This is a genomic window from Pseudomonas sp. GW822-FHT02E03, from assembly GCF_058802325.1.
Map to the genome: position 1 here is coordinate 54678 of NZ_JBXAOA010000007.1, position 56208 is coordinate 110885.

General features: G+C 60.5%; 55 protein-coding genes and 1 pseudogene (2 of these 56 running past the window's edge). 24 read left to right on the forward strand and 32 right to left on the reverse strand.

Going from position 1 to position 56208, the window contains the following annotated elements:
- The 6 genes from AC1RQB_RS07720 to AC1RQB_RS07745 all read right to left on the reverse strand — a co-directional run.
- On the reverse strand, window positions 1-864 hold the 5' portion of the coding sequence (locus AC1RQB_RS07720) for a lysylphosphatidylglycerol synthase domain-containing protein (RefSeq protein ID WP_063342391.1). It extends 123 nt beyond the left edge of the window; 864 of the gene's 987 nt are visible here — the first part of the coding sequence; the start codon lies at window positions 862-864; the stop codon falls past the left edge of the window.
- Complete coding sequence (gene clsB, locus AC1RQB_RS07725; RefSeq protein WP_063342392.1) at window positions 861-2147, reverse strand: cardiolipin synthase ClsB; 1287 nt, start codon at window positions 2145-2147, stop codon at window positions 861-863. The genes AC1RQB_RS07720 and clsB overlap by 4 nt, the downstream gene beginning before the upstream one ends.
- A complete protein-coding gene (locus tag AC1RQB_RS07730) occupies window positions 2144-2941 on the reverse strand; it encodes an endonuclease/exonuclease/phosphatase family protein (RefSeq protein ID WP_008073920.1) in 798 nt (265 codons plus the stop codon). The genes clsB and AC1RQB_RS07730 overlap by 4 nt, the downstream gene beginning before the upstream one ends.
- Window positions 2938-3864, reverse strand: coding sequence for a DUF72 domain-containing protein (locus AC1RQB_RS07735; RefSeq protein ID WP_008073923.1), 927 nt, complete (start codon window positions 3862-3864; stop codon window positions 2938-2940). The genes AC1RQB_RS07730 and AC1RQB_RS07735 overlap by 4 nt, the downstream gene beginning before the upstream one ends.
- 205 nt (window positions 3865-4069) lie before the next feature.
- Window positions 4070-5281: an MFS transporter gene (locus AC1RQB_RS07740; protein WP_063342393.1), complete on the reverse strand. Its 1212-nt coding sequence runs from the start codon at window positions 5279-5281 to the stop codon at window positions 4070-4072.
- Between the two features lie 453 nt (window positions 5282-5734).
- Window positions 5735-10051: a DNA glycosylase AlkZ-like family protein gene (locus AC1RQB_RS07745; RefSeq protein WP_063342394.1), complete on the reverse strand. Its 4317-nt coding sequence runs from the start codon at window positions 10049-10051 to the stop codon at window positions 5735-5737.
- Between the two features lie 325 nt (window positions 10052-10376).
- Here AC1RQB_RS07745 and AC1RQB_RS07750 point away from each other — a divergent pair, with 325 nt between their 5' ends.
- Window positions 10377-11261: a sugar nucleotide-binding protein gene (locus AC1RQB_RS07750; protein WP_032830563.1), complete on the forward strand. Its 885-nt coding sequence runs from the start codon at window positions 10377-10379 to the stop codon at window positions 11259-11261.
- The gene (locus tag AC1RQB_RS07755) at window positions 11254-12183 is read left to right on the forward strand and encodes an NAD-dependent epimerase/dehydratase family protein (protein ID WP_008073930.1); all 930 of its coding nucleotides are present in this window, start codon (window positions 11254-11256) and stop codon (window positions 12181-12183) included. Before AC1RQB_RS07750 ends, AC1RQB_RS07755 begins: the two co-directional genes overlap by 8 nt.
- Before the next feature lie 157 nt (window positions 12184-12340).
- On the opposite strand, the gene AC1RQB_RS07760 is transcribed toward AC1RQB_RS07755, so the two are convergent.
- The 5 genes from AC1RQB_RS07760 to AC1RQB_RS07780 form a co-directional block, all read right to left on the reverse strand.
- Window positions 12341-13039 carry an OmpW/AlkL family protein gene (locus AC1RQB_RS07760; RefSeq protein WP_008073932.1) on the reverse strand — a complete coding sequence of 233 codons (699 nt, stop codon included), beginning with the start codon at window positions 13037-13039 and terminating at the stop codon, window positions 12341-12343.
- A 222-nt stretch (window positions 13040-13261) separates the two neighbouring features.
- Window positions 13262-13780, reverse strand: coding sequence for a DUF3299 domain-containing protein (locus AC1RQB_RS07765; RefSeq protein ID WP_032830564.1), 519 nt, complete (start codon window positions 13778-13780; stop codon window positions 13262-13264).
- Window positions 13781-13791: 11 nt separating this feature from the next.
- The gene (locus tag AC1RQB_RS07770) at window positions 13792-15057 is read right to left on the reverse strand and encodes an ABC transporter permease (RefSeq protein WP_063342395.1); all 1266 of its coding nucleotides are present in this window, start codon (window positions 15055-15057) and stop codon (window positions 13792-13794) included.
- A 1-nt stretch (window position 15058) separates the two neighbouring features.
- Window positions 15059-15769: an ABC transporter ATP-binding protein gene (locus AC1RQB_RS07775; RefSeq protein ID WP_063342396.1), complete on the reverse strand. Its 711-nt coding sequence runs from the start codon at window positions 15767-15769 to the stop codon at window positions 15059-15061.
- A 136-nt stretch (window positions 15770-15905) separates the two neighbouring features.
- Window positions 15906-16499, reverse strand: coding sequence for a DUF2796 domain-containing protein (locus AC1RQB_RS07780; RefSeq protein WP_008073936.1), 594 nt, complete (start codon window positions 16497-16499; stop codon window positions 15906-15908).
- A 134-nt stretch (window positions 16500-16633) separates the two neighbouring features.
- Between AC1RQB_RS07780 and AC1RQB_RS07785 the strand changes: the two genes are divergently transcribed.
- A complete protein-coding gene (locus AC1RQB_RS07785) occupies window positions 16634-16981 on the forward strand; it encodes a hypothetical protein (protein WP_008073938.1) in 348 nt (115 codons plus the stop codon).
- 115 nt (window positions 16982-17096) lie between these two features.
- Here AC1RQB_RS07785 and trxA read toward each other — a convergent pair whose 3' ends face one another.
- From trxA to AC1RQB_RS07800, 3 genes and pseudogenes are all read right to left on the reverse strand, one after another.
- The gene (trxA, locus tag AC1RQB_RS07790) at window positions 17097-17969 is read right to left on the reverse strand and encodes a thioredoxin (RefSeq protein WP_063342397.1); all 873 of its coding nucleotides are present in this window, start codon (window positions 17967-17969) and stop codon (window positions 17097-17099) included.
- Window positions 17970-18084: 115 nt separating this feature from the next.
- A pseudogene (locus tag AC1RQB_RS07795) lies at window positions 18085-18735 on the reverse strand (class I SAM-dependent methyltransferase); the annotation flags it as partial.
- On the reverse strand, window positions 18732-19196 hold the full coding sequence (locus AC1RQB_RS07800) for a YbaY family lipoprotein (protein WP_008008962.1): 465 nt from the start codon (window positions 19194-19196) through the stop codon (window positions 18732-18734). The gene AC1RQB_RS07800 and the pseudogene AC1RQB_RS07795, both read right to left, overlap by 4 nt.
- Window positions 19197-19313: 117 nt before the next feature.
- Between AC1RQB_RS07800 and nrdR the strand changes: the two genes are divergently transcribed.
- The 12 genes from nrdR (at window position 19314) to AC1RQB_RS07860 (ending at window position 28174) form a co-directional block, all read left to right on the forward strand.
- On the forward strand, window positions 19314-19778 hold the full coding sequence (gene nrdR, locus AC1RQB_RS07805) for a transcriptional regulator NrdR (RefSeq protein WP_007906838.1): 465 nt from the start codon (window positions 19314-19316) through the stop codon (window positions 19776-19778).
- The gene (gene ribD, locus AC1RQB_RS07810) at window positions 19775-20908 is read left to right on the forward strand and encodes a bifunctional diaminohydroxyphosphoribosylaminopyrimidine deaminase/5-amino-6-(5-phosphoribosylamino)uracil reductase RibD (protein WP_063342398.1); all 1134 of its coding nucleotides are present in this window, start codon (window positions 19775-19777) and stop codon (window positions 20906-20908) included. The genes nrdR and ribD overlap by 4 nt, the downstream gene beginning before the upstream one ends.
- Before the next feature lie 47 nt (window positions 20909-20955).
- Window positions 20956-21618, forward strand: coding sequence for a riboflavin synthase (locus AC1RQB_RS07815; RefSeq protein ID WP_007906836.1), 663 nt, complete (start codon window positions 20956-20958; stop codon window positions 21616-21618).
- A gap of 31 nt (window positions 21619-21649) precedes the next feature.
- Window positions 21650-22741, forward strand: a complete 1092-nt coding sequence (ribBA, locus tag AC1RQB_RS07820; protein WP_007906834.1) for a bifunctional 3,4-dihydroxy-2-butanone-4-phosphate synthase/GTP cyclohydrolase II — start codon at window positions 21650-21652, stop codon at window positions 22739-22741.
- A 91-nt stretch (window positions 22742-22832) separates the two neighbouring features.
- A complete protein-coding gene (gene ribH / locus AC1RQB_RS07825) occupies window positions 22833-23309 on the forward strand; it encodes a 6,7-dimethyl-8-ribityllumazine synthase (RefSeq protein WP_003228649.1) in 477 nt (158 codons plus the stop codon).
- On the forward strand, window positions 23306-23806 hold the full coding sequence (nusB, locus tag AC1RQB_RS07830) for a transcription antitermination factor NusB (protein ID WP_007906833.1): 501 nt from the start codon (window positions 23306-23308) through the stop codon (window positions 23804-23806). The genes ribH and nusB overlap by 4 nt, the downstream gene beginning before the upstream one ends.
- A 28-nt stretch (window positions 23807-23834) precedes the next feature.
- Window positions 23835-24800, forward strand: coding sequence for a thiamine-phosphate kinase (gene thiL, locus AC1RQB_RS07835; RefSeq protein ID WP_063342399.1), 966 nt, complete (start codon window positions 23835-23837; stop codon window positions 24798-24800).
- Entirely contained in the window at window positions 24797-25300 is a 504-nt protein-coding gene (locus AC1RQB_RS07840) for a phosphatidylglycerophosphatase A family protein (protein ID WP_008073949.1), read from the forward strand. Before thiL ends, AC1RQB_RS07840 begins: the two co-directional genes overlap by 4 nt.
- A 47-nt stretch (window positions 25301-25347) precedes the next feature.
- Window positions 25348-26061: a substrate-binding periplasmic protein gene (locus tag AC1RQB_RS07845; RefSeq protein ID WP_081235357.1), complete on the forward strand. Its 714-nt coding sequence runs from the start codon at window positions 25348-25350 to the stop codon at window positions 26059-26061.
- Window positions 26062-26340: 279 nt separating this feature from the next.
- On the forward strand, window positions 26341-26958 hold the full coding sequence (gene ribA / locus AC1RQB_RS07850; protein ID WP_007906827.1) for a GTP cyclohydrolase II: 618 nt from the start codon (window positions 26341-26343) through the stop codon (window positions 26956-26958).
- Window positions 26955-27374: a hypothetical protein gene (locus AC1RQB_RS07855; RefSeq protein WP_007906826.1), complete on the forward strand. Its 420-nt coding sequence runs from the start codon at window positions 26955-26957 to the stop codon at window positions 27372-27374. The genes ribA and AC1RQB_RS07855 overlap by 4 nt, the downstream gene beginning before the upstream one ends.
- Window positions 27374-28174, forward strand: coding sequence for a cobalamin-binding protein (locus AC1RQB_RS07860; RefSeq protein WP_063342400.1), 801 nt, complete (start codon window positions 27374-27376; stop codon window positions 28172-28174). The genes AC1RQB_RS07855 and AC1RQB_RS07860 overlap by 1 nt, the downstream gene beginning before the upstream one ends.
- Before the next feature lie 108 nt (window positions 28175-28282).
- Here the strand turns inward: AC1RQB_RS07860 and AC1RQB_RS07865 are convergent, their stop codons facing one another.
- The 14 genes from AC1RQB_RS07865 to exaC form a co-directional block, all read right to left on the reverse strand.
- Window positions 28283-30166 carry a TonB-dependent receptor domain-containing protein gene (locus AC1RQB_RS07865; RefSeq protein ID WP_063342401.1) on the reverse strand — a complete coding sequence of 628 codons (1884 nt, stop codon included), beginning with the start codon at window positions 30164-30166 and terminating at the stop codon, window positions 28283-28285.
- Window positions 30167-30325: 159 nt separating this feature from the next.
- Window positions 30326-32224 (reverse strand): 1-deoxy-D-xylulose-5-phosphate synthase, encoded by a 1899-nt coding sequence (dxs, locus tag AC1RQB_RS07870; RefSeq protein ID WP_063342402.1) that lies wholly within the window; start codon window positions 32222-32224, stop codon window positions 30326-30328.
- A gap of 91 nt (window positions 32225-32315) precedes the next feature.
- The gene (ispA, locus tag AC1RQB_RS07875) at window positions 32316-33203 is read right to left on the reverse strand and encodes a (2E,6E)-farnesyl diphosphate synthase (protein WP_063342403.1); all 888 of its coding nucleotides are present in this window, start codon (window positions 33201-33203) and stop codon (window positions 32316-32318) included.
- The gene (locus AC1RQB_RS07880; RefSeq protein ID WP_007894317.1) at window positions 33200-33442 is read right to left on the reverse strand and encodes an exodeoxyribonuclease VII small subunit; all 243 of its coding nucleotides are present in this window, start codon (window positions 33440-33442) and stop codon (window positions 33200-33202) included. Before AC1RQB_RS07880 ends, ispA begins: the two co-directional genes overlap by 4 nt.
- A gap of 273 nt (window positions 33443-33715) precedes the next feature.
- A complete protein-coding gene (locus AC1RQB_RS07885) occupies window positions 33716-34861 on the reverse strand; it encodes a Fic family protein (protein WP_063342404.1) in 1146 nt (381 codons plus the stop codon).
- A gap of 594 nt (window positions 34862-35455) precedes the next feature.
- Window positions 35456-36202, reverse strand: a complete 747-nt coding sequence (locus AC1RQB_RS07890; RefSeq protein WP_063342405.1) for a S24 family peptidase — start codon at window positions 36200-36202, stop codon at window positions 35456-35458.
- 237 nt (window positions 36203-36439) lie between these two features.
- Window positions 36440-36967 (reverse strand): inorganic diphosphatase, encoded by a 528-nt coding sequence (gene ppa / locus AC1RQB_RS07895; RefSeq protein WP_007894323.1) that lies wholly within the window; start codon window positions 36965-36967, stop codon window positions 36440-36442.
- A 113-nt stretch (window positions 36968-37080) separates the two neighbouring features.
- Window positions 37081-37893: a M90 family metallopeptidase gene (locus tag AC1RQB_RS07900; RefSeq protein ID WP_063342406.1), complete on the reverse strand. Its 813-nt coding sequence runs from the start codon at window positions 37891-37893 to the stop codon at window positions 37081-37083.
- A gap of 6 nt (window positions 37894-37899) precedes the next feature.
- Entirely contained in the window at window positions 37900-38556 is a 657-nt protein-coding gene (locus AC1RQB_RS07905; protein WP_008070178.1) for a DedA family protein, read from the reverse strand.
- 337 nt (window positions 38557-38893) lie between these two features.
- Window positions 38894-39355 carry a GNAT family N-acetyltransferase gene (locus AC1RQB_RS07910; protein ID WP_063342407.1) on the reverse strand — a complete coding sequence of 154 codons (462 nt, stop codon included), beginning with the start codon at window positions 39353-39355 and terminating at the stop codon, window positions 38894-38896.
- A gap of 112 nt (window positions 39356-39467) precedes the next feature.
- Complete coding sequence (gene eutC, locus AC1RQB_RS07915) at window positions 39468-40292, reverse strand: ethanolamine ammonia-lyase subunit EutC (RefSeq protein WP_198537202.1); 825 nt, start codon at window positions 40290-40292, stop codon at window positions 39468-39470.
- An 8-nt stretch (window positions 40293-40300) separates the two neighbouring features.
- Window positions 40301-41695 carry an ethanolamine ammonia-lyase subunit EutB gene (locus AC1RQB_RS07920; protein WP_063342409.1) on the reverse strand — a complete coding sequence of 465 codons (1395 nt, stop codon included), beginning with the start codon at window positions 41693-41695 and terminating at the stop codon, window positions 40301-40303.
- A 202-nt stretch (window positions 41696-41897) separates the two neighbouring features.
- Window positions 41898-43268, reverse strand: a complete 1371-nt coding sequence (eat, locus tag AC1RQB_RS07925) for an ethanolamine permease (protein WP_063342410.1) — start codon at window positions 43266-43268, stop codon at window positions 41898-41900.
- Between the two features lie 265 nt (window positions 43269-43533).
- Window positions 43534-45054, reverse strand: a complete 1521-nt coding sequence (gene exaC / locus AC1RQB_RS07930; RefSeq protein ID WP_007894337.1) for an acetaldehyde dehydrogenase ExaC — start codon at window positions 45052-45054, stop codon at window positions 43534-43536.
- A 451-nt stretch (window positions 45055-45505) separates the two neighbouring features.
- Between exaC and AC1RQB_RS07935 the strand changes: the two genes are divergently transcribed.
- The 4 genes from AC1RQB_RS07935 (at window position 45506) to AC1RQB_RS07950 (ending at window position 49862) form a co-directional block, all read left to right on the forward strand.
- Window positions 45506-47419, forward strand: a complete 1914-nt coding sequence (locus AC1RQB_RS07935; protein ID WP_063342411.1) for a sigma-54-dependent Fis family transcriptional regulator — start codon at window positions 45506-45508, stop codon at window positions 47417-47419.
- A gap of 187 nt (window positions 47420-47606) precedes the next feature.
- Entirely contained in the window at window positions 47607-48956 is a 1350-nt protein-coding gene (mpl, locus tag AC1RQB_RS07940) for a UDP-N-acetylmuramate:L-alanyl-gamma-D-glutamyl-meso-diaminopimelate ligase (protein ID WP_007894342.1), read from the forward strand.
- Window positions 48953-49585 (forward strand): flavin prenyltransferase UbiX, encoded by a 633-nt coding sequence (gene ubiX, locus AC1RQB_RS07945; protein ID WP_007894343.1) that lies wholly within the window; start codon window positions 48953-48955, stop codon window positions 49583-49585. Before mpl ends, ubiX begins: the two co-directional genes overlap by 4 nt.
- The gene (locus AC1RQB_RS07950; RefSeq protein WP_063342412.1) at window positions 49578-49862 is read left to right on the forward strand and encodes a YceK/YidQ family lipoprotein; all 285 of its coding nucleotides are present in this window, start codon (window positions 49578-49580) and stop codon (window positions 49860-49862) included. Before ubiX ends, AC1RQB_RS07950 begins: the two co-directional genes overlap by 8 nt.
- Before the next feature lie 135 nt (window positions 49863-49997).
- On the opposite strand, the gene AC1RQB_RS07955 is transcribed toward AC1RQB_RS07950, so the two are convergent.
- From AC1RQB_RS07955 to AC1RQB_RS07965, 3 genes are all read right to left on the reverse strand, one after another.
- The gene (locus AC1RQB_RS07955; RefSeq protein WP_030129552.1) at window positions 49998-50639 is read right to left on the reverse strand and encodes an oxidoreductase; all 642 of its coding nucleotides are present in this window, start codon (window positions 50637-50639) and stop codon (window positions 49998-50000) included.
- Between the two features lie 27 nt (window positions 50640-50666).
- Entirely contained in the window at window positions 50667-52382 is a 1716-nt protein-coding gene (locus tag AC1RQB_RS07960; protein ID WP_063342413.1) for a C13 family peptidase, read from the reverse strand.
- 114 nt (window positions 52383-52496) lie between these two features.
- Window positions 52497-52952 (reverse strand): MaoC family dehydratase, encoded by a 456-nt coding sequence (locus AC1RQB_RS07965; protein WP_007894347.1) that lies wholly within the window; start codon window positions 52950-52952, stop codon window positions 52497-52499.
- A 194-nt stretch (window positions 52953-53146) separates the two neighbouring features.
- On the opposite strand from AC1RQB_RS07965, the gene AC1RQB_RS07970 reads away from it, so the two are divergent.
- From AC1RQB_RS07970 to AC1RQB_RS07990, 5 genes are all read left to right on the forward strand, one after another.
- A complete protein-coding gene (locus AC1RQB_RS07970) occupies window positions 53147-53506 on the forward strand; it encodes a CidA/LrgA family protein (RefSeq protein ID WP_063342414.1) in 360 nt (119 codons plus the stop codon).
- Window positions 53506-54222 (forward strand): LrgB family protein, encoded by a 717-nt coding sequence (locus AC1RQB_RS07975; protein ID WP_008070140.1) that lies wholly within the window; start codon window positions 53506-53508, stop codon window positions 54220-54222. Before AC1RQB_RS07970 ends, AC1RQB_RS07975 begins: the two co-directional genes overlap by 1 nt.
- 10 nt (window positions 54223-54232) lie before the next feature.
- Complete coding sequence (locus tag AC1RQB_RS07980) at window positions 54233-54823, forward strand: LON peptidase substrate-binding domain-containing protein (RefSeq protein WP_063342415.1); 591 nt, start codon at window positions 54233-54235, stop codon at window positions 54821-54823.
- Window positions 54824-54923: 100 nt separating this feature from the next.
- On the forward strand, window positions 54924-55151 hold the full coding sequence (locus AC1RQB_RS07985) for a hypothetical protein (protein ID WP_241824473.1): 228 nt from the start codon (window positions 54924-54926) through the stop codon (window positions 55149-55151).
- A gap of 87 nt (window positions 55152-55238) precedes the next feature.
- Window positions 55239-55817 (forward strand): hypothetical protein, encoded by a 579-nt coding sequence (locus AC1RQB_RS07990; RefSeq protein WP_063342417.1) that lies wholly within the window; start codon window positions 55239-55241, stop codon window positions 55815-55817.
- A 53-nt stretch (window positions 55818-55870) separates the two neighbouring features.
- On the opposite strand, the gene AC1RQB_RS07995 is transcribed toward AC1RQB_RS07990, so the two are convergent.
- Window positions 55871-56208: the final stretch of a bifunctional DedA family/phosphatase PAP2 family protein gene (locus tag AC1RQB_RS07995; RefSeq protein ID WP_063342418.1), read on the reverse strand. 979 nt of this gene lie beyond the right edge of the window; 338 of the gene's 1317 nt are visible here — the last part of the coding sequence; its start codon lies off the right edge, out of view; the stop codon is at window positions 55871-55873.

The window sequence follows — 56208 nt, forward strand, 5'->3', positions numbered from 1 at the left end:
CAGACTTCCCCGCGAGGCCTCGTGTTGCAGCAACGCCACGAACACCGCCTCCAGCACGCCAAGCCCGGCCGGAATGTGGGTGATGACCCCGGCAATGGCGCTGATCAGCAACACGCCAAGCACCAGCGGATAGTCCAGTTTGCTCGGTAGCAGGGTGAAGATCACCGCCGCCATCAGCGACCAGTTCAGTGCGCCGAGGGCCAGTTGCAGGACTGCCATGTGCAGCGACGGCAGGTTGATTTCCACGCCGCGAATCGACCATTCCCGTCGCCTGGAAAACCGACAGGCCGCCAGATAACCCGCGCTCAGCAGCAGCAATAACACGCCCACGCCTTGCAGGGCGTCGCTGCTCAGCTTCCAGCCTGGCGGCATTCGCACCAGTCCGCTGCTGAACACCGTGCCGGCAATCACCATGTAGCCGAACCAGTTGGTCGCCAGGCTCAGCCCGAGGATTTTCGCGATGTTGCTTTTGCTCACGCCGAGCCGCGAATACAGCCGATAACGCATGGCAACCCCGCCGACCCAGGCGCTCAGGTTAAGGTTGAAGGCATAGCTGATGATGCCCACCGGCAGGATCTGTCGCCAGGTCAGCTCCTGTCTGATATAGGTGCGGCCGATCAGGTCGAAACAGGCGTACACCAGAAAACTCAGCAACGTCAGTCCGGACGCGATAATCAGTGTGCGCACTTTGAAATCGGCGAGGGTATCGAGCACTTCGCCCCATTCGATGCGTTGGGCGAGCATTGTGAACAGTACGATCAGCGCCAGAAAAAACAGCATCGTCAGAGGCTTTTTCCAGCGGTGCCAGTGGGATTTTCGCGGCGTGTCGGAGTGAGGGGCAGGCCGCGCATCAGAATGGCTCATGCCTTATCGCTCCCGGTCGGATGAATGAAGGGTTTGAGGCGCGGTTTATGCGCCGGCAGCCAACCGGCCCACGCCGGGAAATGTCGCAGGAAGTGAAACACCAGAAAACCGATGGTCATGTGCCAGACCCGTCCGCGAGGCGCGTTGTCCACCGACATGACCTTGCAGTGGTTGCTGCTCAATTCGTCGAGCCGCTCGAACAGGTCGCGGTTGAAGGCGCGGTCGCGGATCAACACGTTGGCCTCCAGGTTCAGGGCCAGGCTCAGCGGGTCGAGGTTGCTTGAGCCAACGGTGCTCCAGTCCTCGTCGACCAGGGCGACTTTGCCATGCAGGGGACGGTCGCAGTATTCGTAAATCGCTACTCCGGCTCGCAGCAGATAATCGTAGGTCATGCGCGCGGCGAGTCTGGCCACGCGCAAATCCGGCTGGCCCTGAAGAATCAGGCGTACCTCGACCCCTCGGCGCGCCGCGTTGCGGATCTCCCGCAGCAGCCGATAGCCTGGAAAGAAGTAGGCGTTGGCGATTACCACGCGACGTCGGGCACTGCGCACGACCTGCAGGTACACCTCTTCGATATCGCCCGGGTGTTCGCCATTGTCGCGATACACCAGTCGTACCTGACCATCATGATCGCTGACCGCCAGTTCTGCGCGCCTCTGTCTGCGGCGTTGCCACCAGTATTTGGCCCGGGCCGGGCGACCGCTTTGCAGCAAGGCGAAATGATGAATATCGGCCACCGCCGGGCCTTGCACTTCAACCGAATAATCCTGTTTGGCTTCAGGGCCGAAGTCGGCCAAATGGTCGGCGGAAAAATTGATTCCGCCGAGGAACGCAATCGTCCCGTCGACCACCACAATCTTGCGGTGCATGCGGCGGAACCAGTTGGTGCGGATACCGAAGTGACGCGGCGCGGGGTCGAATATTTGCAGGCGCACACCTGCATTACTCAGCGCCGCAAGGTACTCCGTGCTCAGTTCGCCGCAGCCAAAACCGTCGAGGTTGACGGTGATGCGCACCCCGCGTTGAGCCGCTTCAATCAGGATTTTTTGCAGCTCATTGCCGACCTTGTCCTCGAACACAATGAAGGTCTCCAGCAGGATTTCACTCTGGGCCTGGCGCAGCGCTTCAAACACCCGTGGAAAGTATTCCTCACCGTTCTCCAGCAATTGGACCCGGTTGTTACCGTGCCAACCGTATACGACGTTAACAACCGCCGGCTCACGTACGGGCGGCGGTGTGGAAACGTGTTCGATCGTGGTTTTTTCCATCAATGGGCCGGTCATAGCTCGATCTCCACCGATAGCGGTGCATGGTCGGAAAGGTGTGACCAGGGCCGGGCCGCCAGTACTTGCGGATGGCTGGCCTTGAGGTTGCGCACGTAGATGCGGTCCAGGCGCAACGCAGGCAAACGCGCCGGGAAACTACGCGCCGGTTTGCCATGCAACTCGGCAAAGACTTCACGCAAGCCGCAGGGCTTGAGCAGCGCATCAGCGCGCAGGCGCCAATCGTTGAAGTCGCCGGCGACCACCACCGGGGCATCTTCCGGCAACTCTTCCATACGTTGGATCAACAGCCTGAGTTGTGCCTTGCGATGACTTTCGCGAAGCCCCAGATGGACGCAAATGGCATGCACTTCCCGACCATCGCCGGGCATCCGCAGCACGCAATGCAGGATTCCACGGTTTTCATGGCCGCTGATGGAAACGTCGAGGTTGTCGTGGCGAATGATCTGGAACTTCGACAACAGCGCATTGCCGTGATCGCCTGCCGGATAGACCGCGTTGCGCCCATAGGCAAATTGCGGCCACAGGGTATCGGCAAGAAATTCGTATTGTGGCATCGCCGGCCAATTGAGGTAGCGCTGTGGATGATGTTCGTGGGTGCCATGCACCTCCTGCAAAAACACCACGTCGGCGGACACACTGCGCACCGCTTCGCGCAGCTCGGGCAGGATGAAGCGCCGGTTGAGCGCGGTGAAACCCTTGTGGGTGTTGACCGTCAGCACGGTAAAACGGCTCACGGCGCTGATAATTGGCTGCTGTTCATCCGTCGTGCCGACCGGTTCGGGAATGCTCATGGCAGCACTCCTTCGGCAACCGGCTCACCGGGTGCGGTGGCGAGGTCTTTGTCGAGATGCAAACGCTCAAGCAGGCGGCGGGCATCGAAGGGCGCGCGGACTTTGATGTCGTTATCGAAATAGCAGAATATTTCCCGGGCTCTGCGTGTCTTGGGTTTTTGCCGAGGCGCAATCAATTGCGGATCTGCCGGTTGCTGTCCGTGATACCAGGCCTCGATCCGGTCGCCCCAGCGTTTCAGCGCTTGGGGGGTATAACCGCTGGCGTAGAGCTCTTCGGCACCGTGCAGGCGCAGGTAGACGAAATCACTGGTGAGGTCTTCGCGATACGGCCATTTGCCGGCGGTGTCAGCAATGACCAGCGCGGTGTTGTAGCGTTTGAGCAGACGGACGAAAGCGGGATCGACAAAGCTTTCGTGGCGAATTTCCACGGCATGGCGCAGCGGTTTTTTGCCGTAGGCCTTCATGCTGGCGTGACCGTTCAGGCGTGGCTCATGCTGGCGGGCGAGGGCGGCAGCCTGTTCCGTGTCGTGGGGTAATTGTTCGAGAAAGCTTTCGAACAATTCCGGGTCGAATTTAAAGTTGGGTGGAAACTGCCAGAGGATCGGGCCGAGTTTTTCCTTGAGTTCCAGTACCCCGGAGGCAAAGAAATTCGCCAGCGGCTTATGAATGTCCCGCAGGCGCTTGATGTGGGTGATAAAACGCGGCGCCTTGACGCTGAACACGAAGCCCGCCGGGGTTTCGGCGTACCACTGGGCATAACGTTCGGGCCGTTGCAAGGCGTAAAACGATCCATTGATTTCGATGCTGTTCACTGCCCGTGAAGCGAATTGCAATTCGCGCTTCTGGGTCAGCCCCTTCGGGTAGAACTCCCCCCGCCAAGGCGTGTAGCGCCAGCCTGAAATACCAATATGAATCGCCGCCATATCGCCTCCCGTCCTCGGACAGCCCTGTCTTTTGATGACTGTCGGGCGGGCGAGAAAGTTTCGACGGGGCTACGGACGGTAAAAGTTAGACAAAACACCCCAAATCAAATGTGGGAGCGGGCTTGCTCGCGAAAGCGGTGTGTCAGTCACATCAATGCTGGATGTGCCGCAGCTTTCGCGAGCAAGCCCGCTCCCACAGGGTCCGTCAGTGACTGGCGACGATACGTTGTGAACCCTCAGCCGGTTCGACATACACCGGACCCAACCGGTCAAGACGCCCGCTCCAGGCGGTCAGTGCCAGTGCGACCAATACCACCAGGCCGCCGATCCATGCGGTATGGATCAGGCCCATGTGCGCCACGATCAAACCACCGCCCCACGCCCCACCGGCAATGCCGAGGTTGAACGCCGCAATGTTCAGGCCCGAAGCCACGTCCACCGCATTCGGGGTGTGATGTTCGGCCTGACGCACCACATACACTTGCAGGCCCGGCACGTTGCCGAAAGCAACGGCGCCCCAAACCAGCACGGTGGCCAGGGCCAGCCATGGATTGCCGGCAGTAAACGTCAGCACGAACAGCACGGCGGCGAGCAGGGCGAAGATGATTTTCAGGGCGCTGATCGGACCGTGTTTGTCCGCCAGTTTGCCGCCCCAGATGTTGCCGACGGCCACCGAGATGCCGTAAACCAGCAGCACCAGGCTGACGGTGCTGGCGCCGAAGCCGGAAATGTCCTGAAGAATCGGCGCCAGAAAGGTGAAGGCAATGAACGAGCCGCCGTAACCGACCGCCGTCATGGCATACACCAGCAGCAGGCGCGGCTGCTTGAGCACCTGCAATTGCTGCAACAGCGAAGCCGGTTTGCTGTGGGCGATGTTTTTCGGCACGTAGAGCAGGCTGCCGATGAAGGCGATCACACCCAATGCCGACACCGCGAGGAAGGTTTCACGCCAGCCGAAATGCTGACCGATAAACGTCCCCAATGGCACGCCGGTGACCAGCGCCACGGTCAGGCCGGTGAACATGATGGCAATCGCGCTGGCGGCTTTTTCCTTCGGCACCAGGCTGGTGGCGATGATCGAGCCAATCGAGAAAAACACCCCGTGAGCCAGGCCCGTGACGATCCGCGCAATGATCAGCGACTCGTAGCTCGGCGCTTTCCAGGCCAGCAAATTGCCGAGGGTGAACAGCACCATCAACGACAACAACAGCAATTTGCGTGGGACTTTGCCGGTAAGGGCGGTCAGCACCGGCGCGCCGATAGCCACACCGAGTGCATACAGACTGACCAGCAGACCGGCGGACGGCAGGCTGACACCGAGGTCGGCGCCGATAGTAGGTAACAGGCCAACGATGACGAACTCCGTCGTCCCGATGGCGAAAGCGCTGAGGGTCAGCGCGAGCAAGGCAATGGGCATGGCTGCAACTCCGGTGGATTGATTGATGGAGCGCAGTGTCGGGGTTGGGGGCGTGGGGAAAAATACAGGGATGGGCATTTGATATTTGCGTGCAGGTCAAATATCGAGTGGCGAATGAAACCCCGTGGCGAGGGGGCTTGCCCCCGTTCGGCTGCGCAGCAGTCGTAAACCGGTAAACGCGGGTGTGCCAGAAGAAACCGGTCGGCAGGTTTTGGGGGCGCTTCGCACCCCAACGGGGGCAAGCCCCCTCGCCACAGGTATTTGAGTCGGGCAGGTAATATGCGGTGAGTCGGGCGCCGGATCAGCCGCGAACCCAATGATTTGTGTTGGCGCGGATGACCCCATCGCGGGCAAGCCCGCTCCCACAGTGTTTTCTGTTGTTCACAAATATTGCGTTCACAGAAGATCCCTGTGGGAGCGGGCTTGCCCGCGATGGGGCCGGTCCGGACAACATCAATGCCGGATCAGTTTGCTACGCACCTCGCCACTGGCCTGCTGATCCAGCTCCAGCCAGAACTGCTGCTTGCCGGCGATCTCGGCGGCGGCCGGTATGCCGTCGCGATACACCAGTCGATTGCTCGCCAGCGCCGGCACTTTCGCGCCTGGCAACAGGGTGCCGGCGAGGTTCAGCGGATCCACCCCACACACCGCAATCAGACTCCCATCGTGCGGTCGCCGTCTGACTTCGCGCAGCAATGGAATCGCCTCGGGCAGCGCAAATTGTTCCCCCGCCAGGCCACTGACAAAACGCCCGCCACGAATCTCGCCCCGAGCCTCGAGCCGATGAAATGTGCGCAGCAATTCCCGCCAACTCGGCAACCAGTCCGCCTCACGCTCCAGCAAGCGCCAGAACACCACACCGTAACGGCGCAGCAAGGTCATGGCGATGTGTTCCAGGGTGTCGCTGGGTGTGGGCGCGGGTCGTTGCTTATCCACAATCGGCGCGACAGCACCGCGGCGCAGCAACGCCCAACGTCCGGCATCGTCCATCCCGCCGGAAAACGCTCCGCGTCCGCGTCGGCTGCTGCGATTCTGGCGTTTGCTGGCCGGGGTAATCAGCGCCCGCAGGCCGGCGAAGCTGTCGGCGTTTACCAGCCCGGCACCGACCAGTTCCTGCAAGGCGATTTCCAGTTCCGAGCGCAGCAGATGGGCTTCATGAATCAGCTCATCGAAAAACAGTGCGCCGTGCTGGCTGAGCGCTTCATGGACTTTTTGTGTTTTGGGCGACAGTTCGCTGACCGGCGTCTGTTCGGTCAAGCCGCTCCACAATCCGACCTGACTGCGCGGCAGCAATAGAATCGGCGTGCTGCGCAATGCCGTGCTGGTGCTCTTGTTGCGCGTGGTCAGGCGGGTCCACACCAGTTTGCCGCTGCGGCATAACTCATCCAGCCAGCTCGCCGAATAGTCTTTGAGCCGCGCCGGCAGAATGTCGCTGTCCCACGCCGAAGCGGCGGCGGGGTAGCCTTCGAACTGGCTGATAATCGCCGGCAACACCGCGCGACCCTGGCCTTGGCTCGCGGCGGAAAGATGCTGCCAGTCGAACAGAAAACGCATGAAATCCTGCAGAGCCACTGGCTCGATTTCCCGTCGCAGCCGTTTGACCGTGTAGCGATGAATCCGCGCCAGCAGATGCCGTTCGCACCATTCTTCCTCGCGGGTGCCCGGGGTGAATTGCCCGCGCAGCACATAGCCTTCGCGTTCCAGTTGCGCCAGGGCCTGAGTGACTTGAGTCGGCGGTAAACCAAGCGGTTCGGCAATCGCTTTCAGCGGCAGCGGACCAAACGCGCTGAGCCGCGCGCGGATCACTTCCAGCACTGCTTCGTCCGGCTCCCAGGTTTCATCGAAACCGGGCAACGCCTCTAACGGTGGAACCAATGTGGCCTGTGGATAAATCGCCCGCAGGCAGGTCAGTCGCTCCAGCGCCAGCCACAGCGATTGTTCGGCGTTGATCTGCAAACGGCTGGCGCGACCACTGTCGGCCAGGGTGTTCAGCCAATCGAGCCAATTTGGATTGGCGTGGGCTTCGGCATCGGCGATACACGCCAGGCTCATCAGCGCTTCATGCATTTCATCAACGCTGGTTGGCGTAGGCCAGGCTTCATCACGCACTGCAGTGATCGCGTCGGCGTCCAGCGCACCGAGATCGTCGGTGGACTGCGGATCACTCCAGCGGCGGTTGAGCACTGCCTGAGTGCGGCGCTCTTCCAGCGGCGCATCGTCGAGAAAGGTGTAGGGGCGGGCGCTGAGGATTTCCGCCGCCAGTGGCGAGGGCGCCGGCAGGTCGCGGCTGATCAGGCGAATGTCGCCCTGTTCCATGCGCCGCAGCAATGCCAGCCAGCCTTCGCTGTCCATGGCTTCGTGCAGGCAATCGTCGAGGGTTTGTTCCACCAGCGGATGATCGGGAATCTCGCGCTCGCCGGCGAGGTTTTCCACGCAGGCGATCTGATCGGGAAACACGCTGGCAATCAGGTCTTCGCTTTTCATCCGCTGGATCTGCGGCGGTACTTTGCGTCCACCGCTGTAGCGTGGCAGCGCCAAAGCGACCCCGGCGTTCCAGCGCCAGCGCACGCCGAACAGCGGCGCCTCGAGCACCGCTTGAGTCAGGATATGTTCGGCACTGTTGCTGTGCAGGTAACGCCAGACATCTTCCAGCTCGAAGCTGTGACCGGTGGACAGCGACAGCACGATGGCGTCCTCACTGGCGGCGGCCTGCAATTCGAAGTTGAACGTGCGGCAGAAACGCTTGCGCAGGGCCAGGCCCCAGGCACGGTTGATGCGGCTGCCGAACGGCGAATGGATGATCAGTTGCGTACCGCCGGACTCGTCGAAAAACCGCTCCATCAGCAGCGTGTCTTGCGATGGTAGGGCGCCGAGGGTCAGTCGCGCCCGGGCCAGGTAATCCACCAGTTGCTCGGCACTGGCGAGATTCAAGCCGAGTACGTCGGTCAGCCAGTCGACGGCTGGCTGAAGGTTGCCGGGTGTGGCGCCGAGTCGCTCATCGAGTTGCGCTTGCAGGCGTGCCACGGCGAACGACAGTTCATCACTGCGACCCGGTGCTTCACCGAGCCAGAACGGAATGGTCGGCGGCTGACCCTGGGCGTCTTCGACCCGGACCTTGCCGGTTTCGACCCGCAGGATTCGATACGAGGTATTGCCCAGCTGAAAGATATCCCCGGCGATACTTTCCACCGCGAAGTCTTCGTTGACGCTGCCGATGTTCAGCCCTTGAGGCTCCAGCAAAACGCTGTAGTCGGCGTTGTCCGGAATCGTCCCGCCGCTGGTCACGGCGGTAAGTTTGGCGCCTCGACGACCGCGCAGGGTGCGGCTCACGGCGTCCCGGTGCAGGTAAGCGCTGCGAACACCCAGGCGCCCGTTGTAGCCCTCGGCGAGCATCTGCAGCAGTGCCTGATAGTGCTTTTCGTCGAGCGCGGCGTAAGGCGAGGCTTTTCGCAGCATTTCCAGCAACGCCTGCTCCTGCCATTCCTGGCAGCTGACCTCGGCGATGATCTGCTGGGCCAGCACGTCCAGCGGTGCTTCGGGGATCAGCAGCGTGTCGAGTTCGCCACGGCGCACGCAATCGAGCAGAGCGGCGCACTCGATCAGGTCGTCGCGGGTGGTGGCAAACAATCGGCCCTTGGGCGTGCCGCCGACCTGGTGCCCGGAGCGGCCGACCCGTTGCAGAAACCCGGCAATCGAGCGTGGCGAAGCGATCTGGCACACCAGGTCGACGTCGCCGATATCGATCCCCAATTCCAGCGAAGCGGTAGCGATCAGCACTTGCAGCTCGCCGCGCTTGAGCCGTTGCTCGGCGTCGAGACGAAACTCCTTGGCCAGGCTGCCATGGTGGGCGGCAACGGCCTCCTTGCCGAGGCGTTCGCTCAAGTGTCGACTCAGACGTTCGGCCAGACGTCGGGTGTTGACGAAAATCAGCGTGGTCCGGTGTTCACGGGCGAGGGCGGCGAGTCGGTCATAGACCAGTTCCCAGATGTCGTTGGCCATTACCGCCGACAACGGCACGGGCGGCACCTCTATATCGAGATCCCGTGGACGGGCGTGGCCGATGTCGATGATTTCGCAGTCGCGATCACGGCCAACCAAAAAGCGCGAGACCGCTTCGATGGGTTTTTGCGTGGCGGACAAGCCGATACGCACCAGCGGTTGCGAGCAGAGCGCCTGCAAACGCTCCAGGCTCAGGGCCAGGTGACTGCCACGCTTGCTGGCGGCAATGGCGTGGATTTCATCGACGATCACCGTGTGGGTGGTACCGAGCATTTGCCGGCCGGAGTCGGAGCCGAGCAGCACATAAAGGGATTCCGGGGTGGTCACCAGAATGTGCGGCGCGGTTTTGCGCATGGCCGAGCGCTCTTTTTGCGGCGTATCGCCGGTGCGTACGGCGGTACTGATCGGCACGTCGGGCAGGCCCATCACGCGCAACTGTTCGGTGATGCCGGCCAGCGGGTTTTGCAGGTTGATCCGGATGTCGTTGGACAGGGCCTTGAGCGGCGAAACGTAGACCACCAGGGTTTCGTCGGGCAGGCCGTCCGGGCTCTCCAGGCCACGATGGACCAGATCGTCGAGCACGGCCAGAAACGCGGTGAGGGTCTTGCCGGAGCCGGTGGGCGCGGCTATCAGGGTCGAGCGGCGCTGGCGGATCAACGGCCACGCCCGGGCCTGTGCGGCGGTGGCCGTTGCGAAGGTATTGCTGAACCAGGCGCTGACGGCGGGGTGAAAGCCCGCCAGAGCAGCGTCCGTGGGGATGGGCAGATTCATGTCCTGATTTATGCGGGCGAGTCGGGGAAGATGCAAGTACCGCTCACGACCTTTGCCGGCCTTCAGGGCCCTATCGCGGGCAAGCCCGCTCCCACAGTGTTCTCTGTTGTTCACAAATATTGCATTCACAGAAGATCCCTGTGGGAGCGGGCTTGCCCGCGATGAGGCCAGTAGCAGCACCACAAATCCCCGGGATCTACACTTTACGGATGACGGTTGCGCACTAAACCCGCAAAATGCAACGATTCCGGCAATTATTGAGGACATCGCCTGCGGGCGCTGTCGATAAAGCCATCGTTCCAATCAGACTGGGCCTGCTGACTCTATGCGAATGCGCCTTATGTTACTGGGCGGCGGAAATGCCCTTGGGCAGGCGCTGATTCGCCTCGGTGCGGAGGAAGACATCGGTTTCCTCGCCCCCCGCCCACCACAAGACGGCTGGGACGCCGCGAGCCTGACGCAACTGCTCGACGATACCCGTCCGGATGCGTTGATCAATCTCGCCTACTATTTTGACTGGTTCCAGGCGGAGACCGTCAGCGAGCAGCGTCTGGCCGGGCAGGAGCGAGCCATCGAACGGCTGGCCGAGCTGTGCCAGCATCACAACATTGTGCTGCTGCAGCCGTCGAGTTATCGCGTGTTCGATGGCTCCCGGGCGACCGCCTACAGCGAAAAAGACGAACCGGTACCGCTGGGTCTGCGCGGTCAGGCCTTGTGGCGAATCGAGCAAAGCGTGCGCGCCACCTGTCCGCAGCATGTGTTGCTGCGTTTCGGCTGGCTGCTCGATGACAGCCCCGATGGCACCCTCGGGCGGTTCCTGGCCCGGGCCGAGAAAGCTGAAGAACTGCTGATGGCCGATGACCGTCGCGGTAATCCGACGCCGGTGGACGATGCTGCCCGGGTGATCATTTCGGTGCTCAAGCAACTCGATTGCGCAGCGCCACTGTGGGGCACTTACCACTACGCCGGGCATGAGGCGACCACGCCGCTGGCACTGGGGCAGGCGATTCTTACCGAAGCGCGCGCCCTGCACCCGTTGGCCATCGAAGCGCCGACCGCCCAGGCTCACGCCGCGCGGCCCGACGCCGCCGAAGAACCGCAACACGCGGTGCTGGCCTGCAAGAAAATTCTGCACACTTTCGGGATCAAGCCCCGCGCCTGGCGCGCGGCACTCCCGGGCTTACTGGATAGGTTTTATCGTCATGGCTGAAGGCCCTGTTTTAATCACCGGCGGTGCCGGTTTCATCGGTTCGCACCTGACCGATGCCTTGCTCGCCAAAGGTCACTCGGTGCGTATTCTCGATGACCTCTCCACCGGTAAACGCAGCAACCTGCCGCTGGACAATCCCCTCGTCGAACTGATCGTGGGCGACGTCGCCGATGCTGCACTGGTGGCGCAGGCGATGGTCGGTTGCAGCGCGGTGGCGCACCTGGCCGCGGTGGCCTCGGTGCAAGCTTCGGTGGATGACCCGGTCAAAACGCATCAGAGCAATTTCATCGGTTCGCTGAATGTCTGCGAAGCCATGCGTCAAACCGGCGTCAAACGGGTGCTGTTCGCGTCCAGCGCGGCGGTCTACGGCAATAATGGCGAAGGCGAGTCGATCGACGAAGACACGCCCAAGGCACCGTTGACCCCGTACGCCGCGGACAAATTGGCGAGCGAGCATTACTTCGATTTCTATCGTCGCCAGCACAGTCTGGAGCCGGTGATTTTCCGCTTCTTCAATATCTTCGGCCCGCGCCAGGATCCGTCCTCGCCATATTCCGGGGTGATCAGCATATTCAGCGAGCGCGCGCAGAAAGGCTTGCCAATCACCGTGTTTGGCGATGGCGAACAGACTCGGGATTTTGTCTATGTCGAGGACCTGGTGGGCGTGTTGGTGCAAGCCATCGAGAAACCGCAGGTCGAAGTCGGCGCGGTGAATGTCGGCTGGAATCAGGCTACGACCCTTAAGCAAATGCTTGAAGCCCTTGAAGCTGTGGTCGGCGAGCTGCCGCCCGTGAGCTACGGCCCGGCGCGTTCCGGTGACATCCGCCATTCACGGGCGAACAACCGACGTTTGCTGGAGCGGTTTACCTACCCGCAGCAGACGCCGATGAGTGTCGGCCTGGCACGGTTGCTGGGGCACTGAGGTTAGATCGTTCCCATGCTCCGCGTGGGAATGCAGCCAGGGACGCTCCGCGTCCCAAGAGCGGACGCGGAGCGTCCGGTGAGGCATTCCCACGCGGAGCGTGGGAACGATCAATGAAAAAGGCGCCTGTCGAGGCGCCTTTTTTTGCAGCGGGTGTTTAGAACTTGTAACCCAAACCCACCATGTAAATGAACGGGTCCACATCAACGTCGACCTTGGCCCGGGTGCCCGGTGCGACGGCGTTGTTTTCCACGGTCGCGGTGGTGTCGATGTCGATGTAGCGCACTTGGGCGTTGATCATTACGTTGTCGGTCAGCATGTAGTCGGCACCGACCTGCCAGGCCAGACCCCAGGAACTGTCCGCCTTGAAGTTACTGAAACCGTTGGCGGCGGCTTCGCTGCTGACGTGTTCGTCGTAGATCCAGGTGTAGTTGATACCGCCGCCGATGTACGGCTGGAACGCGGACTTGGAATCGAGTGGGTAGTAGACCAGGCTCAGGGTCGGCGGCAGGTGTTTGAGCGTGCCGAGTTTGCCGTTGGCGGCGCCGAGCGCGGTGCCTTTGAGCTTCACGTCATGCTCGAACGGCGAGGCCGCGAGCAGTTCGATTCCCAGGTTGTTGGTGATCATGTAGGCGAAGTTCAGACCCAGTTGCGTGTCGCTGCTCATGGTGGCCTTGCCACCCAGATCGGCGCCCTTCAGCGGGCCTTGATCGACCTTGACGCTGGAACTGTCGGCATCCGGGTTGACGGTGATCGCACCGGCCCGAACGAGGATGTCACCGGCGGTGTGAGCATGGGCGAGCGGGGCTGCGAGCGCGAGGGCGAACAGCGAAGCGCAGAGCAAGGACTTGTGCATGGGGGGCTCCAAAGGACGTTAAAAATGTTCGATGTCCAATGGTAGGGATCCAACTGATACGGTCTTTTGACTCAGCTCAATGAAACAGTGATGGCCTTGATTTTTGCGGAACCTTTGATGGCCTCTTCGCGGGCAAGCCTCGCTCCTACGGGGCTTGCGTGGCCTCTGTAGGAGCGAGGCTTGCCCGCGAAGGTGTCCTCACTATCAAAACATAACTACCGGTCACTGCGGCAGTTCATACGCATAAATCTTGTCCGCCTCCATCTGATACCCGGCATCTGCCAACTCGCTGGTGGATGCTTTCACCTGCAACGAACCTTCGATCCAGTACGGCTGATACAGCTCATCAAGCTTCACGCCGACTTCGCTTTTGACATGCACGATCTGGTTCGACGGTGGCGGCGGTACATGGATGCAGGCGCCGAAATATGGCACCAGCAGAAACTCCGTGGTACGACCTTCTTCACTGACTTCCAGCGGCACGATGTACCCCGGTAAACGAATGTTCTTGCCGTCGAGGCTCTTCACCACCGGCGCGTTCGGCATGTCCTGCTTGGCCGCTGGCGCCGATTCTGCGGACAACGCATCGCTCATCTTCGACAGGTCATGCAGGGGCGTCATGTTCGGCACTTCTGGCGCCGCATCCGGCGGGATCATCTCCGACCAGGTCAGGTCTTTTGGCTCGGCCGCCCACAGCGGAAGGGCAACCAGCATCAATAGCGCAAGCACAGCGCGGGGCATCATTAATGTCCTCATAGTCGGATTGACAGGCCATCGGCCAAGGATTGGCGATACGCGCGCCAGGCCGGCACGCTGCCCATCAGCAGCGCGGCGATCAGGATGCCACCGAGCAGCGTCCATTCATATTCACTTGGCCAGGCCAGCGGCAAGTACAAGCCATAATTCGCCTGCACGTAACCCTGCGCCACAGCGATGCACACATACAACAGCGCCACACCGGCAATCACCCCGGACAACGCCAAGGCAAAGGCTTCCAGCACCAGCAAGGTCGCAATATGCCACGGCCGCGCGCCCACCGAACGCAGAATCGCCATCTCGCGGCGCCGCTCGTTGAGGCTGGTGAGGATCGCCGTGAGCATGCCGATCAACCCGGTCAGTACTACGAACAGCGAGACGACGAACAAGGCTTTTTCCGCCGTGCTCATCAAACTCCACAGCTCCTGCAATGCCACACCCGGGAGGATCGCCAGCATCGGTTCGCCACGGAATTCGTTGATCTCCCGTTGCAGCGCAAACGTCGAAATCTTGCTGTTGAGGCCGAGCATGAACGCGGTGATCGCTTGCGGCGTCAGGTCCATGTTGCGCGCCTGGTCGGCACTGATCCGCCCGTTGCCACGTGCCGGAACGCCGTTGTGCCAGTCGACGTGAATCGCTTCCATGCCGCCGAGGCTGATGTGCAGCGTGCGGTCCACCGGGGTGCCGGTGCGTTTGAGAATGCCGACCACGGTGAACGGTTTGTCGTCGTGTTTGACCAGGCTGATCACCGCTACGCCATGGGCCAACACCAGTTTGTCGCCGAGCTTGTAATGCAGTGCATTGGCCACTTCGGCGCCGAGCACCACTTCGAACGGATCGCTGGCGAAGGCACGGCCGTCGGCCAGTTCGAGGTGCTGTTGATGGCCGTACTGGTAATGCTCGAAGTACGCCTCGGTGGTGCCCATCACCCGATATCCGCGATGGGAATCGCCGAGGGACATCGGGATCGCCCACTTCACTTTCGGGTTGTTGGCGAAATGTTCGAAGCTGTCCCAGCGGATGTTGTTGGTGGCGTTGCCGATGCGGAACACCGAATACAGCAGCAGATTCACCGAGCCGGAACGCGCGCCGACGATCAGGTCGGTGCCGCTGATGGTGCTGGCAAAACTGGCCTTGGCCTCGGTGCGCACCCGCTCCACGGCCAGCAGCAGGCAGACCGACAGGGCGATGGCGAACGCGGTGAGGATCGCGGTGAAGCGACGGTTAGCCAGGCTGGCCATGGCTAGACGAAACAAATACATCTCAAACCTCGGACGGGGTGGCGGCGCGATTGAGATCGGCCAGCGACAGGTGGCGATCGAACAGCGGCGCGAGGCTCTGGTCATGGCTGACGAACAACAGGCTCGACCCGGCTTCGCGGCATTCGGCGAACAGCAGGCGAATGAAGTTCTCGCGGGCGTCGTAGTCCAGCGCCGAGGTCGGTTCGTCGGCGATCACCAGTTCCGGCTGACCGATCAACGCACGTGCGGCGGCGACCCGTTGCTGCTGGCCGATGGACAGCGAATCGGCGCGGCGGCTGAGGATGTTTTCATCCTTCAGGCCCAAGTGGGCGAGCAGGGTGGCCGCGGCTCGATCGACGCTGCCGTGGCGCTGTTTCGCCCGTTCGGCACGCAGTTTGGAGAAGTGGCAGGGCAACTCGACGTTCTCGCGTACCGAGAGAAACGGCAGCAAGTTGAACTGCTGGAAGATGTAGCCGGTGTGATCGACGCGGAAGTGGTCGCGGGCACCGGCAGAGAGTTCGGTCAGCTCCTGGCCAAGCAGGCGAATGCTGCCGCGATCTGGCTTTTGCACGCCACCGAGCAGGCCGAGCAGGGTGGTCTTGCCACTGCCGCTGGGGCCTTTGAGGAACAGGGTTTCACCTGGCATAAGACGAAACGCCGGGATGTCCAGCAGTGGCGGATGACCGGGCCAACTGAAGCCCAGGTCGGACAGTTCGATGAGTGCTTGGGTCATGTGAAACCGGTCAGGTTGGTGGTGAACCCTGTGGGAGCGGGCTTGCTCGCGAAAGCGGTATTTCAGTCACATCATTGCTGTATGTGCTGCCGTCTTCGCGAGCAAGCCCGCTCCCACATTGGATTGGTGTGTCGGATCAGAATTTCAGGGCTGCAGCCTTGGCTGTTACTTCAACCCCTTGCTGCCCGCTCGGGCTGATCAGTTGTACCTGAATCTTCTGGGTGGCCGGGAATGTGTTGAAGATATTCGCCAGGTCCAGGGTCTTCAGCGCGCCCGGGGCCGAGCAGCTGAGTTGGTAATGGGCGTGGATCTCGCTGTGGTCATGGTGGTGCTCGTGACCGTCCTTGTCCGCTTCGTCGTGGTCATCGTCGGCATCCGGTTTGTCACCGAACAGCGGGCTTTCCAGTTCCTGAGTCGCGACCACGCAACCGGCGGCTTTTGGCAGGTTGAACAGCACCAGCGGTTTTTCCAGCTGCGTGCGGACGGCGGCGACTTTGGCCTTGTCGGCGTCAGTGGTGGCGGCGTGTTCGAAACCCACCAGGTTCATCGCCGGGCTTTCCAGCTCCAGCTCCAGAGTCTGGCCATCCAGCGCCGCATTCAGGCGACCGACGCCATGTTCGTGGGCGCTGAGGCTGCCATGTTCATCATGATCGTGATCATGCTCGACCGCCGCATGGGCGACAGCCAGCGGCAACAAGGCAAACGGCAAAGCGAGCAGCAGACGGCGCATGACGGGTCTCCGGAAAGTAAAATGAAAAGTTTGTTATGTAATCTTATAACGAAAGTGCGGAGAGTTTGACCGTCTGCTTGGCGTTGCGCAAGACCCATGGGAGCATGCGAGTCAGGTATGGCAGGAGCAGACTTATGTTGCGAATACGCGGAAGCATCGGCGACTGGCCGGTGGATTTGACGCTGGAACTGGATGAAGGCGACTGGGCGCAGCTCGGTGCGCAGTTGCAGGCAGCAAAACCGGAGGCGAGTGTTGCGCCCGCCAAACCGGTGAATCAGGACGATGCGCTGTGGCAGATCGCCCAAGAGTTGCTGCGCAAGGCCGGACAATTGAGCGGGCCGGATTTGCTGGAGCAGCTGGAAGGGCTGACCGGCAGCGCAGCGGCGGGCAAGCGCTTGTTGGTGCGCTTGCGCCACTGTGCAGACGTCAAAGTGGTGAGCGGCGGGGATACACCGCTGTACCACTGGATCGAGCCTGCGTAGGAATCGGGTTCACACGGACGGATCGAGTAAGCCGCAAAAAAGATCGCAGCCTGCGGCAGCTCCTACGCGGGATCTGTATTCCCCTGTAGCTGCCGAAGGCTGCGATCTTTTGATCTTAATAGAGCGCAGCAAACAACTTGCGACGGTACGTGGTCACCAGCGGGTGATCGTTGCCCAGCAGTTCGAACACTTGCAGCAAGGTCTTGTGCGGCAAGCCTTCGCTGTAGCTGCGATTGCGGATGAACAGCTTCAGCAAGGCATCCAGCGCCGCGTCGTATTGCTGACGGGCCAGTTGCTGGATAGCCAGTTGATAGACAGCCTCATCGTCCTGCGGATTTTTCGCCAGACGGGCTTTCAGGTCTGCCGCGTCCGGCAAATCCCTGGCCTGACCGAGGAACTGGATCTGCGCCTTGGCGCCAGCCAGGGCAGCCTTGTGCTCATCGGTCTTGACCGCGTCGAGCACGATTTGCGCTTCACCCAGTTCGCCGCGCTCAGTCAGGCAGCGGGCGTAGAGAATCAGCGCCTTGGCGTTGGTGTTGTCTTCAGCCAGCAGTACTTTGAGCGTGGCTTCGGCGTCGGCGAAACGGCCGTCATCGAACAGCGTCTGAGCCTGTTCGAACGGGTCGGCCGCAGCGGGCGGCGGCATTTGCACGTGGGGCTCGAGCATGGTGCGCACTGCCGACTCCGGTTGTGCACCGGCAAAACCGTCCACCGGTTGACCATCCTTGAACAGCACCACAGTCGGCAGGCTGCGAATGCCGAAGCGCGCAACAATGTCCTGCTCGATGTCGCAGTTAACCTTGGCCAGCAGCAACTCGCCCTGATAGCTCTCGGCGATGGTTTGCAGCATTGGCATCAAGGCCTTGCACGGCGCACACCATTCGGCCCAGAAATCCACCAGCACCGGTTTGTGAAAAGAGTTCTCGATCACCGACTGGTCGAAATCGGCAGTCGTGGCGTCGAAAATGTACGGCGTTTCCTGACTCATGGGGGATCTCGTAAAAGCGTGGATGTGGTCACTATAAGGCTTGGTGGGGGGTGGCTGAAAGCGGGGTGGCCATTGAGTGATGCGCTGCCTGACGGGACGTCTTCGCGGGCAAGCCACGCCGCGCGTGATAGAGGCTCACATGCCGAAACTCTTCGGGTTCGGCCAGATCCGGCAAGGTCATTGCCTCCAGCATTTCAATGCGCTGATACAACGGATGGCGAAAATCGCGCACCCGCGAATCCGCCACCAACGCTTCCCGGCCACGGCTGAGAAACTCGTCGAGCAACGGCAGGTTTGCCCGGTCGTACAACACGTCGGCCACCAGAATCAGATCAAACCGATCGGCCTCGGTGAAAAAGTCCGTCGAGTAGCTGAGCTGCACGCCATTGAGTTCGGCGTTCGCCCGACACGCGGCAATCGCCAACGGGTCCAGGTCACAGGCCACCACTTCCAGTGCCCCGGCTTTCACCGCCGCAATCGCGGCCACCCCGGAGCCGGCGCCGAAATCCAGCACCCGTTTACCTTCGACCCATTGCGGGTGCTCGGCGAGATAACGCGCCACGGCCAGCCCACTGGCCCAGCAGAAACTCCAATATGGCGGTTCGTGAAGAATGCGCCGGGTTTCTTCCGGGCTGAAGGCGCGATCCATATTGTCGCCATCGATCAGCCACAGTTTCAGTTCGGTGCCGGGTAACTCACAGGCTATAAGCTGTGCATCCCCAAGCAGCTCACCTAACGCCTGTTGCAGGTCGAGCGGTGCAATCATGGCGCTTTGACGAATTGCAGCTGACCCAATGCCTGGGTGGTTGGCTGTGTGATCATTTGCGCCGGCAGATGCAGAATCAACTGCCCGGACTGGCTGGCGCGGCCGCGAAGTTCGACGCGGGCGCCGGCCGGAAAGGATTCAGGGTTGAAGCGCAGGCGAAACGGCAACACTTGATTGGTACCGATCAGGTTGGCACTGGCGAGCAATAGTTGCGGACGATCCTTTTCGTCGATCACCAGCAACGCCAGTTCGACTTCGGCATCGGCCGGCACGCCCAGCAGGGTGCCACTGATTTCACGTTGGTAAGCCGGCAGCGGACCGAGCTCGGCCGATGCCTTGGCTTTCTTCTGCGCCTGTTGCGGTGCAGGGCCGGGCGTTGGCGGCTGGGGCTTGGGCGCATCGCTGCCACAGGCCACCAACAGGCTGAAAAGACTGAGCAAAATGAGTGGTCGTAAAGACATTGGCGGCTCCAGCAAACGAAATCCATAAACAGCCAGTCTGTATACCGCAAACCCTATGGCTTGTCTTGCCACGGGGATGCGCTACCATGGCCCTCCCATTTTTTGTTGCCTGCCACCATGCACTGTCCCTTCTGCGGTGCCAACGACACCAAGGTCATCGACTCGCGTCTGGTCGCCGAGGGCGAACAGGTGCGCCGCCGGCGTGAATGCCTGGCCTGCGGCGAACGTTTCACGACGTTCGAAACCGCTGAACTGGTGTTACCGCGCCTGATCAAAACCGACGGCAGTCGCCAGCCGTTCGACGAAGAAAAACTGCGTGCCGGCATGCAGCGGGCGCTGGAGAAGCGCCCGGTGAGTGTCGAGCGCCTCGAATCGTCGCTGGTGCACATCAAACACAAGCTGCGCGCCACGGGCGAGCGCGAGGTCAAATCCCTCGTGGTCGGCGAACTGGTGATGGCCGAGCTGAAGAAGCTTGATGAAGTCGCCTATATCCGCTTCGCTTCGGTGTACCGACGCTTCCAGGACCTCAACGAGTTCCGCGAAGAGATCGATCGCCTCGCCCGTGAGCCGGTGAAAGAATGACCACCTCCCCCGAACAAGCCATCCTCGACGCGCATTACATGGCCCGGGCCCTGGAACTGGCGCGCAAAGGTCATTACACGACGCATCCCAACCCCCGGGTTGGCTGCGTGGTGGTGCGTGACGGGCAGATTGTCGGCGAAGGCTGGCATGTGCGCACCGGTGAGCCCCACGCCGAAGTCCACGCCCTGCGCGCCGCTGGCGACAAGGCGCGGGGCGCCACGGCTTACGTGACGCTTGAACCTTGCAGCCACCACGGCCGTACACCACCCTGCGCGGATGCATTGGTGAATGCCGGTGTGGCGCGCGTCGTTGCGGCGATGCAGGACCCGAACCCGGAAGTCGCCGGTCGCGGTCTGCAGCGCCTGGCCCAGGCCGGTATCGCCACTGAAAGCGGCGTGCTGGAAGGCGAGGCGCGCAAGCTCAATCAAGGCTTCCTCAAACGCATGGAACATGGCTTGCCGTTCGTGCGGGTCAAGTTGGCGATGAGCCTCGACGGTCGCACGGCGATGGAAAGTGGCGAGAGCCAGTGGATCACCGGGCCGGCGGCGCGTTCGGCGGTACAGCGTTTGCGCGCCGAGGCCAGCGTGGTGCTGACTGGCGCCGACACGGTACTGGCGGACAACGCGCGTTTGACCGTGCGTGCCGACGAGTTGGGTCTGGACGCTGAACAAACGGCCTTGGCCATGAGCCGTCCGCCGCTTCGCGTGCTGATCGACGGTCGCCTGCGGGTGCCGCTGAATGCACCGTTCTTCAAGGCCGGTCCGGCACTGGTCGCCACGTGTGTCGCGGTGGAAGAACAATACGCCAACGGCCCGGAATGCCTGATCGTGCCGGGCGATGATGGCCAGGTCGATCTGCATCAGTTGCTGGTCGAACTCGCCAATCGTGGCGTCAATGACGTGCTGGTCGAGGCCGGCCCACGACTGGCTGGCGCATTTGCCCAGCTCGGGCTGGTGGACGAATTCCAGATCTTCATCGCCGGCAAGTTTCTCGGCTCCTCGGCCCGACCCTTACTGGACTGGCCACTGGCGCAGATGAAAGACGCGCCCGAGCTCAAAATCACCGAAATCCGTGCGGTTGGCGATGACTGGCGAGTCACTGCCATCCCTGTGCCATCGGCGAGCGTATAATTCCTGGCCATTGCTCTAGCGCTGGCTCTGTTCTCGAGGAGGACTCCATGTTTACCGGCATCATCGAATCCATCGGCAGTATTCGTGCATTGACCCCAAAAGGCGGAGATGTGCGGGTCCACGTAGAAACCGGCAAGCTCGACCTGAGCGACGTCAAACTGGGCGACAGCATTGCGGTCAATGGCGTGTGCCTGACCGCGGTTGAATTGCCGGGCAATGGCTTTGCGGCGGACGTCAGTCGCGAAACTCTCGACTGCACCGCCATGAATGACCTGAAAAGCGGCAGCCCGGTGAACCTGGAAAAAGCCCTGACCCCGACCACGCGTCTGGGTGGGCATCTGGTCAGCGGTCACGTCGATGGCGTGGGCGAAGTGGTTGCCCGCACCGAAAATGCTCGCGCTGTGGAGTTCCGCATCCGTGCCCCGAAAGACCTGGCCAAGTACATCGCCCATAAAGGCTCGATCACCGTCGACGGCACCAGCCTGACCGTGAACGCAGTCGATGGCGCCGAGTTCTTGCTGACCATCATTCCGCACACCTTGAGCGAAACCATTATGGCGTCGTACCAGCCGGGTCGCCGGGTGAATCTGGAAGTCGACTTGCTGGCCCGTTATCTGGAGCGCCTTCTGCTCGGCGACAAGGCTGCAGAGCCCACATCCAGTAACATCACTGAAAGCTTTCTGGCCGCCAACGGCTACCTCAAATCCTGAAGCTCAAATTTCGAAAGAAGGGGGGTGCCTTGTGGCGCTCAATAGCATCGAAGAACTGGTTGAAGACATCCGCCAAGGCAAGATGGTCATCCTCATGGATGACGAAGACCGCGAGAATGAAGGCGACCTGATCATGGCCGCCGAGTGCTGCCAGCCTGAACACATCAACTTCATGGCCAAGCACGCCCGTGGCCTGATCTGCATGCCGATGAGTCGCGAGCGCTGCGAACTGCTCAAGCTGCCGTTGATGGCGCCACGCAACGGTTCCGGTTTCGGCACCAAGTTCACCGTGTCCATCGAAGCCGCCGAAGGCGTGACCACCGGTATCTCCGCGGCCGACCGTGCGCGCACCGTGCAAGCCGCTGCCGCCAAAGACGCCAAGGCTGAAGACATTGTCAGCCCCGGCCACATCTTCCCGCTGATGGCACAGGCCGGCGGTACGCTGGCCCGCGCCGGTCATACCGAAGCGGCCTGCGACCTGGCGCGCATGGCCGGTTTCGAGCCGAGCGGTGTGATCTGCGAAGTGATGAATGACGACGGCACCATGTCCCGTCGCGCTGAACTCGAAGCGTTTGCCGCCGAACACAACATCAAGATCGGCACCATCGCCGACCTGATTCACTACCGGATGATCCACGAACGTACCGTTCAGCGGATTGCCGAGCAGCCGCTGGACAGCGAATTGGGCCAGTTCAACCTGGTGACCTACCGTGATTCGGTGGAAGGCGACGTGCACATGGCTCTGACCCTGGGCACCGTGTGCGCCGAAGAGCCGACGTTGGTTCGGGTTCACAACATGGACCCGCTGCGTGACCTGTTGATGGTCAAGCAACCCGGCCGCTGGAGCCTGCGCGCCGCCATGGCTGCGGTTGCCGAGGCTGGCAGCGGCGTGGTGCTGTTGCTCGGTCACCCGCTCGATGGCGACGTATTGCTGGCGCACATTCGCGAAACCGCGGATCACAGCGCAGTGAAAAAACCGACCACCTACAGCATCGTCGGTGCCGGTTCGCAGATCCTTCGCGACCTTGGCGTGCGCAAAATGCGCCTGATGAGTGCGCCGATGAAATTTAATGCGATATCCGGTTTCGATCTGGAAGTTGTAGAATACGTGCCCTCCGAATAATGACCGGCAATTTGCGGGCCTGTATTCGCGGTTAACACATCACTGAGGGACGCGTAGAAAACGCGTCCCGGCTCTTTAAGAGATCTAACGAATGACCCTGAAGACCATCGAAGGTACCTTCATCGCCCCTAAAGGCCGCTACGCTTTGGTAGTGGGCCGTTTCAACAGCTTCGTCGTTGAAAGCCTGGTCAGCGGTGCAGTTGATGCCCTGGTTCGCCATGGCGTGAGCGAAAGCGACATCACCATCATCCGTGCGCCTGGCGCCTTCGAAATCCCGCTGGTTGCGCAAAAAGTCGCTCAGAAGGGCGAGTTCGCGGCAATCATCGCCCTGGGCGCAGTCATTCGTGGCGGTACTCCGCACTTCGAATACGTGGCGGGCGAATGCACCAAGGGCCTGGCCCAGGTGTCCATGGAGTTCGGCGTACCGGTCGCTTTCGGCGTACTGACCGTTGATTCCATCGAACAAGCCATCGAACGTTCCGGCACCAAGGCCGGTAACAAAGGTGCTGAAGCTGCCCTGTCCGCCCTGGAAATGGTCAGCCTGCTGGCGCAGTTGGAGGCCAAGTGATTAGCGACGAAAGTGATCGTTTCAACCCGCGCGATCCAAAGCCTGCGGATGCCGGCAAGCCATCGAAAAGCGTCAAGCGTCGCGAAGCCCGTCAGCTCGCGACTCAGGCGCTGTACCAATGGCACATGGCCAAGCAGTCGCTGAACGAGATCGAAGCGCAGTTTCGGGTCGATAACGATTTCAGCGATGTCGACGGCGCCTACTTCCGTGAAATCCTGCATGGGGTTCCGGCACAGAAGGACCGGATCGACGCCGCACTGGCGCCATGCCTGGACATCACCATCGAAGAGCTGGACCCGGTTGAACTGGCCGTTCTGCGCCTGTCCACCTGGGAGCTGCTCGAGCGCGTTGATGTGCCATACCGCGTTGTGATCAACGAAGGTATCGAACTGGCGAAAGTCTTCGGTTCCACCGACGGCCACAAGTTCGTCAACGGTGTGCTCGACAAGCTGGCCCCGCGTCTGCGTGAAGCTGAAGTGAAGGCGTTCAAGCGCTGATCGGCGCTTGGAATGTCGACACGAAGCCATGGGCGAGTTTGAGCTGATCCGCAATTTCTTCGCCGCCGCGCCTTGTGCGCAGGGCGGCGAAGGCGTTGCCCTTGGGATTGGTGATGACTGCGCCTTGCTGGCTGTTCCTCCCGGGGAACAGTTGGCGATTTCCACCGACACGCTCGTGGCCGGTGTGCATTTCGCAGATCCCTGTGACCCGTTTCTGCTCGGTCAGCGCTCGCTGGCTGTGGCCGTCAGTGATCTGGCCGCCATGGGCGCCGCTCCCATTGCCTTTACCCTTGCCCTGACCTTGCCGACGGTGACCACCGATTGGCTGGAAGCCTTCGCCCGTGGTTTGAACCTCATGGCGCAAAATTGCGGGGTGGCGCTGGTGGGTGGCGATACCACCCGCGGGCCGTTGAGCCTGACCATGACCGTGTTCGGTCGGGTGCCGGCCGGTCTGGCGTTGACCCGCAGTGGCGCTCAACCGGGCGATTTGCTCTGCGTGGGCGGAGAGCTGGGTAACGGCGCGGGCGCATTGCCGCTGGTGCTCGGCCAGCGAATGGCTGAACCGGCCATCGCTGATCCGTTGCGTGCCCATTACTGGTCGCCGCAACCGCAGCTGGCGTTGGGCCAGGCGTTGCGCGGCAGAGCCACTGCGGCGCTGGATATCTCCGACGGGCTGCTCGCCGACTGCGGGCACATTGCCCTGGCGTCGAAAGTCGGGGTTCAGGTGGAGCGCAGTAAGCTGCCGTTGTCGAAGGCGCTGCTGGCCTTCCTCGGTCAGTCTGGCGCTGAGCAAGCCGCCCTGAGCGGCGGTGACGATTACGTGCTGGCCTTCACCTTGCCGCCCGCCGAGTTGCCATCATTGCTGGCGGACGGCTGGCCGATCCATGTGCTTGGGCGGGTCGTAGCGGGGCAGGGCGTGACGTTGCTGGACGCCGACGGACACGACATCACCCCATCAATCCGGGGCTATCAACATTTTCGGGAGACACCGTGACAGATCATCCCAAACAGGTCCCGGCGGAGTTCGTACCGCCGTCGGTCTGGCGCAACCCTTGGCATTTCCTGGCGTTCGGCTTCGGCTCGGGCACCCTGCCAAAAGCGCCGGGCACCTGGGGTTCGTTAGTGGCGTTACCCTTCATTCCGTTGTGGCAGATGCTGCCCGATTGGGGTTATTGGCTGATGCTCGGCATCACCATGCTGTTCGGCTTCTGGCTGTGCGGCAAGGTCGCCGATGATTTGCGCGTGCACGACCACGAAGGCATCGTCTGGGACGAAATGGTCGGGATGTGGATCACCCTGTGGCTGGTACCGGAAGGCTGGTATTGGTTGCTGGCGGGGTTCCTGATGTTCCGCTTCTTCGACATCCTCAAGCCCTGGCCGATTCACTGGATCGACCGGCATGTGCACGGTGGTGTCGGGATCATGCTCGACGACGTGCTGGCAGGCGTATTTGCGTGGTTGGCGATGCAAGGGCTGGTGTGGTTTTTCGTCTGAGGCGCCAAGTGAGAGAACCGGGGATAGCGCGACGCGGGTTGCTGCTGATGGTTTTCGCGCTATTTTGCTCGTTCGCCCAGGCGGGGGATGCACCGACGACGCCGTCCGTGATTCACCTCGCCAGCGAAGCCTGGGAAGACTTTACCGCCGCCGATGGCCATGGTTTGGGCTGGGACGTGTTGCGCGAAGTGTTCGAGCCGGCGGGCGTCAAACTGGATATTCGAACCGAACCGTATACACGCGCCACGGGCCTTGCACAGCGTGGCGAAGTGGACGCTTGTGTCGGTGCCTATCGGGATGAAGTCAGCGACGTGCTCTATCCGCGCTGGAGTTTCGATACCGATCCGATCTATGCACTGGGTCTGGCCAGCAATCCGGCGCCGACCCTGCAAACCCTGGGCAACTATCGATTGGCCTGGGTGCGCGGCTACAAGTACCAGGCTTATCTGCCCAATGTGCAGCGCTATAACGAAGTCGTGCGGCGGACGGGAATTGTGTCGATGCTGACCCACAATCGCGCCGACTATTACATCGATGCACTGACAGAAATCGATAACATCGTTAGCCGAGCCAAGGACCCGTCGCAGTTTCGCCGCACGCATATCGCGGAATTGCCGCTTTACCTGTGCTTCGCCGATACACCTCGGGCTCGCACCTTGATGGCGCTGTTCGATCAGCGCATGGAAGTATTGGTCAAAAATGGCCGGTTGAAACCGATTTTCGAACGCTGGAAGCAACCCTATCCATTTGAGTCGAACTGAGTACAGCTCTTGTAGCAGCTGGCGCAGCCTGCGTTCGGCGGCGAAGCCGTCGTAAATTCAGGCGCTGCAGTGTGTCAGATTGACCGAGTCGACAGGTTTCACGACGGCTTCGCCGCCGAACGCAGGCTTCGCCAGCTGCTACAGGGATGTATCGCGTCGACCCGATGATCAAACTTTTTGATCGTTATGCCCCATAATTCAGCCTAAGCGTCTGTAGGAACGTGCTGTTACAATGCCGCCTCTGCGAATCTTCAGTACTTATAGATCAGGAGCACACCGGTGCCTGTCGTTTTTGTCGCCGCTTCCAAGCTGCCAACGCCTTTTGCGCAATTCACCATGCATGGCTTTCTCGATGAAGAGAACGGGCGCGAGCACGTAGTACTGAGCCTGGGTGAATTTGCCGACGGTGCTCCGGTACTCGGCCGGTTGCACTCCGAATGCCTGACCGGCGATGCCTTGTTCAGCCAGCGTTGCGACTGCGGTTCGCAACTTGAAGCGGCGTTGCAGGCGATCGCCCGTGAAGGCCGTGGCGTGTTGCTCTACTTGCGTCAGGAAGGTCGCGGCATTGGCCTGCTGAACAAGATCCGCGCCTATGAATTGCAGGACGGCGGTGCCGACACCGTTGAAGCCAACGAGCGTCTGGGTTTCGCCGCCGACCAGCGCGACTACGCCATGTGCCTGCCGATGCTGGAGCACCTGGGCGTGAAGTCCTTGCGTCTGATGACCAACAACCCACGCAAGGTCAAAGCCTTGACCGACATGGGCATCGTGGTTGCCGAGCGCGTGCCGTTGCACACCGGGCACAACCCGCACAACAAACTCTATCTGGCGACCAAGGCGAGCAAGCTCGACCATATGATGGGCAACGAGCATCAGGGCGAGGTTGACCGGGCGTGACCCGCGGTCAGGTACGGCGGCGACTGTCCGTCAACTGGTGGCAATACCTGGCGCTGGCCTTGGTGCCATTGTTCGTGATCAACGGCGTATTCGGCCAGGGCGAGGCGATTGTGCCGGTGCTGGCCATGCCATTGTTTATCGCCGGTGTGGCCTCAATGTTTGTCAGCCTGAAGTTTTTCGGCGGCTACAAACACGCGCTGATCGCCACCCAGAAAGCCCTCGATACCCCTGATGAACCCGACGCCTGGATCGCCCTGGCCGCGAAACGCCGCACCGCGTTTCTGGCGGCCGGCCTGCCCGCCTGGATCGGTGCGCTGGCGGTGTTCGTCGGTCTTGAAGCTGTTCCATTGGTGCTGCTGGCGCTGTCGACCACCGTGCTGTTCTACCTCTACCGTATCCCGCGTCAACTCGGCTGATGCGCAGCATCTGGCTGGCAGTGTCGCTGCTGGCTGTCAGCGGTTCGGCGGCTGCGGTTGAGCGGGTCGTCAGTCTGGCACCGTCGCTTTCCGAGATTGTCGTTGAGCTGAACTCGGCTGACCTTCTGGTCGGTGTGCTGGATGCTGGCGAACGTCCCGCTGACCTCAAAGACATTCCTTCTGTTGGCAACTACGGTCAGTTGGACATGGAGCGATTGCTCAGCCTCAAGCCCGATCTGTTGCTGTTGTGGCCGGGCAGTGTGGGGCCGGCGCAGCGTGAGCAGCTCAAACGGCTGAACATTCCCACCTATGTCGCCGAACCCCACAACCTCGAACAACTTGCCGCCCAGATTGAAGTGATCGCTACGCAGCTCGGAAGACCGGAGCGTGGCGTTTCATTGGCCGAAAATCTGCGTCAACGACTCGATTCCCTGCGCCAGCGTTATCGAAGGGATGAACCAATACGGGTGTTTTATCAAGTCTGGGATCGGCCCCTGTACACCGTGGGCGGCGGGCAGATCATCAGCGATGCTCTAGCGGTGTGCGGGGCGCGCAATGTGTTTGCCGACCTGACGCAGCCTGCACCGCAGGTCAGTGTGGAGGCGGTGTTGCAGCGCAATCCCGAGGTGATTCTGGCCAGTGATCAGGCGCAGCTCGATGCGTGGAAGGCCTGGCCCCAGGTGACGGCGGTGGCGCAGGGGCAATTGCTGCTGGTGACGGACAAAGGCCTGGAGCGGCCGAGTGGGCAGATGATCGAAGCGACGGCCAAGTTGTGCCAGTTGATCGCGCCCGACCATTAAGACCGAGGCGCATTCATCGCGGGCAAGCCCGCTCCCACAGGGATCACACTGAACCTGTGGGAGCGGGCTTGCCCGCGATGAGGCCGGCTCAAACACCACAATCTCTGGTCAAAACCCCGGCGTCCAGGTCACCCCGAACATCCACGCCCGACCTTCCTCGCGATACCCATACTGACTGCCGTCATGGCTGTACAACGCCCGGCTGTAACCCTTGTCCAGCAGGTTGTCGACCTTCAATTCCAGCTTGATCTCGCGATTCAGCGCCCAACTGCTGCGCAACCCCAACAAGGCATACCCGCCCAACGGCTGCTGGTTGTTCTCGTCGTCATAACTGCTGCTCACCGCTTGCCAACTGGCACCGAGGCCGAGCCGGTCGAACTGCCGATCCAGGTCCAGGCTCAAAGTCCGCCGTGCACGACGGGCGAGGGTGTGGCCGCTGTCGCGATCCCGTGGGTCGATGATCGCCACGCCGAGGTTGCTCTGCCAGCCGAACAGCTCTTGTTTCAAGGCCGCTTCGAAACCGTTGATCCGCGCCGAGGCGACGTTCGCCGGGCGGTTGTTGCTGCCGAAAATAATCGCGTCTTGCAGATCGGTGCGGTACAGCGAAGCTTCCAGGCGACTGGTTTCTGTCAGCTGACTGCGCCATTGCAGCTCATAACTTTTCGAGGTTTCGGGTTTCAAATCCGGATTGCTGAAATCCGGGTAGTACAGGTCGTTGAAGGTCGGTGCGCGGAAGCCTTCGCTGTAGGTCAACAAGACATCGTTGTCCGGGTTCAGCGGCAGCGTGAAGGTGCCGCTCCAGCTGTTCTGGCTGCCGAACTGCTGGTTCTGGTCGCGACGCAGGCCCAGTTCGGTAGAGAAGCTGTCGGCTTGATAGCGATGCTGGATAAACACTGCACGGTTCCAGCGGCTGTCTTCGTCGAACGCTGTGCTGCTGTTGATTCGGTCTTCGTACCAGTCGCCGCCGAGGATCAGGCTGTTGCGTTCATCCAGGGTCAGGTCGTTTTGCCAATTCACCGAATCGCGGTAGGTGTTGAACACGCTGCGCTCGTCGCTGAGCTTGTCGAGTGTCTTCTCACGGTTTTCGCTATGGCCGAGCTCGACGCGGGTTTTCCACCGGTCATTGATCCTCGCGTCGACATAACTGCTGACGCTGCTCACAGAGAACTCGCTGTAGGGCTGTTGCTGGACCGATTCAAAGGTGTTCATGTCGAAGCGGCCGAACGGATTGTCGAATGCGCTTTTGCCCTGGTTATCCAGCAGATTGGCGCCGACTTCGATGTCATCGGTGAGGGCGTGACTCAGGCTTAAGCTGACCGACTTATTGCGGTATTCATCGTGATCACCATCACTGGGATAAGACTGGTGAGTGCGATTGATGCCTGCCGTTTCATCGAGGCTGGCACCGAGATTGAAGCGGGTCTGCGCGTCGCCGCCAGACAATCCAAGGCTGCGTTCCCAGGTCTGGTTGCTGCCAACCCCCACGTGCATGCGTGGTTGCAGGCCTTGTTCGTCGCCACGGCGAGTGAAGATCTGGATCACCCCGCCAATCGCATCGCTGCCGTAAATCACTGAGCGCGAGCCGCGCAGCACTTCCACGCGCTCGACCTGTTCGATGTTGATGTGTTGCAGGTTGCTGTCACCGGAGGTCGAGTTGCCGATGCGCTGGCCGTCGACCAACACCAGACTTTGCGCCGACTTGGTACCGCGAATGTAGACCCCCGGCAGACTGCCGCGCCCGCCGGTTTGCCCGACCTGTACACCCGGTACCCGGCGCAGCAGGTCAGTGACACTGCTCGGCTGCAGACGGTCGATGTCGTCGCGAGTGAACACGGTGTTGGCGGCGCTGCTGTCGTTGCGCGCTTCGACCTGACGGTTGGCGCTGATCAGCACGTCCGGCAGTTTCAGGGCCTGGTCGCGTTCGAAGGTGTCGGCCAAGAGTTGGCCGGCCGGCAGGAGGGTCAGCGTCAGGGCAAAAGGGGAGAGTTTCATGGATGATCCGTTGGCGCTTTAAAGTGAACACATTCTTGAGGCTGCACAAAACTCTGTGGGAGCGGGCTTGCCCGCGATGACGGAGTGTCAGTCAATGAATAAGTCGACTGTCATTCCGCTATCGCGGGCAAGCCCGCTCCCACAGGTTTTGTATATGTCTTAGAGGTTCAGCAGTTGCAGGCGCTGACGCACCGCTTCTTCGATCCCTGCCTCATCCAGTCCGCATTCGGCCAGCATTTGCGCAGGCTTGGCGTGCTCCACATAGGTGTCCGGCAAGCCCAGGTGCAGCACCGACTTGAGGATGTTCTCGCGGGCGAGGAACTCGCTGACCGCACCACCGGCACCGCCCATGATGGTGTTCTCTTCGACGGTCACCAACAACTCGTGGCTGCCAGCGATTTCGCGAACCAGTGCTTCGTCGAGCGGTTTGACGAAACGCATGTCGACCACGGTCGCATCCAGCTTCTCGGCGACTTTCAGTGCCTCAGCCAGTTGCACGCCGAACACCAGCAGGGCGACTTTGTTACCCTGACGGCGGACGACACCCTTGCCGATTTCAATCGGTTCGAGGTCTTTCGCGATCGGCGCATTCGGGCCGGTGCCGCGCGGATAACGCACCGCCGCCGGGCCGTTGTACAGGTGGCCGGTGCTGAGCATTTTGCGCAGTTCGTTTTCGTCGCTCGGGGTCATCACCAGCATGCCGGGGATGCAACGCAGGAACGACAGGTCGAAGCTACCCGCGTGCGTCGGGCCGTCTTCGCCCACCAGACCAGCACGGTCGATGGCGAACAGCACGTCGAGGTTTTGCACCGCCACATCATGCACAAGCTGATCGTAAGCGCGTTGCAGGAAGGTCGAATAGATCGCCACCACCGGTTTTGCGCCTTCGCAGGCCATGCCGGCGGCGAGGGTCACGGCGTGTTGCTCGGCAATCGCCACGTCGAAATAGCGCTCCGGGAAGCGCTCGCTGAAGGCCACCAGGTCGGAGCCTTCCTTCATCGCCGGGGTAATCCCGACCAGGCGCGGATCGACCGCGGCCATGTCGCAGAGCCATTCACCGAACACACCGGAGTACTTCGGCCCGCCGGCTTTCTTCGGCGCGGCGGCCGGAGCATCCACAGGTTCGAGTTTGGTGATGGCGTGGTAACCGATCGGGTCGACTTCCGCCGGAGCGAAGCCTTTGCCTTTTTTGGTGACCACGTGCAGGAATTGCGGGCCTTTCAGGTCGCGCATGTTGCGCAGGGTGGCGATCAGGGTCGGCAGGTCGTGACCATCGATCGGGCCGATGTAATTCCAGCCCAGCTCTTCGAACAGCGTGCCGGGGACCAGCATGCCTTTGGCGTATTCTTCGGTACGACGGGCGATTTCCCAGGCGCCGGGCAGGCGCGACAGGACCTTTTTGCTGCCTTCGCGCATGCTCGCGTAAGTGCGGCTGGAAAGGATTTTCGCCAGATAGTTCGACAGCCCGCCGACGTTGCGCGAAATCGACATGTCGTTGTCGTTGAGGATCACCAGCATGTTGGCGTCCACTTCCGGCGCGTGGTTCAGCGCCTCAAAGGCCATGCCGGCGGTCAGTGCGCCGTCGCCGATCACCGCGATCGCCTTGCGATCACTGTGTTGCAGGCGGGCGGCAATCGCCATGCCCAGCGCTGCGCTGATCGAGGTGCTGGAGTGGCCGACGCCAAAGGTGTCGTACTCGCTCTCGGAACGACGCGGGAAGGCGGCAACGCCGTCCTTCTGGCGCAGGGTGCTCATGCGCTCGCGACGGCCGGTGAGGATTTTGTGCGGGTAGGCCTGATGACCCACGTCCCACACCAACCGGTCGTCCGGGGTGTCGAAGACGTAATGCAACGCGATGGTCAGCTCGATGACGCCCAGGCCGGCACCGAAATGCCCGCCGGTCTGACCGACCGTGTAGAGCAATTCCAGGCGCAACTCATCAGCCAGGGTTTCCAGCTCGGCTTCGCCTAACCGGCGCAGGCCGTCCGGCGTGTTGGCACGGTCGAGCAGGGGCGTGGTCGGGCGCTTGCGGGGAATCTCATGAAACGTCGTGGGCATCAGGCGAATCGTTATAGGTATAAAAGATGCGGCAGTTTACCTGATGCATCGCCCCCTGCCCACGCGTTGGTTTTTTTTGGCGGATACGCCGTCAGCTGCGGCGATCGACGATGTACCGGGCCAGATCGCGCAATGGCTCAGCCGCCGCGTCAAACGGTCGCAGCGCATGCAGGGCCTGATCGCGCAGTTCCAGCGCATAGGCCTTGGCCGCATCAAGACCGAGCAGGGCCGGGTAGGTCGGCTTGTCCCGAGCGATATCGGCGCCCTGGCGCTTGCCGAGGGTTTCGGTGTCACTTTCAACGTCGAGAATGTCGTCCTGGACCTGAAATGCCAGACCGATGGCCTGTGCATAACTTTGCAGGGACTTCAGTTCGTCCTTCGGCGCATGACCGCTGGCCAGGGCACCGAGCTTGACGCTGACTTCGATCAACGCGCCGGTCTTGTGCCGGTGCATGTATTCAAGGGCTTTTTGATCGAGCTTCAGACCCACCGAACCGAGATCGATTGCTTGCCCGCCGACCATGCCCGCCGGGCCTGCCGCCAACGCCAGGGCGCTGACCATCTGCAGACGGGTTTCGGCGTCGCAACTGCTCAGGCGCGGGTCGAGCAGGGCGCTGAAGGCCAGGCTCTGCAAACCGTCACCGGCAAGGATTGCGCAGGCTTCATCGAATTTTTTATGCGTAGTCGGCTGGCCGCGACGCAGATCATCGTCGTCCATGGCTGGCAAATCATCGTGCACCAGCGAATAGGCGTGGATCAGCTCCACCGCGCAGGCCGCGCCGTTGGCTTGCTCGGCCTTGCCGCCCAACGCCTCACACGCGGCGTAAGCCAGCAACGGACGCACGCGCTTGCCGCCGTTCATCACGCTGTAGCGCATGGCTTCGTAAAGGCGGGCGAGCTCGGGGCTCGGCGGGTTGAACAGGGTTTCCAGTGCCGCGTTGACGCGAGCCTGGCTGGATGCCGAATACGCCGCAATCATTCGGGCTGATCCGCGTCGAAGGGTTCCTCGGCCAGCTCACCATCACGCTCGAGCAGCACTTGAACCTTCTGCTCGGCCTGAGCCAGCGCCGCCTGGCAATCGCGGGTCAGCCCGATGCCCTGCTCGAAAGCGGTCAGCGAGTCTTCCAGCGACAATTCGCCGTTCTCCAGACGCTCCACCAGCGTTTGCAGGTCGGCGAGGGATTGTTCGAAATCCAGTGCAGCTTTTTTGCGGGCCATGGCGGCTATTTCCGGTTGACGTTAAACCGGCGCGACACTAGCAGACATAGGGGGTATGGGCAAATAAGAGGGGTCTATGACGCTACGGTTTCCGGGTGAAAACACACCCTATGGCGAGGGAGCTTGCTCCCGCTGGGGCGCGGAGCGGCCCCTAAACCAGACACCGCGTTTCTTCAGGCATACCGCATCCAGCAATTTGCGACTGCTTCGCAGCCGGACGGGGCGATGCGTCGTTCCGACAAGCCCCTCGCCACTGCGCGGTATCGATCATGATTAATCTGTTGAGTCATCGGGATAGCTGATTTGATATCGAGTACTGCGCCCGCCGCCGGGCAGGCGTTTCAGGCAGCCCTTCTCCAGCAGTTCGGCCAGATGACGGGTTGCGGTGGCTTTGGAAACCTTTGCCACTGCCTGATATTGAGCGGCGCTGATGCCGTTATCGAAACCTCGTTCCCCACCATCGAGCAAGCGATTCAGTACTTTTGTCTGCTCGGTCGACAGTCCGGATTCCCGATGTGCCTGCCAGAAACGCGCCTTGCCCAGTACCGACTCAATCCGCGTCATGGCCTGCTGCAAGCTACGCAGCAAAGTCTGAAGAAACCACTCCAGCCATTCGGTGATATCCAGCGTAGCTTTCTGACTGGTTTCCAGCACTCGGTAATAGCCAGAACGATCATCCAGAATGCTCGCCGACATGGCGTAGAAACGTATGGCCTGAGCCTCACCCTGAGCCAGGGCTAGATCGGTGATCGTTCGCGTCAGGCGACCATTGCCATCGTCGAAAGGATGCAACGTCACGAACCAGAAATGTGCGACGCCGGCCCTCAGCAAAGGGTCGAGGCCAACCTGATTTCGGCTGGCTTCAAACCAGGTCAGGAAGGTTTCGAGTTGTCGTTCAAGACCAAGGCGAGGCGGCGCTTCGAAGTGAACGGTCGGCCTGTCGAGGCGCCCCGAAACCACTTGCATGGGCTCGTCGCCACGCAGGGTCCCGACACGGATCGACCGGGCCGCAAGATCAGTGTCTTGCTCAGGAAACAGCCATTTATGCCAATCCAGCAATCGCACCAATGTCAGTGGTTCAGCGAAATGCCGGGTCGCGTCGAGCATCAATTGCGCAAGGCCCTCACTGCGCTGGCTCACCTTATCGCCATTGACCATGTCCAACCCCAACCGTCGCGCCAGAGAAGAGCGTACGGAGCCAACATTCAGCTGTTCACCCTCGATAGCGGACGAGGTCACGATGTTCTGCAACAACGCATCCAGTTCGTTTTGCGCGCTCAACGAACTGCCTACCGAACTGGCCATCCCCATCAACCGCCCCTGCGCCTGAACGCAGTCGCGCAGCAGTGGCGCCAAACGCTCGGCTTGCCATTGAAAGTTAGGCCAATCAGGCTGCTGCCAGATCCAGTGAGGTGCCATGGAATCGGTGCTCTTGGAATGAGTGAGCCGATTAAAAATGCTATTCGGCTCATATGGTGAGCCGAATATGACGCCTATTCGGCTCACCGTCCAGTTGTCGGACAGCATGTCGCCTCACGTGCGGCAGCGACTGAATCGTGCAACATGTGGGTTGGCCGCAGTTAAATGCGGTCAAAGTGAATTCAGGATTAATTTTCAGGCATTAAAAAGCCGGCTTGTGGCCGGCTTCTCGGGGACTGGCTTGGTTTATTTTTGGTAAACCGCGCCAGCCTTCAAAACGTACACCCGGATCTTGCGTCCGGCTGTGGGACTTGGCGAGAAAGTGATCTGCCTTGTCGGTGCGATCTGAGCCTGAAGAAGGGTCGATGCGCAAATGTGGGGCGCAGCATACTGATTTTTTTGAGGAATTCCCAGCTTGGCGTGTGGGGTAGGGCGATTGCGGAGAGGTGTAGCAGCTGCCGAAGGCTGCGTTCGGCTGCGAAGCAGTCGTAAACCCGGTAACCATACTGTCCGCCATAGTGAATGGTTTGCGACTGCTGCGCAGTCGAACGGGGGGCAAGCCCCCTCGCCACAGTGGATCACAGGGTTGCGTGCTTATAGGAAGGGCACGGAAGGCCGGCGTTTATTGAGCGTCGACCACCAGAATACCCACCCCAATACCCTGATGTTTTGCTTATCGATCTGCTCGGCACTGAAGATCTCGTCGGGATACTCGGCTTTGTTATAGCTGCGCAATCGCAACGCATTCCCCGGCATCCGGTGCAGGTATTTGATCCGCAGCATCCCGTCATGCTCGATCGCATAAATTTCCCCATCAATAACCTGAGTCAGCCCGCGGTCGATCGCAAGCGTCGAGCCATCTTCAATCTTTTCGCCCATGCTGTTGCCGATCATGTGGGTACAGATAGCATTGGCGTGGTTGATTTCCAGGGAGTCCAGGTGGCTGCGAGGCAGGCGGATGGATTGGTTGGGGTCTTTGATAACGTGAGTTTTGTTGGAGCCCGGGGCGGTGGCTGTTTCTATATAGAAGGGCAATTCGACGTCGATGGGCTCGATCACGGTGTAGATGCCGCGGATGGCCTGGGCATCGAAGGTGTTGCCGGACTCGTCGAGCACGCGCAGGCGTGAGGACTCTTTCGGGCCTTCGCCGGTTTTCAGCCAGTCGCTGTTTACGGACAGTAGTCTGGCGACCTCTTCCATGCGGTAGGCGGGCACACCTCGGGTGTACCAGTTGTGGATATTTTGCGCTTCCGTGTCGAAGAAAGCGGCAAATCCTGTGGTTGTGATTTTCGCCGCTTCAAGGAGCGCTTTAAATCGTGGGCCGCTAGTGTTCTTTTTCATAAACACGAGTCTACTGGCGCAGGATGGGGGTTTGAATAAACGATCCGTTCAAATTTCGAGGGAAATTTAAGACTGGATGTAAGGCGCTTTTAGTGGAAATTAAACAAGCAAAAACCGAAGCCAAGAAGCGTTCCACGTACCGTTAAAGGTCAGTGTCTGAGCGGAGCGCCCACAAAAAACCCCGGATCAACCGGGGTTCTTCTTCAAACGTCGCAGCTAGCAGCTTACCGCGGCTTCTCAGCCTTTATAGGCAGCAACCGACTTGGTGATCGCGTCGCGGGCGGCATCTGCGCCGGCCCAGCCTTCGATCTTCACCCATTTGCCTTTTTCGAGATCTTTGTAGTTCGCGAAGAAGTGCTCGATCTGCTGAATCAGCAGCGCAGGCAGGTCGGTGTATTCCTTCACGTCGACGTACAGCTGGGACAGCTTGTCGTGTGGAACCGCGATCACTTTGGCATCGCCGCCGCCGTCGTCGGTCATGTTCAGAATGCCGACTGGACGCGCGCGGATTACCGAACCTGGGGCAACCGGGTAAGGGGTCACGACCAGCACGTCGAGGGGATCACCGTCGTCAGCCAGGGTGTTGGGGATGTAACCGTAGTTGGCCGGGTAGAACATCGGGGTGGCCATGAAACGGTCAACGAACAGGCAATCGCTGTCTTTGTCGATTTCGTATTTGATCGGCGCGTGGTTGGCCGGGATCTCGATCGCGACGTAGATGTCGTTCGGCAGGTCTTTGCCAGCCGGAATCTTGCTGTAGCTCATTGGGCGGTGCCCCCGTTAGTTGACCAGAAAAACTTGGCCGGATTGACCAAAAAGTGGCGGCGATTATAGGCATATTCTGCCACCGTTGCCATGCGCCAGAGGTCGTGTAGACCTTAGTCGTGTGCCTGATAGACAGGGTTCTCGGCCAGAAGTTGCTGCAATCGGGCCAATGGGTCCTGCCGATAAAACAGCTTCAGCTGCTCATAGACCTGTGGATATGCCTCATGCAGCAAGTCCGGTGCGCTGAAGAAGTATTCGCTGGTGACGGCGAAGAACTCGGCGGGGTTTTCCGCCGCGTACGGGTCGATGGCGGTTTCGGCGTCCGGGTTGCGGTCCAGTTGCCGGTCGAGGTCGTCATAGGCTTCTTGCATGATTCTGGCCCAGTCGCTGACGCGCATGTCGGCATGCAGCGGGGGGAGGCCATTGGCGTCGCCGTTGAGCATGTCGAGTTTGTGCGCGAGTTCGTGTATCACCAGGTTGTAGCCTTCCCAGCCACCGCTGGCCATCACGCCGGGCCAGGCGAGGATGATCGGGCCTTGCTGCCAGGCTTCGCCGCTGTGTTCGCCGTCCCATTCGTGTTCAACGCCGCTGGCATCGCGATGGCGCTGGGGGCTGAGGAAATCGTCGGGATAGAGGATGATTTCGTGAAAGCCCTGATACCAGTTCAGATTGCCCAGATGCAGCAGCGGCAATTGGGCCTGGGCGGCGAGCAGCAGGCGTTGCTCCTGGTGAAGCTCTACGCCGGGCAGGGCGGTCAGGTGTTTATCTTGCAGAAACAATACGCAGGCTTCGCGCAGCCAGCGGTCTTCGGCCGCGCTGATGCCATCGAGAAAGCTCAGGTGATGGCGCACCCGTTGCCACATGTCGTCGGCAATCGGATGCCTGGCCAGGGTGCGCCGGCGTCGCCAGGCGCTAAGGAACCACATCGTGAGTCAGCGGGGTTCGGCTTTGGACGCGGCATGCCCGAGGCGGCTGCGGATCACGCTGATGATCATCGGTAGCAGCGACAGCAGGATGATGCCCACTACCAGCAGTGACAGGTTTTTCTTGATGAACGGTACGTTGCCGAAGAAGTAACCGAGGGTGACCAGGCCGCCCACCCAGAGGATGGTTCCGAGAACACTGAAGGCAAAGAAACGCGGGTAAGGCATTTTGCCGACACCGGCGACGAACGGGGCAAAGGTGCGGATGATTGGCATGAAACGCGCCAGGGTCACGGTTTTGCCGCCGTGCTTGTCGTAGAAGTCGTGGGTTTGTTGCAGGTAGTCGCGGCGGAATATTTTCGAGTTCGGGTTGCTGAACAGCTTTTCGCCGGCGGTGCGGCCGATTATGTAGTTGGTGCTGTCGCCGAGAATCGCCGCCAGCATCAACAGGCCGCCCAGCAGCACCGGGTCCATGCCGCCACCGGCCGCTACGGCGCCGGCGATGAACAGCAGGGAATCGCCCGGCAGGAATGGCATCACCACCAGACCGGTTTCGCAGAAGATCACCAGAAACAGAATGGCGTAAATCCATGCCCCGTAGTTAGTTACCAGCAGGTCGAGGTAAACATCGAGATGCAGGATAAGGTCGATCGGGTTGAAATCCATGGAAAGCACCTGTGGTGATGGCCCGACTCTGCAGGCCTGTGCGGATGGCTTCGCGTAAGACTACAGCTAACTGTGATTTTTCTTACGAGCCGGAAGAATGGGCATTATACGGGGAGAGAAGTGAAAAACGCCTCGAGTTTGTAGCGGGGGATGTCGATTGATGGACTACAGGACAAGCCTTGTGGTGAGGGGGCTAGCCCCTGTTGGGTTGCGAAGCGACCCCTAAACCAGACGCTGCGGTTCTTCAGGCATACCGCATTCAGCAATTTGCGACTGCTGCGCAGCCGAACGGGGGCAAGCCCCCTCGCAACAGGAGTCCGCCTCGCCACCAAGGTGCTTAAATCCCGTCACTGATCGGCAACACGTAGTTCTTGAACTCGGTGTCTTCCCTGAACCCGATGGATTCGTAGGTTTTCTGCGCGACTTCGTTGTTGCTGCTGGTGGAAACGCGCATGCGCACCGCATTGGTTTCCTTGGCCATTTTTTTCGCGGTGCGGATCAGGTTGTCGGCCACCAACTGGCGGCGGGCGTCTTCGGCGACGTAGATGTCGTTGAGGATCCACACGCGTTTAAGCGAAAGAGACGAAAAGCTCGGGTACAACTGACAAAAACCCATCAGTTTGTTGTTGTCGTCATCGGCCAGGGCCAGGTAGATCACCGATTCCTTGCGCCGCAGACGTTTTTCGAGGAACGCCCGGGATGAGTCCGGATACGGCAGGGAACCGTAAAACTCACGATATTTGACGAACAACGGGGTCAGCAGGTCGAGGTGTTCGAGGGTCGCTTGAATAATCCGCATGGTAGGTCTCGTCTTCAAGTGGCTGTCTTACGTGGTGACGGCGACGGGAAACCCTGGCGGCCGTGCATCGATCCTGCCTGAAACCTGAACAGAAACGCAATGCGGAAACGGTTCAGGTGTCCGACGGGCTCAGTAGGAAATTACCTTTCATATCTGCACCAATGTCCGACTCCAGCGTCTGAACCTGGGCTTCGTCCTTCAGACTGACCCCCGATAACTGCCGCCGACAGGCTTCGCGCATCAAATACAGCAAGCGGTGTGCCGCCATGCCGTAACTCAAGCCTTCGAGCCGAACATTCGAGATGCAGTTGCGATAGGCGTCTGTCAGTCCGACTTTGGGATTATAGGTGAAATACAACCCCAGGCTGTCTGGTGAGCTCAAGCCGGGGCGTTCGCCGATCAATATGACCACCATTTTTGCGCCCAGCAGCTCGCCGATCTCGTCGGCTACAGCTACACGGCCCTGTTCCACCAGAATCACCGGCGACAGGGACCAACCCTCAGCGGCTGTCTGTTCTTCCATGCGCGCCAGAAACGGTAAGGTGTGGCGATGAACGGCCAATGCCGAGAGGCCATCGGCCACCACGACGGCCAGATCCACCCCGCCAGGATGGCTCAGCGCGTAGTCGAGCAGGGTCTGAGCCGACTCATCACTCAACTTGCGCCCCAGATCGGGGCGCTGCAGATAGCTGTTCCGGTCCGTGGCGGCGCTGTGCAGCAGCAAACTCTCACGTCCACGCTCGGCCAGTTGCGAACTGAGCCCCTTGTGGTCGAATGGCAGGTGCACCGCATCCCGGGCCTGTGCATGGGCGTACTGAAAATCCAGCTGTGCGCTGGTCGGCATACTGGTGCCTGTACGACCGAGGGCAATACGTGCCGGGGTCAGGCGACGCAGTTCCAGCAATGGGTTTTGCGGATCGACAGGTGGTTTATCCATCTCAATACTCATCCCAGTTGCGCCATGGCTTGACGGAAGGCCGGCGGCAGGTTGTCGCCGAAGTGAATTTGGCCGTCTGCCTGGGTGAAGATGCCCATGTTCGCCAGCCACTGTTCAAACTCCGGCGCCGGTTTCAGGCCCAGGGTTTTCCGGGCGTAGAGGGCGTCGTGGAACGACGTGGTCTGGTAATTGAGCATGATGTCGTCGGAGCCTGGGATGCCCATGATGAAGTTGATCCCGGCCACGCCCAGCAGGGTCAGCAGGGTGTCCATGTCGTCCTGATCGGCTTCGGCGTGATTGGTGTAACAGATGTCGCAACCCATCGGCACGCCCAGCAGCTTGCCGCAGAAGTGGTCTTCGAGGCCGGCGCGGATGATCTGTTTGCCGTTGTAGAGGTATTCGGGGCCGATGAAGCCTACGACGGTGTTTACCAGAAACGGTTTGAAATGGCGTGCCACGGCATAGGCGCGGGTTTCGCAGGTCTGTTGATCGATGCCGTGATGGGCGTTGGCCGACAAGGCGCTGCCCTGGCCGGTCTCGAAATACATCAGATTCTGGCCCAACGTGCCGCGATTCAGGCTCAAGCCCGCGTCATAGCCTTCCTGCAAGACGTTTAGGTTGATACCGAAACTGGCGTTGGCCGCTTCAGTGCCGGCGATCGACTGGAACACCAGGTCCAGCGGAATGCCGCGATTCACCGCCTCGATCGAGGTGGTGACGTGGGTCAATACGCAGGCCTGTGTAGGAATTTCGTAGCGCTGGATGATTGCATCGAGCATTTCCAGCATGGCGCAGATCGAAGCGATGCTGTCGGTGGCCGGGTTGATGCCGATCATCGCGTCACCGTTGCCGTACAGCAAGCCGTCGAGAATGCTCGCGGCGATGCCGGCCGGTTCGTCGGTGGGGTGATTGGGTTGCAGGCGTGTCGAGAGCCGGCCGCGCAGGCCCAGAGTGCCGCGGAATTTCGTGACCACGCGGATTTTCTGCGCCACCAGCACCAGGTCTTGCACGCGCATGATCTTCGACACGGCGGCGGCCATTTCCGGGGTCAGGCCCGGGGCGAGGGCACGCAGGCTCTGTTCGTCGGCGGCGTCGCTGAGCAGCCAATCGCGAAAGCCACCGACAGTGAGGTGGCTGACCGCTTTAAAAGCCTGTTTATCGTGAGTGTCGATGATCAGGCGGGTGACTTCATCGGCCTCGTAAGGAATCAGTACTTCCTGCAGGAAGTGAGTCAGCGGGATGTCAGCCAGGGCCATCTGCGCAGCCACTCGCTCGCCATCGTTGAGGGCGGCAACGCCGGCCAGAAAGTCCCCGGAGCGCGCCGGGCTGGCTTTGGCCATGACGTCTTTGAGACTGTCGAAGCGGTAGGTCTGGGCGCCGACGGTATGGGCAAATACGGCCATGGGACGGTGTCCTCCTGATTCAATAAGTAACTCAAATGCACCGCCGAACCCCTGTGGGAGCGGGCTTGCTCGCGAAGGCGGAGTGTCATTCACCACACATGTTGAATGTCAGACCTCCTTCGCGAGCAAGCCCGCTCCCACATTGGATCTCCGTGCACTTCAATATGGCAGGCGCCGGGAATCAGCCCGGCGCCGGTGCAACTCAGACGCCTTCGAGCATCGCATCCGCCGGTGCGTCGGAACGCTGTTTGGCCGTCAGTTGGAAATACAGGTAACCGGCCGCCATGAACCCGAGGAACACACACCCGATCAAGGTGTTGAACCATGCCATCGCCACCAGGCACACCACGGCCAGAAACAGCGCGATGCCCGGCACGATCGGGTAGCCCGGTGCACGGAAGGTGCGTTCCAGGTTCGGCTCGGTTTTACGCAATTTGAACAGGCTCAGCATACTGATGATGTACATCACGATGGCGCCGAATACCGACATGGTGATCATTGCCGCCGTCAGCGTCATGCCCTGCAGGTTGACCAGACCGTCGCTGTAGATTGCCGCGATGCCGATCACGCCGCCCGCCAGAATCGCCCGGTGCGGCGTCTGGAAGCGCGAGAGTTTGGCCAGCCCTTTGGGCAGGTAACCGGCGCGAGCCAGGGCGAAGAACTGCCGCGAGTAGCCAAGAATGATCCCGTGGAAACTCGCCACCAGGCCGAACAGGCCGATCCAGACCAGCATGTGCATCCAGGTCGAATCATTACCGACCACGGCTTTCATCGCCTGAGGCAGCGGATCGTTGATGTTCGACAATTGGCGCCAGTCGCCGACACCGCCCGCCATCACCATGACGCCGATGGCCAGGAACACCAGGGTCAGAATGCCACTGACGTAAGCCCTGGGAATCGTGCGTTTCGGGTCCTTGGCTTCCTCGGCGGCCATGGCGGCGCCTTCAATGGCGAGGAAGAACCAGATCGCGAAAGGTATTGCGGCAAAGATGCCGGGAATCGAGGCTATGGTGAATTCGTTGGAACCTGACCAGCCATTGAGCACAAAATTGCTGAAGCTGAAGCCCGGGGCGACCACGCCCATGAACACCAGCAATTCGGCGACCGCCAGCACGGTGACCACCAATTCGAACGTGGCTGCGATGCTCACGCCGAGGATATTCAAGCCCATGAACACGAAATAGGCGCCAACAGCGGCGATCTTCGGGTCCAGTTCCGGGTATTGCACGTTGAGGTAGGCGCCGATGGCCATGGCAATTGCCGGTGGCGCAAAGACGAATTCGATCAGGGTCGCAATGCCGGCGATCAGCCCGCCTTTTTCGCCGAAGGCCCGTCGGCTGTAGGCAAACGGCCCGCCAGCGTGGGGAATGGCGGTGGTCAATTCGGTGAAACTGAAGATAAAGCAGGTGTACATCGTCGCCACCATCAGGGCGGTGACGAGAAAACCCAGGGTCCCTGCGGTGCCCCAGCCGTAACTCCAGCCGAAGTACTCGCCGGAAATCACCAGGCCGACGGCAATGCCCCATAGATGCAGGGTGCCGAGTGTGGGTTTGAGCTGTGTAGTAGAAGTCATAAGTCCTCTCTGTCTTTTTTATTGTTTGATCTGTTGGACTTTCGGGTATGGCGTTTTCGTGTGATTCGGGCACGCAAAGCCCATGCCAGACAGGCAGGGCGATGATTTACGGTGGGCTTAAGGGCGCCATCGCGGGCAAGCCCGCTCCCACAGGGTTATGGGATAAATTCACCTGTTGGGGTTGACCCAAATCACTGTGGGAGCGGGCTTGCCCGCGATGGCCACCTGAAGGGCGATACAGAACTACCTGCATCGCCCCCGGTTTTTAGAAGAAGCCCAACGGATTGATGTCGTAGCTCACCAGCAGGTTTTTGGTCTGCTGATAGTGGTCGAGCATCATTTTGTGGGTTTCACGACCGACGCCGGACTTTTTGTAACCCCCGAACGCGGCATGAGCCGGGTACAGGTGGTAGCAATTGGTCCACACACGACCGGCCTTGATGGCGCGGCCCATGCGGTAGGCGCGGTTGATGTCGCGGGTCCAGAGACCGGCACCCAGGCCGAACTCGGTGTCGTTGGCGATGGCCAGGGCTTCGGCTTCGTCCTTGAAGGTGGTAATGCTCACCACCGGGCCAAAGATTTCTTCCTGGAACACACGCATTTTGTTGGTGCCCTTGAGCAGGGTCGGCTGGATGTAATACCCGGTCGCCAGGCTGCCCTCGAGTTTTTCCACCTTGCCACCGGTCAGCAGTTCGGCGCCTTCGCCCTTGGCGATTTCCAGGTACGAGAGGATTTTGTCGAATTGCTGCTCGGACGCCTGGGCGCCGACCATGGTGTCGGTGTCCAGCGGGTCGCCACGTTTGATTTGCAGGACTTTGTTCATGACCACTTTCATGAATTCGTCGTAGATCGACTCTTGCACCAGGGCGCGGGACGGGCAGGTGCAGACTTCGCCCTGGTTGAAGAATGCGAGCACCAGGCCTTCGGCGGCTTTTTCGATGAAGCTTGGCTCAGCTTTCATGATGTCTTCGAAGAAGATGTTCGGCGACTTGCCACCCAGCTCCACGGTGGACGGAATGATGTTTTCGGCGGCGCATTTCATGATGTGCGAGCCGACCGGGGTCGAGCCGGTGAAAGCGATTTTGGCGATGCGCTTGCTGGTAGCCAGGGCTTCCCCGGCTTCTTTGCCGAAGCCTTGCACCACGTTGAGTACGCCGGGTGGCAGCAGGTCGCCGATCAGTTCCATCAGCACGGTAATGCCCAGCGGGGTTTGCTCGGCAGGCTTGAGCACGATGCAGTTACCGGCCGCGAGGGCCGGGGCGAGTTTCCAGGCGGCCATCAGGATCGGGAAGTTCCACGGGATGATCTGCCCGACCACGCCCAGCGGTTCATGGATGTGATAGGCCACGGTGTTGCCGTCAATCTCTGCGGCGCTGCCTTCCTGGGCGCGGATGCAACCGGCGAAGTAGCGGAAGTGGTCGGCGGCCAGCGGGATGTCGGCATTGAGGGTTTCGCGCACGGCCTTGCCGTTGTCCCAGGACTCGGTGATCGCCAGCAGTTCCAGGTTCTGTTCGATGCGATCGGCGATTTTCAGCAGGACCAGCGAGCGAGCCTGGGCGGACGTGGCGCCCCAGGCATCGGCGGCGGCATGGGCAGCGTCCAGGGCCTTTTCGATGTCTTCGGCTGTGGAGCGTGGGAATTCGGCAATAGGTTGGCCGTTGACCGGCGACGTATTGGTGAAGTACTGACCTTTGACAGGCGCGACGAACTCGCCGCCGATGTAGTTACCGTATTTGCTCTTGAACGAAACGATAGCGCCTTCAGTACCGGGGTGAGCGTAACGCATGATGGGTTTCTCCTTGGCTTTTGTGCTTATAAGGGAGGACGCGCTAAAGCGCTGCATTAAGCGTAGAGCAAAGGTCGGGCCATTGCCTTGCAGGTCAGGTAAATCAAGGCCTTACGCAGTTTTTGTCGGACCGGCGGACTCTGGCTGTGACGGTTTCGGTACGGTCCCCGTGACACTTTGTACCGCTTCTGGCGCAACGTGTGACTGACGGGTCTTGCCAGCATTGCAATGCGTCGATGGCTGGAGGATGCTGGGCCTCAAATTGCCACACAGGTAATCCTCTGTGGCGAGGGAGCTTGCTCCCGCTGGGCTGCGAAGCAGCCCCAAAATGTCTGCCGGTCATGATTTTTGGCGAGCGCTTCGCACTCGAGCGGGAGCAAGCTCCCTCGCCACAAGGAGTGTGCCAGCCTCTTAGCGGGGGCAGCACACCTATCGGGGAGAATAATAAGAAATGCACGATAACCATTTGAGTCGCCATGCCCAGCAAGTGCTGACCGTGACCCAAGGCAAATCCCACCTGCACGGTCCCGGCAGCGATCCGTCCATTGCCCGTTCCTGGCTGCGTTGTCTTGAGGACTATCACCTCGACCCGGCCCTGACCATGGCGCCGACGGTGCTCGAACATGGCCGCGTGCTGGAAAGCCGTGAACGTTTGCAGCAAGTGCTGCAGATCGCCGGCAACGAAATGACCAGCCTCCACCAGCAACTTTCCGGTGCCGGACATGCGGTGCTGCTGACCGATGCTCGCGGGGTGATCCTCAACTGTGTCACTGCGCCGGCCGAACGGAAGATTTTCGAGCGCGCCGGCCTTTGGCTCGGCGCTGACTGGAGCGAAGCCTGCGAAGGTACCAACGGCATCGGCACCTGCCTGGTGGAGCGCCAATCCCTGACCATCCACCAGGACGAACATTTTCGTGGCCGACATACCGGCCTGACTTGCTCGGCGAGCCCGGTGTTTGATCCTCACGGCGAGCTGCTGGCGGTGCTCGACGTGTCTTCGGCGCGTCATGAGGTTTCGCGTCAGAGCCAGTTCCACACGATGGCCCTGGTCAATCTGTCGGCGAAGATGATCGAGAGCTGCTATTTCCTGCGTTACTTCGACAATCAATGGTTGCTGCGTTTTCACCTGCAGGCCGAATCTGTCGGGCTGTTCAGCGAAGGGTTGCTGGCGTTTGACGGGGAAGGGCGGATTTGTGCGGTGAACCAGAGTGCGCTGAATTTGCTGGGGCATATTCGTGGTGGGCTGTTGGGCAAACCGGTGGAGGCATTTTTCGACTGCTCGCTGGATGAATTGCTCGGCCGTGCGAGCGCCAATGCCAGCGCCAGTTGGCCATTGCGCACCCGTGACGGGCGGCGGTTGTTTGCCGTATTGCGCGGTCAGCCGCGCAGTATTCCGGTGCCGGTGGTGCAAAGCCCGATGGTTGCCGAGCGTCCGCGCTTGTCAGGCATTTGCCTGGGCGATGCCGCGTTGCAGGAGGATTTTCGCAAGGCCTTGCGTGTATTTGAACGAGACGTGCCGTTGCTGATCAATGGCGAAACCGGCTCAGGCAAGGAGGCCTTCGCCAAAGCCGTGCATCAGGCCAGTCAACGGGCAGCAAAATCGTTCGTCGCCCTCAATTGCGCGGCGATCCCCGAAAGCCTGATCGAGAGCGAACTGTTCGGCTATCGCGGCGGCAGTTTCACCGGCGCTCGCAAGGAAGGCATGCGCGGCAAGTTGCAGCAGGCTGATGGCGGGACTTTATTCCTCGATGAAATCGGTGACATGCCACTGAGCATGCAGACCCGTCTATTAAGGGTGCTGGAAGACCGTCAAGTGGTGCCGATTGGCGGTGAGCCGGAACCTGTCAATGTGCGGATCATCAGCGCCACCCACCGCAATCTGCTTGAACGGGTGCAGGACGGCAGTTTCCGCGAGGATTTGTATTACCGGCTCAATGGGCTGGAAGTCGCATTGCCGGCGTTGCGTGAGCGCGCTGACAAATCACAGTTGCTCGACTTTTTGCTGGCCGAAGAGGCGGGCGGGGAGACGGTGCTGATTGATGCTCCGGCGCGGCAGGCCTTGCTGGATTTTGCCTGGCCGGGGAACGTGCGGCAGTTACGCAATGTGCTGCGGACCCTGGCGGCATTGTGTGATGGCGGCCGGATCGGGTTGGAGGATCTGCCGGCGATGATCCGTCAGGCCCGGCCGGTGACGGCGTCGGCGGTCGAGGAGCCGTCCGAGTATCCGCTGGACGATGCCGAGCGGTTGGCGTTGCTGACGGTGCTGGAGCAGCAGCGCTGGCACATGACGCATACCGCTGAACAGCTGGGTGTCAGCCGCAATACCCTCTACAGAAAGCTGCGCAAACACGGTATTGCCAGATAAACCGCATCAAGGCCATTCGCGAGCAAGCCCGCTCCCACATTTGATCGAGGGTGTTCACCTGGTTTGTGTTCACAGAGAAGCCAGTGTGGGAGCGGGCTTGCTCGCGAAGGCGTCCTCAAGTCCGAAACACAAGGTGCGATTTTCCCCTCCCTACGCTAACCTGCGGCCATGTTTTACGAGGTCGACTATGCACATTCATATTCTTGGTATCTGCGGCACTTTCATGGGTTCGATGGCGGTTCTGGCCAAAGAGCTGGGCCATCATGTGACGGGCTCCGATGCCAACGTCTATCCGCCAATGAGCACTCAGCTGCAAGCCCAGGGCATTGAGTTGACCCAAGGTTACGACCCGGCGCAGCTCGATCCCGCCCCGGACCTGGTGGTGATCGGCAATGCCATGTCCCGCGGCAACCCGGCCGTCGAATACGTGCTGAACAAAGGCCTGCCGTACGTCTCCGGCCCGCAATGGCTTGCCGATCACGTGTTGCAAGGCCGCTGGGTGCTGGCGGTTGCCGGCACTCACGGCAAAACCACCACCAGCAGCATGCTTGCCTGGGTCCTGGAGCACGCGGGCATGAGCCCGGGTTTCCTGATCGGCGGCGTGCCGCAGAATTTCTCGGTGTCGGCGCGTTTGGGCGGCACGCCGTTCTTCGTGATCGAAGCCGACGAATACGACAGTGCATTTTTCGACAAGCGCTCGAAATTCGTTCATTACCGCCCGCGTACGGCGATCCTGAACAATCTTGAGTTCGATCACGCCGACATCTTCCCCGATCTGCCGGCGATCGAGCGGCAGTTCCACCATTTGGTGCGGACCATTCCAAGCGAAGGCCTGGTGATCCATCCGACCACCGAGCCGGCATTGCTGCGCGTCATCGAAATGGGCTGCTGGACCCCGGTGCAAACCACCGGTGCCGGCGGTCAGTGGCAAGTCAAACTGCTCAGTGAAGACGGCTCGAAATTCGAAGTGATGTTCGAAGGCGCCGTTCAAGGCGTGGTCGAGTGGGACATGACCGGTCAACACAACGTCGCCAACGCCTTGGCCACCTTGGCCGCCGCACGTCATGTCGGCGTAGTGCCGTCGATGGGCATCGCTGCACTGAGCGCGTTCAAAAGCGTGAAGCGGCGGATGGAAAAGGTCGCGGAAGTCCGTGGCATCACCATTTACGACGACTTCGCTCACCACCCGACCGCCATTGCCACCACCCTCGACGGTCTGCGCAAACGCATTGGCGATGCGCCGTTGATCGCGATCATCGAGCCGCGCTCCAACTCCATGAAGCTCGGCGCGCACCGTGATGGCTTGCCGGAAAGTGTGGTCGATGCCGATCAGGTGATCTGGTATTCGCCGGCCAACCTCGGTTGGGATCTGGGCGCCACTGCGGCGTTGTGCACTGTGCCGTCGATCGTCAGCGATTCGCTGGAAGGCATCATCGAGCGCGTGAAGAGCCAGGCTCAGCCCGGCACTCATGTGGTGATCATGAGCAACGGCGGCTTCGGCGGCCTGCACGGCAAACTCGCCGAGGCGCTGCAATGAATAACGGCCCGGAACGCATCACGCTGGCGATGACCGGCGCTTCGGGCGCCCAGTACGGCTTGCGCCTGCTCGACTGCCTGGTGCGTGAAGACCGCGAGGTACACTTCCTGATTTCCAAGGCTGCGCAACTGGTGATGGCTACCGAGACTGATGTCTCGCTGCCGTCCAAACCACAGATGATGCAAGCCTTCCTCACGGAATACACCGGCGCCGCCGCCGGGCAGATTCGGGTGTACGGCAAGGAAGACTGGATGTCGCCAGTGGCGTCGGGCTCTGGCTCGCCAGCGGCGATGGTGGTGGTGCCGTGTTCCACCGGGACCTTGTCGGCTATCGCGACCGGAGCCTGCAACAACTTGATCGAGCGGGCTGCCGATGTGACGTTGAAGGAGCGCCGCCAGCTGATTCTGGTGCCCCGCGAGGCGCCGTATTCGAGCATTCATCTGGAGAACATGCTCAAGCTGTCGAACATGGGCGTGACGATTTTGCCGGCGTCGCCGGGCTTCTATCACCAGCCGCAGACCATTGATGACTTGATCGACTTCGTCGTGGCGCGAATTCTCAACTGTTTGAATATCCCGCAAGACATGCTGCCGCGTTGGGGCGAACACCATTTGAGCAGCGATGAGTAAGCTGCTGATCATCCTGCTGGCTTTGCAATTGGCGGGCTGCGCCACCGCGCGCACCCTCGATGCCGCCAAGCCTGGAGCGCCGGTGGTGTATTCGGGGACGCGTCTGGATTGGTATGCGATGAACGGCGGTTGCTGCGCCATGGACCGATTTGGCGCCGAAGCGCCGAGTTATCCGGGTGTTGACCTGCCGGCCAGTGCATTGCTCGACACACTGCTGTTGCCGCTGTCGTTGTTGACGGTGATTGGCGTAAGTTTTCAAGCGACTGGCGGATTGTAGGAGAGCGCTTCGCGCTCTATCGCGAGCAGGCTCGCTCCCACATTAGATCTTCAGTGGACACAGAATATGTGAACGCCGCCAATCAAATGTGGGAGCGAGCCTGCTCGCGATGGCGTCCAATCAGACGCCGCAAGATTACTTACCTAACTTGCGCAACTCATCCGACTCGACAATCCGCACGCCATCCTGCTCTTCCAGCGCCAGGCGCCACATGGCGCGGGCCAGTTGGCAGGCTTCGATGCCGTGGTATTTGCCCGGAATCAATCGCGACAACGGACCGGCGACTTTCTCGCCCAGTCGCGGCTCGACGCGATCGCCCAACAACAGCGAAGGCCGGCAAATGGTCAGCTGCGGCCAATTCTGCGCACGCAATGCGTGTTCCATTTCGCCTTTGACCCGGTTGTAGAAAATCGAGGATCTGCGATCGGCCCCCAAGGCGCTGATCACGATCAAGTGCCGTGCGCCCATTTCCCGCGCACGTTTGGCGAAGGCCACGACCATGTCCAGGTCCACAGCGCGAAACGCTTGCTCGGAGCCGGCCTGCTTGATCGTGGTGCCGAGGCAGCAGTAGGCAATGTCGACGCGACCGTTCAGTTGCGGCAAAAACACCGCCGGGTCGCCGACCGGGTTTTCCAGGTGAGGATGCTCGGCCAGTGGCCGGCGTGAGGGGGCTAATACCCGTGTAATCGTTGGCTCGTTGAGTAGACGGTCAAGCAAATGTTCACCGGTTAACCCGGTAGCTCCGGCAAGCAATACATGCTGAGGCGTCAAGTACATAGTCATTCCCCCTTGATACTATTCAGCTTAGTTGCTCTTTTCATCCTTGCTGATAGAGACACTTTGCAGTGCCTTTCGTGCCTGTTGTTTGCGCAACAGCTGCCAGTGGCTGAGAACGGTTTTCGGCGCCCAGATCTGTGGCTCGGAAGCTTCGAAGCTGTCGGCCAGTTCACGCTCGGCCACGGTGGCGCTGGCCAGTTTGAAGGCTTGCTCCAGATCGTCGGTCTGGTTCAGCGCCTGGGCGAACAGCGCGTCGCCGAAGTACGTGAAGTTGGCTTCTTCCGAACACCCGAAGGACACTCGATCGGCGCGCGAGGCGGTCATGATCAGGGTGCGTTCGTCCTTGAGGGCGGGAATGAAGCCACCGGAATAGCAGGATGAAATCACGATGATCTTGTCGCGCTTCTTCAGGGGGGCGAGGACGGCGGCGAGCTCGTCGGCCGGCAGGTCGGCCAGTTCCATGCGGGGCTGGTCGAGCACCAGTTCGTGTTCACTGGAGCCATGGCTGGTCAGGTAAATGAACAGCAGGTCTTCCGGGCCGCTGCGTTCGGCCAGGGTCTGGGCGGCGCGGCGCAGGTTTTCCCGGGTGGCCATCGGCCGGTCGCCCAGGTGGTCGCGATGGTTGACCAGGCGGATCTGGCCGAAGGCGCCGAAACGGCTGGAGAGCATGTTGGCGACGTAGTCGGACTCGCGCAGGAACACGCTCTGCTTGCCATCGCCGCCGAGGGTCAAGGTGTACAGTTCGACCGCCGGGGTCGAGGCGGGGACGTTGGCCAGCGCATCGTCGAGCAAGCGCCCCTGGGCCAACAAGCCGAGTTCGAGAGGGTCGGGCAGCAGCTTGCCGTCGGCGTCGCGCACGCGCTGACTATTGACCCAGGTGCCGCTCTGCACCGTGCCATCGGTCAGCACCAAAGTACCTTGGCCCTGATAGTTGTCGTTGTCGAACTGGCCGACATAGAAACTGCCATCGGCCAGGTTCAAGCGACCCTGACCGGTGAAACGCCAATCGCTGAAGTGGCCGATGTAGTGACTGCCATCGGCGCCGATCAACTCGCCCTTGCCACTGAGCACGCCTTCCTTGAACTGACCGAGCCAGACATCGCCATCGGCGTTCTCGTAGCGGCCCTTGCCGTGCAGTTGATTGTTCTTGAAACCGCCGACATAGATATCGCCATCGGCGCTGTTGAAGGTGCCATTGCCTTCCAGCTGACCGTCGGCGAAATGCCCGGTGAACTGATTGCCGCTGGCATCGCTGCGCTGGCCTTCGCCGTTGGGTTTGCCGTGGGCGAATTGACCCTGGTACTGGCTGCCGTCTGCGAGTTCCAGACGACCGAGCCCTGAATATTGATCGGCCTTGAATTCGCCGCGGTAGGTCATGGCGTTTTCTTTGAGGGTGCCTTCACCGTCGCGTCGACCCGCCTTGAAACCGCCGGTGTAGCTGCTGCCAGTGGTGGTCAGCGTGCCTTGGCCGTCGAATAGCCCTTGCTGGAATTGCCCGCGATAGACCTCGCCGTTGCTGCCATGCCATTCGCCCTGGCCATGCCATTGGCCTTTGTCGAACTGGCCGGCGTACCAGCTGCCGTTCGGGTAATCGATGCGGCCTTCACCTTGCAGCAAACCATTGACCAGATCACCGCGATAGCGTCCGCCGTCCGGCAGGCGGGCATCAGGGGGCAACAGCGATTCGCCATCGCCGCATGCGGTGAGCAATAGAGTCAAAGCAAGGAGTGCAAGTGAGCGCATAGCGGGATCCGGGCAATTAGGCGACCGAGTATGCCGCAGCTATGTGTCGCATTTATAGAGACACGGCACAGACACGGCGCGAAACAGCGCGAGCTGCTTCGCATCCGGGATGCTTTACACGAAGCAGAGGGACAGTGGCTCGGCGATATATGCCGGTTTGTCCGACCCTTCAATTTCAAGCGTGGCGGTTGCCTTGAGCAACCATTGGCCGGGTTTCTTCTCGATGACGTCGTTCATGTCAACCTTGAGTCGAACCCTGGAATTGACCTTCACAGGCTGGATGAAACGCACGCTGTCCAGACCATAGTTGACTACCATCTTTGCGCCTTCGGGCAGGATGAGGATGTCTTCCATCAGTTTGGGGATCAGCGACAACGACAGGAAACCATGGGCGATGGTGCTGCCAAAAGGTGTTTGCGCGGCTTTGACCGGGTCGACATGGATGAACTGATAATCACCTGTGGCTTCTGCGAACAGGTTGATGCGTTCCTGGTCGATGGTGAGCCATTCGGAACGTCCGAGTTCCTTGCCGACATAATCTTTGAGCTCTGCAACTGGAACATAGGGCATTGAGACTCTCCTTGGGTCATCGGTTTTATAGTTTTCGAGTGGGGGGATTTGACCTCCCTGCGAACCACTTTAGATCAACATGGCAAATTGCTCCGGTCAACTATTCATGCTTTTGGCGAATGCCGATTCATAGCGTTGGCGTGCTTATAATGCCGGGCCCCTTCTTTGTGGGGAGCACGCGTGGGAGAGAATGGATGTTGTTACGTGGCCTGACCTGGCTGGTGCTTTTTCAATTGCTCGGCACCGCCCTCAACCATTTGTTTTTGCCGGTACTGCCGGGGCCGATCATTGGCCTGCTGTTGCTGCTGGGGTATCTGATTATTCGCGGTCAAGTCGGCGAGCCGCTGAACCTCGCGGCCAGCAGCCTGCTGCGTTATCTGCCGTTGCTGCTGGTGCCGCCAGCGGTGGGCGTGATGGTTTACGCTGCCGATATCGCCGCGGATTTCTGGGCGATCACCGGTGCGCTGGTGTTGTCGCTGCTGCTATCGATGGCCTTCGCCGGCGTATTGATGCAGCGCCTGGTCAAGCGTCACGCTCATCGCGAGGACGACTAATGATTTTCGATTGGCAGGGCGCCTGGGCGTCGGTGATTCATCATCCATTGTTCGGTATCGGCATTACGTTGGGCGCGTATCAATTGGTGCTGGCGGCATACGAGAAAACCCGCTGGATTTTTCTGCAACCGGTTCTGGTCTCCATGTTGCTGGTCATCGTTGTCCTGGTGGGTTGCGGCCTGAGCTACGCCGAATATCGCAAGAGCACCGAGATCCTCAGTATCTTGCTCGGGCCGGCCACTGTTGCGCTGGCGGTGCCGCTGTACCTCAACCTGCGGCGGATCAGGCAGTTGTTCTGGCCGATATTTACTACGCTGGTGATAGGCGGCGTGGTCGCCACGGGCATGGGGGTGTTGCTGGGTTGGGGCTTCGGCGCCGAACACATGATCCTGATGACCATGGCACCCAAATCGGTCACCTCGCCGATTGCCATGCTGGTGGCAGAGCAGATTGGTGGCGTCGCGGCGCTGGCGGCGGTGTTCGTGTTGATTACCGGGGTAATCGGGGCGATCTTCGGGCCGGGTCTTTTGACCCGTCTCGGTGTCCACAGCCCAGAGGCTCGAGGCATGGCCCTGGGCATGACCGCTCATGCGGTCGGCACCTCGGTGGCTTTGCAGGAGAGTGAAGAATGCGGTGCCTTTGCGGCGCTGGCGATGAGTCTGATGGGCGTAGCCACGGCGGTATTCCTGCCGTTGGCGGTGTCGATGGTGGTGTAAGGAAATGTCTATGAGTCTGCCGCTTTTTCCGCTGAACACGGTGTTGTTTCCGGACTGCATCCTCGACTTGCAGATCTTCGAGGCGCGCTACCTGGACATGATCGGTCGCTGCATGAAACAGGGCGGCGGCTTCGGGGTGGTGTGCATCCTCGACGGTGAAGAAGTCGGCATCGCCCCCGAAGGCTACGCACGGGTCGGGTGCGAGGCGCTGATCACCGATTTCCATCAGCAGGACAATGGCCTGCTGGGCATTCGGGTGAAAGGCGGGCGACGCTTTCATGTGGTGCGCACCGAGGTGCAGCGCGACCAGTTGATCGTCGCCGAAGTCGAATGGCTCAAAGATGAACCCGAACAACCGCTACAGGATGAAGACGCCGACCTGGTCGCGCTGCTCAAGGCCTTGGCGGAACATCCGATGGTCGAAGCGCTGAATATGGGCACCGAAGCGACGGGGCAACAGTCGCTGGCCAATCAGTTGGCGTATCTGTTGCCGTTTGCCGAGGTGGACAAGATAGACCTGCTGCAACTTGATGATCCGCAGCAGCGCCTGGATGCGATTCAGGCATTGCTGGATGAGTTGCAGGGTGAGTTGTTTGCCTAGTTGTACTTTGTATTAAGTTCTCCGGTTCGCCACTATTGTCTTCGTAAAGCTCAGTCAGTAGTTTGCAGTTATTCGCATGGAGCGGATAACGGTTAACTATATGGGTGTGATTATGACGATATATGAAGATGAATGGATGTTCTGGGATGATATTGCCGGGCGCTATATTTTAAAACACGCGAGCACCGAGCCGAATACGGCTAATATTATTGATGCCGCTGCTTACTATGCCGATTCAATGGTTGTCGCTCGACGTAAGCGCAAGCGCGTAAAACTTCCAGTCTCCAGTACTGCTGTCGATGCTTCAAACGCTCCGACGGCTCTTTAGTACACGACTTATAAACTATTCGGCAACGGACTGAGTTTTGCGCGTTTTGCTGAAAAAAATTGAGTGAACAGCATCTTGAGGTGATTGATGTCCCAGGAAAATCAAAGCAGCGCATTTACCGCTAATCTTTACGTCAACGGCACGCCGGTGGTGCTCAACCAGCAGCGCCTGAAGCTTAGGCTGCGTGACCCGCGAATCACCCGGCGCGAACGCCTGGACGTGGAGGTGGCATTGGCGAGTGACGACAGCACAAGTATTCTGACGCTCGCCGATCATGAGGATGACAAGCCCCTATTGTTGAAGTTTGTGCCCAAGGCTGGCAAGTATGAAGTGCTGGCCGTTATTCGAGGTGCCTATGAAGGTGGTCGTTTAACGGTTAATGCCCAAACCCGTCATCTTTATATGAATGGCGGATTGGAAGGTGCAAGGTTTTCAATACGTAAGCATGGGGTGGACCAAGCGAGTTTTGATGGTTTTGCTGCCGGTCCAGGGTATGTGCAGCTCGTGAGTGAGCTTAAGGGTCGGCCGCTCTATCTGGCAAACGACAAGGGAAAAGTGCATTTTAAAGATGTGGATCCTAACACCTCCACGCATGATGCGTTCAACAATGATCCCGTCAACTTCGTGATCAAGATTGTTGATAAGCCGGGTGAGGAGCGCAAATAAAAAAACGCCATCAGTTTTGCAAGCTGATGGCGTCTACCTCATCAGGCAACAGCCTAATAAGCATATCTCAACATTGCATGCGGCAAATGTCGCAATGCAAAGAACCCGAACAACGCCACCATCGCCGGCAATACCAGCCACCAGATTTTGGGCGGCATGGCATTGAGCGGTGTCCGGCGCTGGCTCAGCCACAAGCTGGCGGCACACACGCACGCCGCCAGCATCGCGCCGGCCAATATATCCGTTGGCCAGTGCGCGCCGAGGTACACCCGGGACAGGGCGATCGTCAGGGCCGGCAAACAACCCAGCAGCAACCAGGTCAGGCGCATGCGCGGCGGTTGTCCGCGACCGGCCAACACCGCGAGCGTCAAGAACAGCGCGAAAGAGCCCG

Coding starts and splice junctions, on each gene's coding strand:
- clsB (WP_063342392.1), bottom strand. CDS start 2,147: ATGACCGGCCCATTGATGGAAAAAACCACGATCGAACACGTTTCCACA.
- AC1RQB_RS07730 (WP_008073920.1), bottom strand. CDS start 2,941: ATGAGCATTCCCGAACCGGTCGGCACGACGGATGAACAGCAGCCAATT.
- AC1RQB_RS07735 (WP_008073923.1), bottom strand. CDS start 3,864: ATGGCGGCGATTCATATTGGTATTTCAGGCTGGCGCTACACGCCTTGG.
- AC1RQB_RS07740 (WP_063342393.1), bottom strand. CDS start 5,281: ATGCCCATTGCCTTGCTCGCGCTGACCCTCAGCGCTTTCGCCATCGGG.
- AC1RQB_RS07745 (WP_063342394.1), bottom strand. CDS start 10,051: ATGAATCTGCCCATCCCCACGGACGCTGCTCTGGCGGGCTTTCACCCC.
- AC1RQB_RS07750 (WP_032830563.1), top strand. CDS start 10,377: ATGCGAATGCGCCTTATGTTACTGGGCGGCGGAAATGCCCTTGGGCAG.
- AC1RQB_RS07755 (WP_008073930.1), top strand. CDS start 11,254: ATGGCTGAAGGCCCTGTTTTAATCACCGGCGGTGCCGGTTTCATCGGT.
- AC1RQB_RS07760 (WP_008073932.1), bottom strand. CDS start 13,039: ATGCACAAGTCCTTGCTCTGCGCTTCGCTGTTCGCCCTCGCGCTCGCA.
- AC1RQB_RS07765 (WP_032830564.1), bottom strand. CDS start 13,780: ATGCCCCGCGCTGTGCTTGCGCTATTGATGCTGGTTGCCCTTCCGCTG.
- AC1RQB_RS07770 (WP_063342395.1), bottom strand. CDS start 15,057: ATGTATTTGTTTCGTCTAGCCATGGCCAGCCTGGCTAACCGTCGCTTC.
- AC1RQB_RS07775 (WP_063342396.1), bottom strand. CDS start 15,769: ATGACCCAAGCACTCATCGAACTGTCCGACCTGGGCTTCAGTTGGCCC.
- AC1RQB_RS07780 (WP_008073936.1), bottom strand. CDS start 16,499: ATGCGCCGTCTGCTGCTCGCTTTGCCGTTTGCCTTGTTGCCGCTGGCT.
- AC1RQB_RS07785 (WP_008073938.1), top strand. CDS start 16,634: ATGTTGCGAATACGCGGAAGCATCGGCGACTGGCCGGTGGATTTGACG.
- trxA (WP_063342397.1), bottom strand. CDS start 17,969: ATGAGTCAGGAAACGCCGTACATTTTCGACGCCACGACTGCCGATTTC.
- AC1RQB_RS07800 (WP_008008962.1), bottom strand. CDS start 19,196: ATGTCTTTACGACCACTCATTTTGCTCAGTCTTTTCAGCCTGTTGGTG.
- nrdR (WP_007906838.1), top strand. CDS start 19,314: ATGCACTGTCCCTTCTGCGGTGCCAACGACACCAAGGTCATCGACTCG.
- ribD (WP_063342398.1), top strand. CDS start 19,775: ATGACCACCTCCCCCGAACAAGCCATCCTCGACGCGCATTACATGGCC.
- AC1RQB_RS07815 (WP_007906836.1), top strand. CDS start 20,956: ATGTTTACCGGCATCATCGAATCCATCGGCAGTATTCGTGCATTGACC.
- ribH (WP_003228649.1), top strand. CDS start 22,833: ATGACCCTGAAGACCATCGAAGGTACCTTCATCGCCCCTAAAGGCCGC.
- thiL (WP_063342399.1), top strand. CDS start 23,835: ATGGGCGAGTTTGAGCTGATCCGCAATTTCTTCGCCGCCGCGCCTTGT.
- AC1RQB_RS07845 (WP_081235357.1), top strand. CDS start 25,348: ATGGTTTTCGCGCTATTTTGCTCGTTCGCCCAGGCGGGGGATGCACCG.
- AC1RQB_RS07860 (WP_063342400.1), top strand. CDS start 27,374: ATGCGCAGCATCTGGCTGGCAGTGTCGCTGCTGGCTGTCAGCGGTTCG.
- AC1RQB_RS07865 (WP_063342401.1), bottom strand. CDS start 30,166: ATGAAACTCTCCCCTTTTGCCCTGACGCTGACCCTCCTGCCGGCCGGC.
- dxs (WP_063342402.1), bottom strand. CDS start 32,224: ATGCCCACGACGTTTCATGAGATTCCCCGCAAGCGCCCGACCACGCCC.
- ispA (WP_063342403.1), bottom strand. CDS start 33,203: ATGATTGCGGCGTATTCGGCATCCAGCCAGGCTCGCGTCAACGCGGCA.
- AC1RQB_RS07880 (WP_007894317.1), bottom strand. CDS start 33,442: ATGGCCCGCAAAAAAGCTGCACTGGATTTCGAACAATCCCTCGCCGAC.
- AC1RQB_RS07885 (WP_063342404.1), bottom strand. CDS start 34,861: ATGGCACCTCACTGGATCTGGCAGCAGCCTGATTGGCCTAACTTTCAA.
- AC1RQB_RS07890 (WP_063342405.1), bottom strand. CDS start 36,202: ATGAAAAAGAACACTAGCGGCCCACGATTTAAAGCGCTCCTTGAAGCG.
- ppa (WP_007894323.1), bottom strand. CDS start 36,967: ATGAGCTACAGCAAGATTCCGGCTGGCAAAGACCTGCCGAACGACATC.
- AC1RQB_RS07900 (WP_063342406.1), bottom strand. CDS start 37,893: ATGTGGTTCCTTAGCGCCTGGCGACGCCGGCGCACCCTGGCCAGGCAT.
- AC1RQB_RS07905 (WP_008070178.1), bottom strand. CDS start 38,556: ATGGATTTCAACCCGATCGACCTTATCCTGCATCTCGATGTTTACCTC.
- AC1RQB_RS07910 (WP_063342407.1), bottom strand. CDS start 39,355: ATGCGGATTATTCAAGCGACCCTCGAACACCTCGACCTGCTGACCCCG.
- eutC (WP_198537202.1), bottom strand. CDS start 40,292: ATGGATAAACCACCTGTCGATCCGCAAAACCCATTGCTGGAACTGCGT.
- AC1RQB_RS07920 (WP_063342409.1), bottom strand. CDS start 41,695: ATGGCCGTATTTGCCCATACCGTCGGCGCCCAGACCTACCGCTTCGAC.
- eat (WP_063342410.1), bottom strand. CDS start 43,268: ATGACTTCTACTACACAGCTCAAACCCACACTCGGCACCCTGCATCTA.
- exaC (WP_007894337.1), bottom strand. CDS start 45,054: ATGCGTTACGCTCACCCCGGTACTGAAGGCGCTATCGTTTCGTTCAAG.
- AC1RQB_RS07935 (WP_063342411.1), top strand. CDS start 45,506: ATGCACGATAACCATTTGAGTCGCCATGCCCAGCAAGTGCTGACCGTG.
- mpl (WP_007894342.1), top strand. CDS start 47,607: ATGCACATTCATATTCTTGGTATCTGCGGCACTTTCATGGGTTCGATG.
- ubiX (WP_007894343.1), top strand. CDS start 48,953: ATGAATAACGGCCCGGAACGCATCACGCTGGCGATGACCGGCGCTTCG.
- AC1RQB_RS07950 (WP_063342412.1), top strand. CDS start 49,578: ATGAGTAAGCTGCTGATCATCCTGCTGGCTTTGCAATTGGCGGGCTGC.
- AC1RQB_RS07955 (WP_030129552.1), bottom strand. CDS start 50,639: ATGTACTTGACGCCTCAGCATGTATTGCTTGCCGGAGCTACCGGGTTA.
- AC1RQB_RS07960 (WP_063342413.1), bottom strand. CDS start 52,382: ATGCGCTCACTTGCACTCCTTGCTTTGACTCTATTGCTCACCGCATGC.
- AC1RQB_RS07965 (WP_007894347.1), bottom strand. CDS start 52,952: ATGCCCTATGTTCCAGTTGCAGAGCTCAAAGATTATGTCGGCAAGGAA.
- AC1RQB_RS07970 (WP_063342414.1), top strand. CDS start 53,147: ATGTTGTTACGTGGCCTGACCTGGCTGGTGCTTTTTCAATTGCTCGGC.
- AC1RQB_RS07975 (WP_008070140.1), top strand. CDS start 53,506: ATGATTTTCGATTGGCAGGGCGCCTGGGCGTCGGTGATTCATCATCCA.
- AC1RQB_RS07980 (WP_063342415.1), top strand. CDS start 54,233: ATGAGTCTGCCGCTTTTTCCGCTGAACACGGTGTTGTTTCCGGACTGC.
- AC1RQB_RS07985 (WP_241824473.1), top strand. CDS start 54,924: ATGGGTGTGATTATGACGATATATGAAGATGAATGGATGTTCTGGGAT.
- AC1RQB_RS07990 (WP_063342417.1), top strand. CDS start 55,239: ATGTCCCAGGAAAATCAAAGCAGCGCATTTACCGCTAATCTTTACGTC.